This window comes from Agilicoccus flavus, from assembly GCF_014857905.1.
Lineage (GTDB): Bacteria > Actinomycetota > Actinomycetes > Actinomycetales > Dermatophilaceae > Agilicoccus > Agilicoccus flavus.
Genome location: NZ_JACYXE010000001.1, coordinates 1 through 57,202, shown reverse-complemented (window position 1 = coordinate 57,202; position 57,202 = coordinate 1). Strand labels below are relative to the sequence as shown.

Below are 57,202 nucleotides of genomic sequence, written 5' to 3'. Positions count from 1 at the left end.
GTGTACACGAGGGTCTGCTTGATGTACTGCTGCGTGATCGTCGACGCGCCCTGGGTGTCGCCCTGGGCCGTCGACAGCAGCGCCCGGACGATGCCGCGGGTGTCGAGGCCGCCGTGCTCGTAGTAGCGCGCGTCCTCGATGGCCACCTGGGCCTGGCGCATGTAGGGGGAGATCGACCTGATCGGGACGACCGTGCGGTTCTCCTCGTACAGGGTGGCGATGACCTTGCCGTCGGCCGCCAGGATCTGCGACTGCTGGGCCATCGGCGACGCCGTGAACTCCGCCGGGAGGGCGTCGAAGGTGCCGACCGCCGTCTTGGCGCCGAGCCCCGCGACGCCCACCACCGGCATGACCAGCCCGGCGGCGAGCAGCCCCAGCACGAGCGACGCGGCGACGAAGGCCCCGAGCAGGCTGAAGGCGTGCGCGAGACCCGGCGACTGTCGACTCATGTCACCCAGGGTACGGGCAGGATCCGACAGAACCCCCGACGCGCGGCGGGGAGGCGCAGGGCGGAGCCCGGTCGGTTGCCGAAAGGTCACGAAGTGGACCCGACGGGTTGAAATTCAACGTGGGCGGTCGATTGACACCGTCAGAGGTAGGCAACTAGGAATAAACCTACGTTGTCGCGACGAGGCGGCAATGTGCGGGATCAGCACACGTTCCGCGGCGCAGTTTGCCCAGGAACGGCCCACCATCCACGGGCACGAGCGCGAGGAACACACATCATGACGATCTCATCGACGTTGCCGAGTCGTTCATCCTGGGTCGAGGACTGGGCCCCCCGCGCCGCGTGCGGGAACACCGACCCGGACGCGCTCTTCGTCCAGGGCGCCGCCCAGCAGCAGGCCAAGCAGATCTGCGCCAAGTGCCCCGTCGTGGCCGAGTGCCTCGCGGACGCGCTCGACAACCGCACCGAGTTCGGGGTCTGGGGCGGCATGACCGAGCGGGAGCGCCGCGCGATGCTCCGCCGCCACCCCGGCATCGCCTCCTGGCGCGAGCTGTTCCGCGGCGCCGACCACCGCCGCTCCGCCTGACGATTCCGCCGGCCAGACGAGCTCGACGGCTCGCCGTTCGCACCTCTCGCCGTTCGCACCTCGCTCTCTCGCGGTGCTGCGTCGCGTGGACGCCTCAGCCCGTCGCTCTCCGACCGCCTGGGGCCGTTCCCGCCGCGGCCAGGTCCGCGCCGATCCCGCGGAGCCCCTCGAGATCGTGCACGTCGCGGGCGGTGAGCCCCACCGACGCCACCGGAACCTGCGGATGCCGGTCCGCGAACCGCTCGGTGATCTGCGCGTGCCGATCCGCCGTCGCCACCGTGCGCGCCTGGAGTCGCAGCAGACCGGCGACGACGGCGTCCGTGTGTGGATCCTCGTCCGCGTCCTCGAGGTGGCCGACCGCCGCGGCCGCCGTCGGCGCCTCCACCTCGGGTGCCAGTGAACGGACGACGCGGTTGACCACGACCCCGGCGAGGGGCATGTCGTCGGCGCGGAGCCGGTCGACGAAGTAGCCCGCCTCGCGCAGCGGGTCCCGCTCGGGCGCCGCGACGACGAGGAACGCGGTGCCGCCCCGCTGGAGCAGCGCGTACGTCCGATCCGCCCGTTCCCGGAACCCCCCGAACGTCGTGTCGAGGGCGGCGACGAGGGTCTGGACGTCCGTGAGCAGCGCCGTGCCGAGGACCTTCGTGAGCATCGACGACGCGAGGCCGATGCCGCCCGAGACGACCTTGAGGTAGGCCCGGCCGCCGACCTTCGCCGGGGCGGTGAGCAGGCGCACGAAGCGTCCGTCGAGGAACGAGCCGAGCCGGGCGGGCGCGTCGAGGAAGTCGAGCGCCGAGCGGGAGGGGGGCGTGTCGACGACGACGAGGTCCCACCGCGGGGCACCCGAGGCGTCGGTCAGCTCGTGGAGCTGGCCGAGCTTCTCCATCGCCATGTACTCCTGCGTGCCGGCGAAGGAGCTCGACAACGCCTGGTAGAAGGGGTTGGCGAGGATCTGCTCCGCCTTGGCGGGGGTGGCGTGGGCCTGCACGATCTCGTCGAACGTGCGCTTCATGTCGAGCATCATCGCGTCGAGCCGACCACCGGCCGAGGTGTCGACGCCGGCGACGGTACGGGGGGTGTTGTCGAGCTCGGCCAGGCCGAGGGCCTGCGCGAGCCGACGGGCGGGGTCGATCGTCAGGACGGCCACCGACCGCCCGCGCTCGGCGGCGCGGAGCGCCAGAGCCGCCGCTGTCGTCGTCTTGCCCACGCCGCCGCTGCCGCAGCACACGACGACGCGGGTCGCCGGGTCGTCGAGCAGGGCGTCCACGTCGAGGTGGGTGCTCGGGTGCGGCGTGCGCGGGTGGCGGGCGGTGCGGGCCGGTCGCAGGGACCGGCCCGGCGTGTGAGCGGTGGTCGGTCCGGTCATCGGTCGGGGAACCTCGCCTGGTCGGCGAGCTCCTGGGCGAGCTCGCGGATGCTGCCCGAGCCGGACGGATCGAGCAGGTGGGGGAGGACGACGACGGGGGCGCCGATCGTCTCCAGCGCGGCGAGCTGACCGTCCTCCAGGTCGAGGCGGTCGACGTGGTCCCGGCCCTGGCGCAGCAGCCCGGCGACCGTGCCGGGGTCGGCCGGCAACCCGAGCCGCCCGAGCGTGGCCGCGACCTCGGCGGGGCCGACGCCGCCGTCGACGAGCGCGGCCGCGGCGGGCTCGTCGAACATCGGCTCGCGCGCCTGGTTGACGACGACGAGCCCGATCGACGTCGTCCGGCCCTCCGGTCCGACGCTCAGTTCCGCGGCCGCCTCGACGGTCTCCTGCACCGGCATCTCCTCGAGCAGCGTGACGAGGTGGATGACGGTGGCGGGGGAGCGCAGCAGCGCCGTGATGGAGTCGGCCTGGTGCCGGATCGGGCCCACCTTGGCGAGATCGGCGACCTCCCGATTGACGTCGAGGAACCGCCCGACCCGGCCGGTCGGCGGGGCGTCGAGCACGACGTCGTCGTAGACGTACCGTTCGCCCGACGTCCGGCCCACCGCCTCGTAGACCTTGCCGATGAGCAGGACGTCGCGGACGCCGGGGGCGATGGTCGTGGCGAAGTCGATGGCGCCCAGCCGCTCGAGGACGCCACCGGCGGCGCCGAGCCGGTAGAACAGGCGCAGGTACTCGATGAGCGCCGCCTTGGCGTCGACCGACAGGCCCCACACCTCGCCGCCGCCCGAGACGCGCAGCACGAGCTCCTCCGCCTCGCCCAGCGGCGAGACGTCGAACGCGGTGGCGATGTCACCCCGCCCCTCGACCTCCACGAGCAGCACCTTCCGACCCCGGCTCGCCAGCGCCAGGGCGAGGGCGGCCGCGACGGTCGTCTTGCCGGTGCCGCCCTTGCCGGTCACGACGTGGAGGCGGACGCCGGGATCGAGACCGGTCGCGGGCGTGCTCATGAGCGCCGAGTCTAGGAGGGGGCGGGTGGGCGCCGCCGCGTCGGGCGCGTCGATAGAGTGCCGACATGGCTGCGAAATGGGAGTACGCGACGGTGCCCGTCCTCGTCCACGCGACGCAACAGATCCTCAACAACTGGGGCCAGGACGGCTGGGAGCTCGTCAACACGATCGTCATGCCCGACGGCAACCTCGTCGCCTACTTCAAGCGCCCCCTGGCGTCGTGATGGGTGCCGTCGAGGGCCGCCTCGCCGCGGCCGGCCATCGGGTCCCGCCCGTCGTCGCGCCCGTGGCCGCGTACACGCCCGCGAAGGCCGACGGGCGTCGGATCTACACCTCCGGGCAGCTGCCGATGGTCGACGGGTCGCTCGTCGCCTCCGGCAAGGTGGGCGAGGGCGACGGGCTCGTACCGCCGGATCAGGCCAAGGACCTCGCGGCCAGGTGCGCGCTCAACGCGATCGCGGCCGTGAAGTCGGTCGTCGGCGACCTCGACCGGGTGGCCTCGGTCGTCAAGGTCGTCGGATTCGTCGCGAGCGACCCGTCGTTCACGGGCCAGCCCGGCGTCGTCAACGGCGCCTCGGAGCTGCTCGGCCTCGCGTTCGGCGACGCGGGCGTCCACGCCCGCAGCGCCGTCGGCGTCGCCGTGCTGCCGCTCGACGCGCCCGTCGAGGTCGAGATCGTCGTCGCGCTCGCGGACGACTGAGTCGGATCCGATGACGCCGGCGGACGCCGCGGGCGCCGGGGACCTCGCGTCCGCGGTGACCCTGACGACCCGGCACTTCCCCCTGCCCGACCTCCCCGGCCTCCGGGCGGCCCCGGGGGTGCCCTCGGAGCCGGCAACCGACCGACCGTCGCCGCCCCCTGTTCTCCCGCCGCCCGTGACGCCCCGTCCCGCGGCGACCGTCATGCTCGTCCGGCCGCGCCCCACCCCCGGGGCCGGCGTCGAGGTGTTCATGCTGCGTCGGGCGCGCACGATGGCCTTCGCGCCCGACGTGCTCGTCTTCCCCGGCGGGGGTGTCGACGCCCGGGACGCCGGCGTCGACGTGCCCTGGGCCGGGCCCGACCCCGACACCTGGGCCGCCTGGTTGGACTGCGACGTCGCCGCGGCCCGCGGGCTCGTCGTCGCGGCCGCCCGCGAGGTGTTCGAGGAGTGCGGGGTGCTGCTGGCCGGCACCGGCCCGCGCGACGTGATCACCGACCTCACGGATCCCGTCTGGGCGCGCGCCCGGGCCGCCGTGGAGGCCCGGGAGAGCTCGTTCGCCGAGTTCCTCGCCGCGCACGACCTCGTGCTCCGGACCGACCTCCTGCGACCCCACGCCCGGTGGATCACGCCCGAGCCCGAACCGCGCCGCTACGACACGGCCTTCTTCGCCGCCCTGCTGCCCACCGGTCAGCAGCCCGACGGCCACACGAGCGAGGCCGTCCACGCCGAGTGGGTCGTGCCCGGCGAGGTGCTCGAGGCCGCCCGCTCCGGCTCGGCGACGCTCCTGCCGCCGACGATCGTCGCGCTCGAGCGTCTCGACGCCGCCACCGACCCCGCGGCCTTCGTCGCCGCCCGGCCCGCCTACGTGGCCGTCACCCCCGAGGTCGAGGTCGACCCGCAGGGGCGGCGCCACCTGACCGCGAGGATCCCCACATGAGCGCCCCCGAGTTCGGCGTGCCCGAGCACGTCACCGCCCATGCGACCCGCGTGCTCGCGCCCAACCCGTCGCCGATGACCCTCGACGGGACGAACACGTGGATCATCGGCCCGCCGGCCGAGGCGTCCCCCGCCTCCGCCGTGTCCGCGTCTGCATCCTGCGAGGACGCCGGGCCCCTGCGAGACGCCGCCGTCGTCGACCCCGGCCCCCTGCACGAGGGCCACCTGCAGGCCGTCGCGCGGGCCGCACGGGATCGCGGCCTGCGGGTCGCCGTCGTCCTCATCACGCACCGCCACGCCGACCACACCGAGGGCGCCGCGCGGTTCGCGCAGATCGTCGGGGCCCCCATCCGGTCGGTCGACGCCGGGACCCTCGCCGGAGGCGACGTCGTCGACCTCGACGGCCTGTCGGTGCACGTCGTCGCCACGCCGGGGCACACGAGCGACTCGGTCTGTCTGCACGTGCCCGCCGACGCGAGCCTGCTCACCGGCGACACCGTTCTCGGCCGCGGCACGACCGTCGTCGCCTGGCCCGACGGCCGCCTCGGCGACTATCTCGACAGCCTGCAGGCCCTGCGCGCCCTCGTGGGCCGCGGCGGGGTCCACGTCGTCCTGCCGGCCCACGGCGACCCCGTCACCGACCCCGCGCGCGTGCTCGACGAGTACCTCGCCCACCGCCGGTCCCGCCTGCAGCAGGTGCGCGAGACCGTCGCCGACCTGACCGACGACGCCGGTCGGCCGGGCGGCCGGCCCGGCCCCGAGGCGGGCGGCGACGACACGGACGCCCTCGTCGAGGCCGTCGTCGAGCGGGTGTACGCGCAGGTCCCCCGCGAGGTGTGGCCCGCCGCCCGCCTCTCCGTGCGCGCCCAACTCGACCACCTGCGGGAGTCCGGGCAGGTCGACTGACGCTGCCCGAGGGTGGCGGGGCGGGGCCGACGCCGCGGGGCGGCGTGCGACCGGGAGCGTCAGCGGCTGCGGCGGCGCAGCCGGTCGACGTCGAGCAGCACCACGGCCCGGGCCTCGAGCCGGATCCACCCGCGGGCCGCGAAGTCGGCCAGGGCCTTGTTCACCGTCTCGCGGGAGGCCCCCACGAGCTGCGCCAGCTCCTCCTGCGTGAGGTCGTGCGCGACGAGCAGACCGTCGTCACCCGGCTCGCCGAAGCGGGCCGACAGGTCGAGCAGCGCCTTGGAGACCCGGCCCGGGACGTCGGTGAACACGAGGTCCGAGAGGGAGTCGTTGGTCCGGCGCAGCCGACGCGCCAGCGCCCGCAGCAGCGCCTGCGCCACCGCGGGCCGCCCGTCGAGGAAGCCGTACAGCGACTCGTGCCCGAGACCGATGAGCGTCGTCTCGCCGACGGCCGTGGCCGTCGCGCTGCGGGGGCCCGGATCGAACAGGCTCAGCTCCCCGAACATCTCCCCGGGGCCGAGGATCGCGACGAGGTTCTCGCGCCCGTCCGAGCTCGTCCGGCCCAGCTTCACCTTCCCCGACGTGATGACGTACAGCCGGTCCCCCTGCTCGCCCTCCCGGAACACGACGTCGCCGCGGCCCACCCGCGCCGGGGTCATCATCGGGCGCAGCGCGGCGACGTCGTCGTCCGTGAGCGCCGCGAACAGCGCTGCCTTCCTCACCACGTCATCGTCCACAACCGTCAGTGTGCCAGAGGCAGAGGAGCTCTCACCGGCGCCGAGCCCTCCCACCGGACTCTCACAGGGATCCTGGCCTGCCGTCCCGGGCCGACGCCCCGTCGACCCACAGGGGTGTACCAGTTTCGGCGCCTACCGTGACGCGCATGCCAGCCGCCACCTCCGTCGGGCCTCCCGCCACGACCGCGCGCCGATGAACGTCACCGTCTTCGACGCGGGCCTCGTCGTCATCGTCGTGCTCTACGTGCTCCTCGGGGCGCGGCGCGGGGTGCTGCTCACCCTCGCCTCCATCGCCGGCTTCGTCGCCGGGGCCGCCGCCGGGCTGTCGATCCTGCCGCGCGTGCTCGTCCAGATCGTCCCCGACGACAACGCGGCCCTGCGCCCCGTCCTGCTCCTCGTTCTCGTCCTCGTGCTCGGCGCCGTCGGACAGAGCCTGCTCACCCGGCTCGTGGGCCGGGTCCACCGCCACGTGCGTACCACGGGCTGGCGGGTGCCCGACGCCCTCCTCGGTGGGCTGCTCACCGGGGCCCTCGCCCTCACCACCCTCTGGCTCGCGGCGGGCCTGCTGCGCGCCGCCTCGCCGCAGGTCCTCGGCCGGGCCGTGTCCTCCTCGCAGGTCCTCGAGGCCGTCGACGGGGTCATGCCCACCTCCAGCGAGCGCGTCGTGGGGCGGGCCGTCATCGCCCTCGACGGGTACGGGTTCCCCCGCGTCTTCGACGGCATCTCGGCCGAGCCGCTCACCCCCGTGGACCGTCCGGTCGAGCGCGGCACCGTGACGCAGGACGTGCGGGCGGCCTCGAGGTCGGTGCTGCGCATCGACGCGCTGTCCGTCGGCTGCGGCGCCTCCCACGAGGGCACGGGCTGGGTCGTCTCCCGCGGGCTCGTCGTCACCAACGCCCACGTCGTCGCCGGTGCCGAGCGGGTCACCGTCCGCGAGGGCGCCGCCCGCCGCGACGGCACCGTCGTCGCCTTCGACCCCGACCGCGACCTCGCCGTCATCTCCGTCCCCGACCTCACCGCGAGCCCACTGCGTCTCGGTGCCGCCCTCGACACCGGCGACCCCGTCGCGGTCCCCGGCTACCCGCTCGGTGGCCCCCTGACGATCGACTCCGCGCGGGTCCGCGACGAGCTCGACGCCCGGGGCAACGACATCTACGGCTCGGGCACCGTGCGCCGGCAGGTCTACTCGCTGCGGGCGCAGCTGCAGCCGGGCAACTCCGGTGGCCCCGTCCTCACGCCCGACGGCGAGGTCGCCGGGGTCGTCTTCGCCCGCTCCCTCGACCACGACGACACCGGCTACGCCCTCACCCTCGACGAGCTGCGCCCCGTCCTCGACGAGGTCGGCGACTCCCGCATCCCCGTCGGCACCGGTCGCTGCGCCGCCTGAGCGGGGCCCAACACGACGAGGGCCGCCCCACCCGTGCGGGTGGAGCGGCCCTCGTGACGTGCCGGCCGGTCAGGAGCCGATCGGCGCCTTGGCGGCGGCGCCGTGGGCGACCGGGTCGGTGCGGCGGATCGTGCTCGTCGCGTCGCCGGAGGCGCTGCGCTTGACCTCGTCGATCGTCGTCTTCGCGGCGGCGATGGTGCGCTGCGGCTTGCCCTGCACCTTGCTCACCTTGGACTTGCCGATGAGGGCGAGGACGCCCGCCACGACGAACAGGAGGAGCGTAACGATGAGGTAGCTCAACCACGGCGCGAGGCCCAGCGCGATGAGTCCCTGCGCGATCGTGTGCAGCAGGAAGATCAGCCCGAGCACGGCGACGAAGGCCGCGGCCGCGAACATGGCCGCGCCGATGCCGATCTTCTTGACGTCGACGCTGATCTCGGCCTTGGCCAGGGCGATCTCGTTGCGGATGAGCGTCGAGATGTCCTCGAGGGCGTTGTTGACGAGCCGGCCGAGCGTCGGGTCGGACGCGCGCGGCGCCTGCGGTGCCTTCGGCTCCGGGTGGACGGTGGCCATCGTGTACCTCCTGTGCCGGGCCGAAGCCCGCGAAGATGGGTGGGCGGGTCAGATCCGGGCCAACAGACGTGCGCGGCCCGCGCCGGACACGCGTGAGTCGTGGTCGACCTTAGCGACCCCGTGCCCCGTCGGCGAACTCCCCACTCCCGGACGCGCCGACTTTCCGCGGGGCGGGCCGTTCCCGGGTCGTTCCCCGGTCGTCGGTGGGGCGGGAACGTCGCGCGGCACCGATCCGGACGACCCGGCGCCGGACGCGGCGTGAAGGGTTCGTGAACAGCTCGTGGTGAGGGCCGGTGACGGACGGACCCGGCGCCGCGCGACCCCACGATGGAGACATGGGGTACGCCGACTCGCCCGGCCCGATCGCCCTCGCCCACCGCGGCGGCGCAGGCCTGGGCCCGGAGAACACGTTGCTCACCTTCTCCCGCAGCGTCGGTCTGGGGTTCCGCCACCTCGAGACCGACGTCCGCGTCACCGCGGACGGGGACCTCGTCTGCCTCCACGACGCGACGCTCGAGCGCCTCACGGGCACCGGCGGGGCCGGGGGCACCGTGCGTCGGCTCACGTCGGCGCAGCTGCGCCGGGTGCGGGTGGGTGGGGAGCCCGTCCCCGCCCTCGCGGAGGCGCTCGACGCCTTCCCGCACACGAACTTCTCGGTCGACCTCAAGGAGGCCGCCGCGATCGGTCCCCTCGTCGCGCTCCTGCGGCGGCCGGGGGTCGCGCGCCGGGTGTGCGTGGCGGGCGCGTGGGACGGGTGGCTTTCGCAGGTCCGCGCGGAGGTGCCCGAGGTGAGCACCTCCCTCGGGTGGCGCTCGCTCGTGGCGCTCATCGCCTCCTCCCGCACGGGAGCCCGCCGCCCGCCCCGCCGCCTCGCGCGGGCGCCGTTCGCCCACGTGCCGGTGAAGCTCGGGGCGGTGCCGATCTTCGTGGAGCGGGTCGTCGACCTCGCGCACGAGCTCGGCATCCGCGTCGTGACGTGGACGGTCGACGACGCGGCCACGATGCACGCGCTCCTCGACGCGGGGGCCGACGCGGTCATCACCGACCGGCCCGACGTGCTGCGCGAGGTCCTCGTCGCCCGCAACCAGTGGCAGCCGCCCACGCTCGCCCGCGCCCCGGGCATGCGACGGGGGCCCGTCCGCGACCTCGTCGTCGCGGGCGGACCCCCTGCTGCCCCCCGGTCGGCGCCGCATCGGGCGCCCTGGTGAGGCCTGGTGAGGCCCGGTGAGTGGAGTCAGCCCTTCATGTTCTTCTGGATGAAGTCCATGACCGAGCTGTCGGCCAGCGTCGTCACGTCTCCCACCTCGCGGTTCTCGGCCACGTCGCGCAGCAGGCGGCGCATGATCTTGCCCGAGCGCGTCTTCGGCAGTTCGGAGACGACCATGATGGTCTTCGGCTTGGCGATGGGCCCGATCTCCTTGCCGACGTGGGTGCGCAGCTCCTGGACGAACTCGTCGCCGTCACCGTGCTCGACGCCTTCGCGGAGGATGACGAACGCGGCCACGGCCTGACCCGTCATCTCGTCGGTCGCGCCGACCACCGCGGCCTCGGCCACGGACTCGTGGGAGACGAGAGCCGACTCGATCTCCGACGTCGACAGCCGGTGGCCCGACACGTTCATGACGTCGTCGACCCGGCCGAGCACCCAGATGTTGCCGTCGGGGTCGCGCTTGGCGCCGTCGCCGGCGAAGTACATGTCGGGGAAGCGCGACCAGTACGTGTCCTTGTAGCGCTGCGGGTCGCCCCAGATGCCGCGCAGCATCGCGGGCCACGGCTTGGTGAGCACGAGGTAGCCGGCGGCGTCGTCGGCGACCGGCTCACCCATGTCGTCGAGCACCTCGGCGCTGATGCCGGGTACGGGGATCTGCGCCGAGCCCGGCACGAGGTCGGTCACGCCCGGCAGCGGGCTGATCATGATCGCGCCGGTCTCGGTCTGCCACCACGTGTCGACGATCGGGGCCGTGCCGCCGCCGATGTTGTCGCGGTACCACCGCCACGCCTCGGGGTTGATGTTCTCGCCCACCGACCCGAGGATCCGGATCGAGCTCAGGTCGTACTTCGCGGGGATCTGGTCGCCCCACTTCATGCAGGCGCGGATCGCGGTCGGGGCCGTGTAGAGCACCGAGACCTTCTTGTCCTGCACGATCTCCCACCAGCGGCCCTGGTGCGGGCTGTCGGGGGTGCCCTCGTACATGACCGAGGTCACGCCGTTGGCGAGCGGCCCGTAGACGAGGTAGCTGTGCCCGGTGACCCAGCCGATGTCGGCGGTGCACCAGTACACGTCCTGCCCGGGGTGGACGTCGTGGACGATCCGGTTCGTGTACGCCGTCTGCACGAGGTACCCGCCCGAGGTGTGCAGGATGCCCTTCGGCTTCCCCGTCGTGCCCGACGTGTACAGGATGAACAGCGGGTTCTCGGCGTCGTGACCGACGGCCTCGTGGTCGGTGGACTGCACCGCCACGATCTCGTGCCACCACAGGTCGCGGCCCTCGACCATGTCGACGTCGGTGTCGCATCGGTTGACGACGAGCACCTTCTCGATCGTCGTCTCGCCCGAGAGCGCGCCGTCGACGGCCGGCTTGAGCGGCCCCGGCTTGCCCCGCCGGAACCCGGCGTCGGCCGTGACGACGACCTTCGCCTTCGCGTCCGCGATCCGCGAGCGCAGGGCGTCGGAGGAGAACCCACCGAACACCACCGAATGGGGCGCCCCGATGCGGGCGCACGCGAGCATTGCGACGACGGCCTCCGGGATCATCGGCAGGTAGATCGTCACGACGTCTCCGCGGCCCACCCCGAGGGACTCCAGGGCGTTGGCCGCCCGGCAGACCTCGTCCTTGAGCTCGGCGTACGTGATGTCGCGGGTGTCGCCGGGCTCGCCGACGAAGTGCAGCGCCACGCGGTCGCCGTTCCCGGCCTCGACGTGCCGGTCGACGCAGTTCGCCGCCACGTTGAGCTCGCCGCCGACGAACCACTTCGCGAACGGGGTGTCGGAGAAGTCGACGACCTCCTCGAAGTCCTTGGTCCAGGTGACGTACTCGCGTGCCTGGGCCGCCCAGAAGGCGTCGGAGTCGGCCGCCGCCTCGTCGTAGAGCGCGGCCGTGCCGTTCGCGTGCTCGGCCACCTCCGCGCTCGGGGGGTAGGTCGTCCCGCCGGCCTGTTCCTTCTGCTCCGCCACGGCATCCTCCTTGGCTCGCCTGCTACGTCGGTGTGATCAGGACCACCACTCAACCCTGCCCGGCGCCGCAACTCAACCGGGGCGCGCCGCCGGTCGGCGAGCGGGGGCGCCGGCGGGACGAACGGCGCGGGGGCCCGGGCGCGCGACGGGGCCGGAACGGGAGAGATCCCGTTCCGGCCCCGTGACGCACCGTGCGGTGTGTCCTCAGTGCTCCAACGCCTGGTTGTGGGCGCCGGCGCCGGTGAGGGAGCGGACCTCCATCTCGGCGTACTTCGCGGCGTTGTACTCCTTGCTCGTCACCGAGCCGAGCCAGCCGAGGAAGAAGGCGAGCGGGATCGAGACGATGCCGGGGTTGTCGAGCGGGAACCAGTGGAAGTCGATGGCCGGGTTGGTGATCATCGACGTGCTCAGTCCGGTCTTGGGGTCGGCGGGCTTGCCCGACACGACGGGGCTGAACAGGATGAGGATGAGGGTCGAGCCCAGGCCGCCGTAGATGCTCCACAGCGCCCCGCGGGTGTTGAAGCGCTTCCAGAACAGCGAGTAGAGGATCGTCGGCAGGTTCGCGCTCGCCGCGACGGCGAACGCGAGGGCGACGAGGAACGCGATGTTCTGCCCGTAGGCGAGGATGCCGCCGACGATGGCGACGACGCCGCCGACGAGGGCCGCCATGCGCGCCACCCGGACCTCCTCGCCGGGGGTGGCCTCGCCGCGCCGGATGACCTGGTTGTAGATGTCGTGCGCGAACGTCGCGCTCGTCGTGATCGTCAGGCCCGCGACCACGGCGAGGATCGTCGCGAACGCGATCCCCGAGATGATCCCGAGCAGCGGTGACCCGCCGAGCTCGTACGCGAGCAGCGGGGCGGCCGAGTTGGCCGCACCGGGTGCCGCCTTGATCCGCTCCGGGCCGACGAGGGCCGCGGCGCCGTAACCGACGACGAGCGTGAGCAGGTAGAACCCGCCGATGAGCCAGATCGCCCACTCGACGGACTTGCGGGCCTGCTTGCTCGTGGGGACCGTGTAGAAGCGGATGAGCACGTGCGGCAGGCCCGCGGTGCCGAGGACGAGCGCGAGGCCGAGGGAGATGAAGTCGAGCTTCGTCGTGCCGTTCTTGCCGTACCGCAGGCCCGGGTCGAGCATCTTGGACCCCTCGGGCGAGCGGTCGACGGCCGCCTGCAGCAGGGTCGAGAAGTCGAAGCCGAACTTGCCGAGCGTCCACACGGTGATGATGAACGTGGCCGCGATGAGCAGGACCGCCTTGATCATCTGCACCCACGTGGTGCCCTTCATCCCGCCGATCATGACGTAGCCGATCATGACGACGCCGACGACGGCGATGACGATGTACTGCGCCACCCGGCCGTCGAGCCCCAGCAGCAGCGAGACGAGGCCGCCGGCGCCCGCCATCTGCGCGAGCAGGTAGAAGAACGAGACGGCGAGGGCGGACGTGGCGGCCGCGATGCGGACGGGCCGCTGACGCAGGCGGAACGACAGCACGTCGGCCATCGTGAACCGGCCCGTGTTGCGCATGAGCTCGGCGACGAGCAGGAGCGCGACGAGCCAGGCGACGAGGAAGCCGATCGAGTAGAGGAAGCCGTCGTAGCCCTGGAGCGCGATGGCGCCGGCGATCCCGAGGAACGAGGCCGCCGACAGGTAGTCACCGGCGATGGCGATGCCGTTCTGGCGCCCCGAGAACGCGGCGCCGCCGGTGTAGTACTCGGCGGCCGTCTTCTTGCCCGAGGCCACCTTGATGACGATGCCGAGCGTGACCGCGACGAAGAGCGCGAAGATGCCGATGTTCAGCGCCGGGTTGCCGACGCTCTGCGCGGTGTGGACGACGCTGCTCACGGCCGCTCACCTCCCGGTGCGGTGGGGTTGCCCGGGGTGCCGAGCACGCGGTCGCGGATGGCCTCGGCGCGCGGGTCGAACTCCCGGTCGGCCCACCGCACGTAGAGGATCGTGATGCCGAACGTCGTCACGAACTGCAGCAGCCCGAACACGAGACCGACGTTGATGTTGCCGAACAGCTTCGTCGACATGAAGGCGGGGAAGTAGGCGGCGAGGATCACGTAGAGGAAGTACCAGACGAGGAAGAACGCGGTCCACGGGAAGACGAAGCCGCGGAAGCGGCGGCGCAGATCCTGGAACTCGTCGCTGTTCTGCACGGCTTCGTACCCGTGCGAGCCTGCCTCGCCGTACTCCCGGCCGTTCTCCGCCGGAGCGCTGGGCGCCATGGGGACCTCCGGGTGGGGCGACCCGGCCGGCGGCCGCCGGTCGGAGGGCACCACTCTGACCATCGGGGCGGCCGGATTCGCCCCGGACACGCCGTGGCGCGCCCGGTGGGGGCGCTCGACCGGGCGACCGGGAACGGGCCGTCGCCGAACGGGCTGCGGGGCGCGACGAACGGTGGCCGTGGCCGGGCGGTCTCAGGGGCGCAGGCGGGCGAGGTCGACGCGCTCGGGGGTGTGCAGGCGGGCGAGCATCGCGAGCGACCCCCGCGGAACCCGTTCCGGGGTGGCGAGCGACACGAGGATCGCGGTGACGAAGGCGGCGGTGACGGTCCAGGCGGCCGGGGAGGCGACGAACAGCCCGAGGCGGTCCTCGCCCGCCGGCACGGCCTCGGTCAGGCGGAGACCGAGCGCCGTGAGTGACGACACGCCGCCGACGACCATGCCCGCCGCGGCGCCGGGCGCCGTCAGCCCGCGCCACCAGACCCCGAGGACGAGCAGCGGCGAGAACGTCGAGGCGGCGACGGCGAAGACGAGGGTGACGCTCGTGGCGAGGCCGATGTCGTCGACGAGCGGCAGCACGGCGCACGGCACGACCATGGCGACGCCGGCGGCCAGGCGGAAGCTCTGGATGCCCGTCGCGTCGCCGCCGGTCACGGCGAGGAGGGCGGGGCGGACGACGTCCTGGTCGAGCACGCCCGCCACCGCGACGGCCAGGCCCGACGCCGTCGAGAGGAGGGCGGCGAACGCGCCCGCCGCGAGGACGGCCGTCAGCGCAGTCCCGAGCCCGCCCGGGACGACGGCCGAGGGCAGCAGCAGGACGATCGCGTCGGAGCTGACCCCCGGCGGGAGCTGCGGCACGTAGACGCGCGCGAGCAACGCGTACAGGGGTGGGAAGACGTAGAAGAGACCGAGGAGGGCCACGACGCGCACCGTGGTGCGCCGCGCGGCACGACCGTCGGGGTTGGTGTAGAAGCGCACGACGACGTGGGGGAGGCCCATGGTGCCGAGGCAGAGGGCCAGCAGGGTCGACAGGATCGTGTAGGCCCGGTCTCCCACCGCGCCGCCGGCGCCGTCGAGGCCGACGTCGGCGGGCGTCGGCAGGTGCGGCGTCGGCGTCCCGGACGCGAGCCACACGCCGAGCAGGACGAGCGCGGGCACGGCGAGGGCGATGAGCTTGACCCAGTACTGGACCGCCTGGACCAGGGTGACCGAGCGCATCCCGCCCGCCACGACGTTGAGGGTGACGACGACCGCGACGAGGGCGGCCCCCACCCACGACGGCGCCCCCGTGAGGCTGCGCAGTGCGAGCCCCGCTCCGTAGAGCTGGGGCAGCAGGTAGGCCCAGCCGATGACGACGGCGAACACGCTGGCCAGGCGGCGCACGGGCAGGCTGCCCAGGCGTGCCTGCGCGAAGTCGGGCGCGGTGTAGGCGCCGGAGCGGCGCAGCGGGGCGGCCACGAGCGCGAGCAGGACGAGGTACCCGAGCGTGTAGCCGACGGGGAACCACAGCATGTCGACCCCGCCCGCGTAGACGAGCCCGGCGACCCCGAGGAAGGACGCCGCCGACAGGTACTCGCCGCCGATGGCGGAGGCGTTCCACCACGGGGTGACCGTGCGTCCGGCGACGTAGAAGTCGGACGTCGTGCGCGAGAGGCGCAGCCCGTAGGCCCCGCCGAGGAGGGTGAGGACGCACACGAGCCCGACGAGGCCCGCCGCCCACGCGCCGGCCGCGCTCATCGCCGACCCACCGGCAGGGCCAGGGGCCGCGGCGGAACCGCCGGGCACGGTGGGCGTCGCGGGCTCATCGGCGCCGCAGCAGCTCGACGAACTCGTCCTCGACGCGGTCGGCCGCCCGGGCGTAGAGGAACGCGCCGAGCCACATGAGGGGGTAGCCGACGACGCCGACGAGCACCCAGTCCAGGCCCACAGACACGCCCCCGTCGTCCCCGGCCGTCGTCGCGAGGACGAGGGCGAGCGACGCGAGCGTCGCCAGCACCGTGGGCCCGAGCACGAGCAGCGCGAGGCGGCGCTGGCTGCGCAGGAGCGCCGCGAGGTAGACCTCGCCGAGCGCCGTCTCCTCGTCGATCTCGTGCGCCCGCGGCCGCGCCACGGGCCGGTCGGCGGCGCCGTGCCGCGGGGAGGTCACCCGGACGCGCCGGGGCGCCGGGGACCCGCCGACCGCGTCGACGTCGTCGATCTCGTCGACCCTGCCGATGTCGTCGATCTCGTCGACCCCGCGGACGTCGTCGATCCCGGTGACCCCGCCGACCCGGCCCACGTCGCCGTCGGCCCCGGTCCCCGACGCGTCGGGCCCCAGCGGCCCGGGGACGCTCACGCGGCCGGGCCCGCGGCCGGCGCGGCGGGGGTGCCGGGTGTCATCGCGGCCGCCGTCCGGGCAGGCGCAGGAGCCGGTCGCGCAGCTCGCGGGAGTGGCGCCGGCTCACCTGGAGCTCGATGTCGTCGAGGACGACGATGCGCCGCCCCTCCTCGAGGCGGACCTGCGTGATCGCGGCGAGCGCCACGAGCGTGCTGCGGTGGATGCGGACGAAACCGTGCTCGGACCACCGCTCCTCGAGGTGGCTGAGCGAGAGCCGGACGAGGTGGGAGCCGTCGCGGGTGTGCAGTCGCGTGTAGTCGCCGTGGGCCTGCACGTAGCGCACCTGCGAGCGGTGGACGAAGGAGGTGACGCCGCCCAGCTCGACGGGGATCGTCTCGTCCTGGTCGGGGTCGGAGGCCGACTCGGCGGACGGGACGGTCGGGGCGTGCCGCTCGGTGAGCGCGACGACCTTGCGGACGCTCTCGGCGAGCCGGGCCGGGCGGACGGGCTTGACGACGTAGTCGGTGGCCCACACCTCGAAGGCGTCGAGCGCGTGCTCCTCGAAGGCCGTGACGAAGACGATCTGGGGCCGCTCCGCGAAGCGCGAGAGCACCCGCGCGAGATCCATGCCGTCGAGGCCGGGCATCTTGATGTCGCAGAAGACGACGTCGGCCGGGGCGGCGTCGAGCCGGCGCAGCGCCTCGGCGCCGCTGGAGGCCGTGCGGACCTGCGCGATCCGGTCGTCCTGGTCGAGCAGCCAGGCGAGCTCCGACAGCGCCGGTCGCTCGTCGTCGACGACGAGGGCGCGCAGCCCGACCGGCCGCGGGGCGCCGGCGGCGGGAGCTGCGGCCGGCCGCGACGACTGCGGCGCGGAGGAGGCGGACACGTCCATCAGGTTACGGGCAGCCCGTGGGTGCGCACCGAGAACTTGGGGACGCGGAAGCTCACGCGCGTGCCGGCCCCCGGGGCGGTCTCGACGACGAGGCCGTACGCGTCCCCGTACGTCTGCCGGAGGCGGACGTCGACGTTGGCCAGCCCCACGTGGTCGCGGGAGCCCGTGCCGGCGAGCACGTGGCGCACCGCCTGCGGGTCGGCGCCGACCCCGTCGTCCTCGATGGCGATCTCGACCTCGGTGCCCCGGTCGATCGCGGTGATGGTGATGGTGCCCGGGTCCACCTTGGCCTCGATGCCGTGCTGGACGGCGTTCTCGACGAGGGGCTGGACGGCGAGGGTGGGCAGCGAGACCGTCAACGCCTCGGGGGCGACGAGCAGCACGACCTCGAGCCGGTCGCCGAACCGCGCCTGCTCGAGGGTCAGGTAGCGCTCGATGTTGACGAGCTCGTCCGCGAGGGTGGCGAACTGCTCGGAGCCGCGCAGGGAGTAGCGGGTGAAGTCGGCGAACTCGAGCAGCAGCTCCCGGGCCCGTTCCGGGTCGGTGCGCACGTACGAGGCGATGGCGGCGAGTGAGTTGTACACGAAGTGCGGGCTGATCTGGGCGCGCAGGGCCCGCAGCTCCGCCTCGACGGCGCGGCTGCGTTCGCGGCCCAGCTCGGCGAGCTCGACCTGCGTCGACACCCACCCGGCCACCGCCTCGGTGGCGAGGACGAGGTCCGCCGAGACGTGGCGGGAGTACGAGCCCAGGGCGGCGACGACGCGGTCGTCGCAGACGATCGGGGCGAGGATCGCGTCGTCGATCGGGCAGTCGGGGTCGGCGCAGGCGAGGGCGCGGTGGTCGAGGCGCACCGTGCGACCGGTGGCGAGCACCTCCTCCGAGTGGCGCGCGAGCTGCTCACCGTGGTGATCGCCCTCGCCCTCCCACGCGAGCGGGCCGCCCGAGTCGACGAACGCCACCGCCTCCACGCCGAGCAGGGGGCGCAGGTCCCGCGCGGCCCGCGCCGCCGCGGGGGCGGTGAGGCCGTCGCGCAGGTGCCGCGCGGCGTGGGAGGTCGTCGAGAGCGCCTGGTACGTCACGCTCGTGGCGACCGAGGTCATAGGGGCGCGCCGGCGGTGCAGGCCCCGCACGAGCAGCCACGACAGCACCGCGATGGTCACGAGAACACCCCCGAGGACCCCGACGGGCACGTCGAGCGGCAGGGTGAGCATGGCTCGAATGTAGGCTGCGGGCGTGTCGCAGCGCGGGTCCGAGTTCGTCGCGGCCGCGCGCGTCGTCGCAGGGTGGCCGGAGGTCGCCGCGGCGGCCGACGCGGCCCGCGAGGCCGCGACCTCCCTGCGGTGGCACGAGGGGCTGCGCCGCCGGACCCCGGAGGCGGCCGCGGAATCGCGTGTGCGGGGGGCCCACGCGAGCGCGGAGCTCGACGGCGCCCGCAGCGACGTGGCGATCGTCCGCGATCTCGTCATCGGTGCGGCCGCCTGGCCAGACCCGCTCACCGGAGTGCTGCCGACACTGCGCGGGGCCGTCCGGGCCACGCTCGAGGCGGACCGGCTGACCTCCGACGTCTCGCGGGCCCCCCTGCGGGCGCTCGCCCGGCTGCACCTGGCCGCGGGCGCCGACCTCGCCGCGCCGGACTCCCTGGGCCGCCCGCGCGGGCCGGGGCAGGGGTGCGCGGAGTTCGTCGACCTCGGGCCGGCCCCCGACGGCGGCCCGGCGCTGAGCGCGCGGCTCGACGGCGTGCTCGCCCTGCTGCGCGCGGACGACGTGCCCGCCCTCGTCGCCGCGGCCCTCGTGCACGCCGAGCTCGCCCACGCCCGGCCGTTCACCGCCGGCAACGGACTCGTGGCCCGCGCGGTCGAGCGTGCGGTCCTCGTCGGGCGCGGACTCGACGTCACGGCCGTCGCCGTGCCCGAGGCCGGGCACCGACGCGCGGGCGCGACCGCCTACCTCGGCGCCCTGTCGGCCTACGGCTCCGGCGGGCGGCCCGGGGTCGCCCTGTGGGTGCGTCACGTCGGCCAGGCCGTCGTCGACGGCTGCGACGAGGGCACCCGTGTCGCCGACGCCGTCCGCGCCGGCCGACTGGGCTGACCGGCCCCGCCTCACCGGGTGACCGGCACGGCGGGCGTGGTCCGCGGGCCGCGACGGGAGGCAGGGGCGCCGTGGCGCAGCGGTGCGCTCGGGTGGGGGGGTACGCGCCGACCGTTTGGCACCGTCCTCGTCGGGACATCCCTGTCACGCGACGGCGACCCGGCCCATGTCCTGTCGAGACGGCGTGTCGCGTGAGGGGCCCCGACGGCGCGTCGTTTTGCGCAAACTTTTCGGGCGGACGGAGTCTTCGAGCGCGGATCCGCGTGGGCAACGCCGCCTCGGTCTCGTCATCATCGCTGCTCACAGGCCTGTGCTGCACCCATGGGCAAGGAAGGTGTCCTTGTCGACCCGGACGCTCGTCCGACGACACGGCCCGTGGGCCGGTGGGGGCGTTTGCGTATCGGGCGACCGACCTACATGATTGGTCTCAGCGCTCCCTACGGGTCGAGCGCGGCGCACCAGCTCCTCCCCCCCGGGGCTTGGCGCGTTTGGTGGCCCCCGCTGTCCCCCCAGCGGGGGCCACCCTCATTCTCCCGCCGTTCACCTCCCGCGTGGAGGGCGCTCGGCCCCCTCCACAGCCCGTCGCCGTGCGCGTCCACCCGGCGGGTGTCCACCGCCCGCGATCGCCGTCGCCGCCCGGCGCGGGACGGGCCGGGGACGGTGGGCGGCATGGCTCTCGCTCGCACACTCGGGGTCGTCGGCGCGTCCGGCGGCGTCGGGACCTCCACCCTCGCCGCCTGCCTCGCGACCCGTTTCACCGATTGGGGCGCCGCCGCGTGCGTCGATGCCGATCCCCTCGGGGGCGGTGTCGACGTCGTCTTCGGACTCGATCACGCCGCCGGGCTCGGCTGGCGTGACCTCGTCACCTGCGGCGAGCAGCGTCCCGGCCTGGCGGGCGCCGCCCTGGTCGACCGCCTGCCCCGGGTGGGCGACGTCGCGGTGCTCTCGTTCCCACGCGCCGCCGTCGCCACCCCCTCGGGCGAGGCGTGGGACCTCGTGTTCGAGTCCCTGCGGCCCCGGGTCGACCTCGTCGTCGTCGACCTGCCGCCGCCGGGCGATCCCGAGCTGCCGGCGCTGTTGCCGCGCCTCGACGACGTCGTCCTCCTCGTGGGCGACACCCCGACCGCGCTGGCCGCCGCGAGCACCGTCCACGCCGCCCTCGACGATCACGTCGACCGCTGGTGGCTGGCCCAGGCCGTGCCGCGCGGCGGCGACGACCTCGCCGAGGCGGTGGCCTCTGCCCTCGACATGCCGCTGCTGCTCGCGTGGCCGCACGACCCTCGCGTGGCGACGGACCTGGCCCACGGGTCCCCGCCGGGGCGCCGGGGCCGGGCCGCGGCCGCGGCCGGGCAGGGGATCGACCGCCTGTACGGGCGACCCCGGGGCCGCCGGACCCGCGGCAGGCCTCGCGAGCTCGTCGGCCGTGCACCGGCCCCGGCCGCGGTGCGTCGCGGGAGGTCGGCGTGAGCTCCGCCGTGTGGGAACACATCCGGGCCGGTCGCCCGCCCACGCCGCGGCGCGTCGACGCCCTCGCAGCCGCCGGCCCGGCCGACGCGGACGGTTACCGCCTCGCCCGCGCCGACCTGCACGCCCAGGTCCTCGGGGCCGGTCCGCTCGACCCGCTGCTCGCCGACCGTCGGGTCACCGACGTCCTCGTCAACGGCGCCGGCGGCGTCTGGGTCGACCGCGGGGCCGGGCTCGAGCCGGCCCACGTCGCGCCACTCGACGATGCGCAGGCGCGCCGGCTCGCGGTCCGCCTCGCCGGGCTCGCCGAGCGGCGACTCGACGACGCGTGCCCCTACGTCGACGGCCTCCTGCCCGGCGGGATCCGCCTGCACGCGCTCCTCCCACCGTTGGTCGAGGGTGGGGCCCACGTGAGCCTGCGCATCCCGCGGCACGGCGCGGCCGACCTCGACCGGCTCGGCGCCCTCGGCCTGGCGCCGCCGGCCTGGCTGGCCGTCCTGCGGGCCCTCGTCGCCGCCAAGGTGTCCTACGTCGTCAGCGGCGGCACCGGGGCGGGCAAGTCGACCCTGCTGGCGGCCCTGCTGGGGCTCGTCCCCGCCCACGAGCGGATCGTCCTCGTCGAGGACGTCCGCGAGCTGGCCGTCGACCACCCGCACGTCGTCCACCTGCAGGGGCGTCCCGCCAACGTCGAGGGGCGCGGTGGGGTCGACCTCGTCGTCCTCGTCCGCCAGTGCCTGCGGATGCGGCCCGACCGGCTGGCCCTCGGGGAGGTGCGCGGGCCGGAGGTCCGCGACATGCTCACCGCCCTCAACACGGGGCACGAGGGCGGGTGCGGCACGATCCACGCCAACACCGGCGGGGACGTCGTCGCCCGGTTCGAGGCCCTCGGCGCGCTCGCCGGGATGAGTCCGACCGCCACGCGGGCGCAGCTGCGCACGGCCCTGAGCGTGGTCGTCCACGTCCGACGCGTCGGGGCGCAGCGCGTCGTCGACGGGGTCTGGGTCCTCGACGCCGACCGGGGCGATCTCGCGGCCCGCCCGGCCCTGCTCCGGCCCCGCGAGGGGTGGGCGGCCCTGGACCCCGGCGGCGGCGGGGGCGGCGGGGCGGACGGACCCCTGGGCGCCCGCCCGGACGGCGCGCCGCCGGGCGCGGTGGAGCCGGGCTGGGGGATGCTCGCGGCGCTGCTGGGGCTCGACGCCGGCCCGCGCCGTCTCGGCCCGTGAGCGCCGCCTGGGTCGTCGCGCTCCTCGCCGCGGCCGCCGTGCTGCTCGTGCCCTCCAGATCTGCGGGCGGGCTCGTCCGCGCCGTGCTGCCGGGCGCCGCCCGTCGAGGCGGGGGCGGCGGGCGACGTCGGCCCGGCCGGCGGCTGCGTCCGGATCGACGCGCCGCAGAGCGCGAGGTCGAGGCGCTCATCGAGGTGGTGGAGTCGCTCGACGCGGCCCTCGGGGCCGGGGCGAGTCCCCTCGACGCGCTGGCGTCCGTCGCCGCCGTGCGCACGGCCGTCCGGGCCGAATCGGCCGGTGGCCCCGCGGCGGGAGGCGCCGGTGCCCGGTGGCGCGCAGCGGGGGCGCCGAGTCCGTGGCGGCGGTCGTCCCCGGCCCGGACCGAACGCGTCGACGACGCCCTGCCGCTCCTGCTCGCGCGGGCCCGGGCCGGCGACGGCCTCGCCGCCGGCTGGGCCGACGTCGCCCGGCGGACCGGTTCGCCGGAGGTCGAGCTGCTCGCCCGGGCCTGGTCGCTCAGCGAGAGCTCGGGCGCGTCACTGTCCGCCGCCGCCCGCACCGCGGTCCACCTGCTCCGGCAGGGCCGCGACGAGCGGCGCAGGACGCAGGTCGCGGTCGCCGGGGCGCGGGCGACGATGTCGGTGCTCACCGCCCTGCCGCTCGGCGGGCCCGCGCTCGCGCTGCTGCTCGGGCTGGACCTCGGGTCGGTCTACCTGTCGTCGCCGGCGGCCGCCGCGATGCTCGGCGGCGGGGTGCTCCTCGTGCTGCTGGGGCGGTGGTGGGTGGCCGGGATGGTCGCGGCCACCCTGCGGGGGCCCGCCCTGTCGCGGGGAGGCCGCTGGTGAGCCCGCGGCTCGTCGTGGCGCTCCTGCTCGCCGCGGCGGTCCTCGCATGGCCGTCGTCGCGGGTCGGCGCGATCGCCGAACGACTGCTCCCGCGGCGTCGCCGCGCCGGGCGGGTCCCGGCCGTGCGGGTCGCCGACGCGATGGACCTGCTCGCGCTCGTCCTGCGCTCGGGGTGCGGCGTCGTCGAGGCGCTCGAGGCGGTCGGGCGGGCGACCCCCGACGAGTGCGGCGCCCACCTGCTCAGCGTGGCCGCGGCCCGGCGCTGGGGGCTCGACGAGGCCCAGGCGTGGCAGGCGGTGCCCGCCGCCTGGGCCCCGGCGGCCCAGGCGCTGGCGTTGGCCGCCCGCGTGGGAGCGGCCCCCGCCGAGTTGCTCGAACGCGCCGCCGACGACGTCCGTCGGCGGGAGGCGTCGCGCCTCGAGCTCGCGACCGCGGCCCTCGGCGTCCGGGTCGTCCTCCCGCTCGGACTGACGTTCCTGCCGGCCTTCCTGCTGACGACCGTGGCCCCGATCGTCGTCGCGCTGACCGGCGACCTGCTCGGTTCGTGAGCCCGGGCGCGGCGGCGGGGCGCCGTCCCACAGGACGTCGGCGGCCGCCGCTCGACCGGGGGAGTCCACAGCGCCGGCACCGGCGCCCGCCGCGCAGGTTCGGCCCGGTCGACGGTGGAGTGGTTCGCCTCGAACTCACCACCGCATCGAAAGGACATCTCATGTCATCCCTTCACTCCATCACCGCCGTCGGGCGCACCACGCCGGACCGCACTCCCGCCGTCACGACGCTCGGCCACCCCTGCTCCGACCCGGACTCGCCGACCGGCGCGGGTGCGACGCCCGGCGTCGAGGACGGCATGACGACCGCCGAGTACGCCGTCGGCACCCTCGCCGCGTGCGCCTTCGCGGCGCTGCTGTTCGTCGTCGTCCAGGACTCGGGCGTCCGCCAGGGCATCGTCGAGGCCTTCACCTCCGCGCTGGCCACCCGGGCCTGACGATGACCGACGTGGTCCGCACGCCCCGCCGCGAGCGCGGTGCCGGCCGTGTCCGGCGCCCGCGTCGCCCCCGGTGCGGCGGGCGTGGGCGCCACGACGAGGCCGGGATGGTCACGGCCGAGTTCGCCGTGCTCATGCCGGTGATCGTCGTCGTGCTGGCCGCCGTGCTCGCCGCGATCACGTGCGTCGTGGACCACGTCCGCTGCGTCGACGCGGCCCGGGCGGGCGCCCGGGCCGCGTCGCGCGGCGACGACCCCGCGGTCGTCCGGGCGATCGGCGCCGGCCTGGCGCCGGCGGGCGCCCGGATCGAGGTCGCCTCGGCCGGCGACGGCGCCGTCGTCGTCCGCGTGAGCGCCCCCGACCGGCCCGTCCTCGGCGTGCTCACCGACGCGCTGCGGCCGCGCGCCGAGGCGACCATGCCGCTCGAGCCCGCCTCGGCGGTGACGGGCGGATGAGCGCGACCCGGGTGAGGCCCGCCGCGGACGACGCCGAATCCGAGCGGGGCAGCGCCACGGTGGTCGTCGTGGGGTTGCTCGCGTGCGCGCTCACCCTCGGCATCGCCGGACTCACCCTGGCGGGCGTCGTCCTCGCGACCCACCGGGCCCGCTCGGCGGCGGATCTCGCCGCGCTCGCCGGCGCCGCCCGCCTGGTCGGGGCGTCCACCCGGACCACGTCGTCCACCCCGGCCGCGCCGGCCACCTCGACCTCATCCGCCGCACCGGTCACGCGGTCGGGGGCGGGTCTCGCGTGCGCTGCCGCGTCCGCGGTGGCCCGGGCCAACCGGGCCACGCCTCTCACCTGCGCCGTCGAGGGGGCCGAGGTGGTCGTCTCGGTCCAGGTGCCGACCCCGGGGCTCGCGGGCCGCCTCGGACCGGCCGTGGCCCAGGCACGCGCGGGCCCACCACGAGAATCCGCCCGGGCCCCCTGACCGGCCCGCCGACGACCGGCCCGCCCACGACGGGTCCGCCCACGACCGGCCCGCCACGACGGGTCCGCACACGACCGGCCCGCCCACGACGGGTCCGCACACGACCGGCCCGCCCACGACGGGTCCGCCCACGACCGGGTCCGCACGACCGACCGGGCCGCGGTCACGGCGTGCGGACGGGCGGGGGGTCCGGGGCGTGCGCGAGCACGAGGTCGAGCAGGGCCACCGCACCGCGCTTGTCGAGCGGGGAGTTGCCGTTGCCGCACTTGGGCGACTGCACGCAGGACGGGCAGCCGTCGCGGCACCGGCACGCGGCGACCGCGTCACGGGTCGCCTCCATCCACGCCCGCCACAGTGCGTGGCCGCGCTCGGCGAAACCCGCGCCGCCGGGGTGGCCGTCGTAGACGAGGATCGTCGGGAGGCCCGTGTCGGGGTGCAGGGCGGTCGACACCCCGCCGATGTCCCACCGGTCGACCGCGGCGAGCAACGGCAGCATCCCGATCGCCGCGTGCTCGGCGGCGTGCGCGGCCCCCGGCACGGCGTCCGGGCCGATGCCGACCCCCGCCAACGACTCCGGCGTCGCGGTCCACCACACGCCCTTCGTGTGGAACACCCGCTCGGGCAGGTCGAGGGGGTGCTCGCCGAGGACCGTCCCGTTCGGCGTCCGCCGCACGAACGACGTCACCTGCGAACGCACCGTCACCGACCCGAAGGACAGCGTGACCGGCCCGCACTCCGCCCGGTGCTGCTCGCGCAGGAGGTCGAAGGCGCTGACCGACCGGGCCTGGGTGCTCCACCCCGGGTCGCCGGCGACGACGTGGGCGGCCCCCTGCGACAGGTCGAGGTCGGTGACGACGTAGGGCCGTTGCTGGTGCAGGTGGACGGCGCCCGTGTGGACGGCCGCGTCGGCGCGCGGCGCGTCGACCGTCCCGACCACGCGGCCCGTGCCGCGCTCGACGATGCGCACGGTCTCGCCGGTGCCCCGCAGCGGCACCTCGTCCGTGGGACGACCCCGGCCCGTCCAGAACCACCCGGTCGGGTCGGCGTCGGGCGAGCTCTCGACCCGCCGTGGGCGCGAGCCCGGATGCGGTCGCCGGCGTAGTCGGCCGCGGGAGGCGAGGTCGTCGAGGAGCGGCACCGTGGAGGGCCCGAACCACGCGGCGTCCTCCGCCGTCAGCGGCGCCTCGGCCGCCGCCGCCAGCAGGTGCCCGCCGAGCACGTAGGGGTTGGCCGGGTCGAGGACGCACGCCTCCACGTCGGCGTCGAGGACCGCTTCCGGGTGGGCGACGAGGTAGGCGTCGAGGGGGTCCTCTCCCGCGACGAGGACGACGAGACACGACCGCCCCCGGCGTCCGGCCCGGCCGGCGCGCTGCCGGAACGCCGTCCGCGTGCCCGGCCACCCGGACAGGACGACGGCGTCCAGACCGCTGACGTCGATGCCGAGCTCGAGCGCGCTCGTCGTGGCGAGTCCGAGCAGGCGGCCGGTGCGCAGGGCCTCCTCGAGCGCGCGGCGATCCTCGGGGAGGTAGCCGCCCCGGTAGGCGGCCACGCGGGCCGCCACGTCGGGGACGTCGGCCAGCTCCCGCTGCGCGGTCGCGGCGAGCACCTCGGCCCCCGCGCGGGACCGGGCGAACGCCGCCGTGCGGACCCCCGCCCGCGCGAGGTCGGCGAGCAGCCGAGCCGCCTGCGTCGACGTGCCCGGACGCGGCCCGCGAGCCTGTCCGGGTGCGGCCTCCGGGCCGACGTCGGCGGTCGGCTCGTCCGGCTCCCCCAGAACGGCCGGCCCGCCCGGCCCACCCTGGCCGGTCGGCTCACCCGGGCCGGTCGGCCGCCCGCGCCGGTCCCCGGCGTCGCTCCCGGGGGGCCCGGGCGGGTCGACCCCGTCCCCGTGGGGATCGAGCAGGACGTACGTCGTGGCCCCGCGCGGAGAGGCGTCGTCGTCGACGACCTCCACCTGCGCGCTCACGAGCGCCCGCGCGAGGCCCCCGGGGTCCGCGACCGTCGCCGAGGCGAGGGCGAAGGTCGGGTCCGCGCCGTACAGGGCGCACACCCGCCGCAACCGGCGGACGAGCGCCGCGGCGTGCGCGCCGAACACCCCGCGGTAGACGTGGCACTCGTCGAGCACGACGTAGGCCAGCGACCGCAGGAACGGCGCCCAGTGCGGGTGCCCGGGCAGGATGCCGTGGTGCAGCATGTCGGGGTTGGTCAGCACGTACGTGCCGTGCCGTCGGATCCACCGCCGCTCGTCGGCCGGGGTGTCGCCGTCGTACGTGGCGGCGCGGACGCCCGGGACACCGAGGGCGTGGACGCGCTCGCGCTGGTCCGCGCCCAGCGCCTTCGTCGGGCTGACGTACAACGCCGTGGCCCCGCGCCCGGGCACCCGGTCGGCGCCCTCGGCGAGCGCGGTGAGGATTGGGAGCAGGTATCCGAGGCTCTTGCCCGACGCCGTGCCCGTCGACACGATCGTGTGCCGGCCGTCTCGCAACGCCTGCGCGCACGCGTTCTGGTGGGCCCAGACCTCGCCGACCCCCTCGTCGGCGAGCGCGGCCCGCAACCGCGGGTGGACCCACTCCGGCCGGGCGACGCTCCGTCCGCTCCGGGGCTCGACCCGTCGCACGTGCGTGACCCGTCCGCGGCCGGGCTCGAGCGCGACCGCCGCCGCGCGGGCCGCGTCGGCGTCGGCGGAGGTCGTGGGGGAGCCGGGCATGGGCGACACGGTAGGCGCCGGCACCGACAGGCCCGCCACGGGGCGGGGCGTGGGAGTACGACGCGGGGCGGCCCATGCGCCGACGTGCGCAAGGACCGCCCGGCGGCTGGACGACCGACCCGATGTCGATACAGTGAGATGAGGCCATGAAGGAGATGTCGCGCACAGTGGATCCGGAGCAGTCCCGCCCCGAGCCGGGCGCCCCCGTCGTCATCACGGTGACCGGCGATCTCGACGTCACCTCGGTGTCGCAGTTGCGCGACGCCGTCCACGATCGGTTCCGGGCCGGGACCTTCCGCATCGTCCTCGACCTCGGGCCGATGACGTTCGTCGACTCGCCCGGTCTCGGCATGATGGTCGGACTGCTGCGCGCCGCCCGGGCCAACGGCGGCGACGTCCGGCTGGCGAACGTCCCGACGCGGATCGCCCGGCTGCTCACCATCACCGGCCTCGACGACGTCTTCGCCCTCGACGAGGACCTCGAAGCGGCCGCGCGGTCCCTGGGCGACCTGCCCGCACCCACCCCGCCCGCCTGAGGCCCGCACCCCGGCCGGCGACGGGACGCCGCCGGATCGGACCGGACTCCGCCGTCGGGCCGGACCCCGGCAGGACCGGATGCGCCGTTGTGCCCTCGCGGGCGTCGACCCCCTTCTGGTCTCGACGTGCCTCCGGACCGTCCCGGGACGGGGGGAACGATCCGTGCGCCGGCTCCGTTCTCCTCCGGGGCGGTCCCTCGCCGTACCCGAAACGACCGCTCCGTAGCCCTGCCACCTGCGCGTGAACGCCGGACGAACATCCCTCCTCGTCCCGTCCGAACCGTGGGCGGTCGCTTGCGTTATACCGTGTTTCCTGGATACTTTTTCAGCGTGGTTCAGCCCTGCGAGCCACTGTGTCTGACGCGTGTCAGGAGCCCGTCGTGCCGGGAACCCTTTTCTCCGCCGCCGCCCATCTGCCGACATGGCTGGACGGTCGCAAGGTCGGTGATCTCGATCCGACGGAGCGCGAGGCCCGGACCGACGAACTGCTCGCCGAGGCCCTGAACCTCACCGGCAACGCCCGGCAGGGGCTCCTGGATCAGGTCGTCCTCATCAACGGGCCGGTCGCCGAGTCCATCGCCTCCCGGTACCGCTCGCGCGGCATCGACTCCGACGACCTCACGCAGGTCGCCTACCTGGGCCTGGTCAAGGCCGCCCAGGGATACCGCCCCGGCGAGGGGCCCGGCTTCCTCGCGTACGCCGTCCCCACCATCTCGGGCGAGGTCAAGCGTCACTTCCGCGACTTCGGCTGGATGATCCGGCCCCCGCGACGCCTGCAGGAGCTGCGCAGCGCGGCCCTGTCCGCGGCCGGCGACCTGCTGCAGTCGAAGGGCCGCCCCGCCACGAGCGAGGAGATCGCCGAGGTGCTCGGCGTCAGCGTCGCCGAGCTCGCGGAGGCCGAGATCGCCGACCGCGGGTACAGCGCCCTGTCGATCGACGCGCCCGGGCCCGGCGAGGACGGACCCGTCCTCGCCGACCTGCTCGTCGACGACGCCGACAGCTACCGCCAGGTCGAGAACCTCGAGACGCTCCGCCCGGTGCTCGACGCGCTCGACGAGCGCGACCGGCGCATCCTCCTCCTGCGTTTCGTCCGCGGCATGACCCAGGAACAGATCGGGACCGAGATCGGCGTCTCGCAGATGCAGGTGTCGCGGCTGCTGACCCGCATCCTCACGTCGCTGCGGCGCGGCCTGACCGATGAGGACGGCGTCCCGGCCCACGTCTGACCTCGGGCTCGGAGCACCACTCGCGTCGCTTAGAATTCGACAATGCCTGACATGTCCGAAATTCCCGTGCGGCGGGACGTGTTCGATGCCGTTGCGGTACCCCCTCGCCTCCTCCGCCGGTGGGCCGCGTGAGCGGGCGCACCATGGACTTCGGCCACCTCCTGCGTGAACTGCACGGCCAGGACGGCGTCGAGGCCACCGTCGAGATGATCGCCGAGCTCGCCCGTCGCGAGCTCGAGGCCGACTACGCGGGCGTGATGCTCCTGCACCGAGGCGGGACCGTCGAGACGGCGGCCGCCACCGATCCCGTCGTCGAGCGGGCGGACACCGAGCAGATCGCCGTGGGGGAGGGCCCCTGCCTCGAGGCCATCGCGAAGGAGGCCGTCTTCGTCATCGGCGACACGGTCACCGAGCCCCGCTGGTCGCCGTGGTGCGAGCGCGTCGCCGCCCTCGGCATCCGCAGCGTGCTGTCCGTCCGCCTGTTCACGGCGCGGGGCCCCCTCGGCTGCCTCAACCTGTACTCCGGCCGTCCGCACCGGTTCTCCCACGACGGTGACGCGGCGTACGGCACCCTGTTCGCCGGTCACGCCTCCGTCGCCCTCGCCACCGAGAAGACGAAGTCGGAGCTCCGGGACGCGATGGACGGCCGCCACGTCATCGGCATCGCCCAGGGCATCCTCATGGAGCGCTTCACCATCGACAAGGACCAGGCCTTCTCGGTCCTGCGGAGGTACTCCCAGGACCACAACATGAAGCTGCGGGCCGTCGCCACCACGGTCGCGACGACCGGGCAGCTCCCGGACTGACCCGGTCCTGCTCGACCCGCCCGCCCGACCACCCGGGTCGGGCTGGGGCGGACGGGGCGGGGCGTGGTGGACTGGCGCGCATGACCCGACCCACCCCGCGCGTCGAGACGACGCTGCTGCCGCGCCTGCGCGCCGACCTCACGGCCGTCGGGTTCACCGTCGACGGGCTCGAGGCCTACCTCGGCCCGACGGCGACGGCCGCCCTCCGCCGCGAACAGCCGTTCCCCGCGGAGCGGCTCACCCGGGCGCACCCGACGCCGCTCGGGGCGCTCGTGCGGCTGTTCACCCTCGGGCTGGAGGTCGACTTCGACGAGGTCGACGCGGCCCTGCCCACCCTGCGCGGCGACGGGCTCGTCGCCCTCGACCTCGCCGAGCGCACCGGCGCCGGCCTGCGGGCGTGCTGCGACCTGCAACCCCACGCCGACGAGACGCACGCGTGGTGGGTGGCCTCCGACCTCACGCACGCGGCCATGGGGGCGGCGCTGGAACCCGACCACGTGCTCGGCGTCGGCAGCGCCTCCCTGACGGTCGCCTCGTGGACGCCGCGCACCCCGGTCCGCGCGGCCCTCGACCTGGGCACCGGGTCGGGCATCCAGGCCCTGCACCTCGACGCGCACGCCGACCGCGTGGTCGTCACCGACACGTCGGACCGTGCCCTGAGGTTCGCCCGGTTCAACGCCGCCCTCGCCGGGTCGGACTGGGACGTGCGAGCGGGCGACATGCTCGCGCCGGTCGCGGGGGAGCGGTTCGACCTCGTCGTGAGCAACCCTCCGTTCGTCATCACCCCGCGTGGCACCCGGGTGCCCGACTTCGAGTACCGCGACGCCGGCGCGCACGGCGACGACATCGTCGCCGGGCTCGTGCGGGGCGTCGGCGACGTCCTCGCCCCGGGCGGGGTGGCCCTCTTCATCGGCAACTGGGAGATCGCCGCCGACGCCGACTGGCGCGACCGTTGGCGGGAGTGGCTCGAGCCCACGGGGCTCGACGCCTGGGTCGTCCAGCGCGACGAGCAGGACCCGGCGCAGTACGCGGAGATGTGGGCCCGCGACGGCGGACACCAGCCGGGCTCGTGGATCCACGACGAGCTGTACGCGGCGTGGCTCGACGACTTCGACGCCCGCGGCGTCGCGCGGATCGGGTTCGGGGTCGCCGCGCTCCACCGACCGCTCGCGCCGCGCGAGCCCTTCGTCGACCTCCAGGAGGTGAGCGGCCCGGTCACGCGCCCGATGGGGCCGACGATCGCTGCCGGGCTCGCCGCGCGCGACCGCCTCGCCGGTCTCGACGACGACGCGGTCCTCGACGTCGCCTGGCACGTGGCGCCGGACGTGATCGAACAACGGCACGCCCGGCCCGGCGCCACCGACCCGGAGGTCATCCTCCTCGGGCAGGGGGGCGGGCTGCGCCTCACCCACCGCGTCGACACCGCCACCGCCGCGCTCGTCGGGGTCTGCGACGGCGAGTTGACCGCCCGGGCCGCGCTCGTCGCCATCGCGGCGCTGCTCGACGTCGACGCCGCCGACCTCCTGACCCGGACGACACCCACCCTGCGGCGGCTCGTCGCCGACGGCTTCCTCACGCCGGAGCCGGCGCCCGCACGGGGCTGATGCGCTCGGTGGGCTCACGGCGGTTCTCCCACGTACCGGCGGAGGCGTTACCGTCATAGGCCAGATGCCGTGGTCCCGGACCCGGCGCACGGAAGGGAAGGCGCGAGTGAGCAACACCCAGCTGCGGCGGCTCGTCATCGTGGAGTCGCCCACGAAGGTCAAGTCGATCGCCGGTTACCTCGGTGAGGGGTACGACGTCGAGGCCTCGGTCGGCCACATCCGCGACCTGCCCACCCCCAGCGAGCTCCCGGCCGACATGAAGAAGGGCCCATACGGGCGCTTCGCGGTGGACGTGGACCACGGGTTCGACCCCTACTACGTCGTCGACGCCGACAAGAAGAAGAAGGTGGCCGAGCTCAAGCGGTTGCTCAAGAGCGCCGACGAACTCCTGCTCGCCACCGACGAGGACCGCGAGGGCGAGGCGATCGCCTGGCACCTCAAGGAGGTGCTCAAGCCCACGGTCCCCGTGCGCCGGATGGTCTTCAACGAGATCACCAAGGACGCGATCCTCCGGGCGGCCGAGAACACGCGCGATCTCGACACCCGGCTCGTCGACGCGCAGGAGACCCGCCGCATCCTCGACCGCCTCTACGGCTACGAGGTCTCGCCCGTGCTCTGGCGCAAGGTCCGCCAGGGTCTGTCGGCGGGCCGCGTGCAGTCGGTCGCCACCCGCATCGTCGTCGAGCGGGAGCGCGAGCGGATGGCGTTCCGCGTCGCCTCCTACTGGGACGTGCAGGCGCGGTTCGTGCCGCAGGCCCACGCCGAGGGCGACGCGGCCGAGTTCACCGCCCGGCTCTCGTCGCTCGACGGCGCCCGCGTGGCCACCGGCCGCGACTTCGCCGACGACGGCACCCTGCGCACGGCCGGCGCGCTGCACCTCGACGAGGCGGGGGCCTCCGCGGTCGCCACGGCGGTCGCGGCCGGATCCGGCACGGTCACCGAGGTGAGCGAGAAGCCGTACACCCGCCGCCCCTCGGCGCCCTTCACGACGTCGACCCTCCAGCAGGAGGCGAGCCGCAAGCTGCGCCTGAGCAGCCGCAACGCGATGCGCGTGGCCCAGCGGCTGTACGAGAACGGCTACATCACCTATATGCGGACCGACTCGACGACGCTGAGCCGGTCGGCGCTGGACGCCGCGCGCAACCAGGCGCGGGACATGTACGGCGAGCAGTACGTGCCCGAGTCGCCCCGCCGGTACGAGAAGAAGGTGAAGAACGCCCAGGAGGCCCACGAGGCCATCCGCCCCGCGGGCGATCGCTTCCGCACCCCGGCGCAGGTCGCCGGCGAGCTGCGCGGCGAGGACTTCGCGATGTACGAGCTCATCTGGAAGCGCACGATCGCCTCCCAGATGGCCGACGCCCGCGGGTCGACCGCGTCGGTCCGCATCGCCGTCCCGCTCGGCGGCGTGCCGGCCGGCGGCACGACGGCGCAGACCGCCGAGTTCTCGGCGAGCGGCACGGTCATCACGTTCCGCGGCTTCCTCGCGGCCTACGAGGAGGGCCGCGACGAGGAGGAGACCGCCGCGCGCGGCGCTGCCAACGCCGCGCGCGAGGCCGACCGTCGCCTGCCGAAGCTGTCCGAGCGCGACCCCCTCGGGGTGGCCCAGGCCGAGGCGGACGGGCACGAGACGTCCCCGCCCCCGCGGTACACGGAGGCCACGCTCGTCAAGGCGATGGAGGAGCTGGGCATCGGGCGACCGTCGACGTACGCCGCGACGGTCGCGACGATCCAGGACCGCGGCTACGTGGGCACGCGCGGCAACGCGCTCGTGCCGCGGTGGCTCGCGTTCGCCGTGACCCGCCTGCTCGAGGAGCACTTCCCGCGGCTCGTCGACTACCAGTTCACGGCCCGGATGGAGGAGGACCTCGACGAGATCGCCTCCGGCGACGTCGCCCGCGTCGACTGGCTCCGGCGCTTCTACTTCGGTGACGAGGCCCGCAGCGCGCAGGGCCTGCGCCAGCTCGTCGACGACCTCGGTGAGATCGACGCCCGCGAGATCTCGACGATCCCGCTCGGCGACGGGATGGTCGTGCGGGTCGGGCGTTACGGCCCGTACGTCGAGGAGGTCACCCCCGCGGGGGTCGACCCCGCCACGGGAGAGGTCGCCCCCGACGCGGACCCGCAGACGCCCGCCACGCCGCGGCGGGCCACGATCAACGACGACATCGCGCCCGACGAGATGACGGCCGCCAAGGCGCGGGAGCTGCTCGAGGTGGCCTCCGACGACGGCCGGGTCCTCGGCCAGGAGCCCTCGACGGGCCGCGACATCGTCGCCAAGGCCGGCCGCTACGGCCCGTACGTCACCGAGCTCCTGCCCGAGGAGCCCGCGCCGGAGGGGGCCGCCGCGCCGAAGCGCGGCGCGAAGAAGGCCGCCAAGGCCAAGCCGCGCACCGCCAGCCTGTTCACCGGCATGGACCTCGCGACGATCGACCTCGACACGGCGCTGCGGCTGCTGTCCCTGCCGCGCGTCGTCGGCACCGACGCCGAGGGCGTCGAGATCACCGCGCAGAACGGCCGCTACGGGCCGTACCTGAAGAAGGGCACCGACTCCCGGTCGCTGTCGAGCGAGCAGCAGCTCTTCGACATCACCCTCGATGAGGCCCTCGCGATCTACGCGCAGCCCAAGCAGCGCGGCCGGGCCGCGGCCAAGCCGCCGCTCGCCGAGCTCGGCACCGACCCCGTCTCGGAGCGGCCCGTCGTCGTCAAGGACGGCCGCTTCGGGCCGTACGTCACCGACGGCGAGACGAACGCGACCCTGCGCCGCGACGACGACCCGAGCACGATCACCGCCGAGCGGGGCTACGAGCTGCTCGCCGAGAAGCGGGCCAAGGGCCCGACGACCCGCAAGCGCGCCGCGGGCACGAAGACGGCCGCGAAGAAGACGACGACGAAGAAGGCCGCCACCAAGAAGACGACCTCCAAGAAGGCCGCCGCCTCGGGCGCGACGAAGACCGCCGCCCGCAAGACCTCGAAGAGCTCGACGACCGCCACGACCGCCACGACCTCCTCCGGCACGTGACCGACCCCGAGGACGGGCGGCTGCGACTCCTGCTCGACGCGACCGGCGTCCTCGAGGGCCGGCCGCCGGGCCCGGGCGACGGCCTCGTGGACGACGCGACGCTCGCGCGCCTGTACGCCTACCCGCCGGGCGCGGGGTCGGTGGTGCGCAGCAACCTCGTGAGCAGCCTCGACGGGGCCGCGGCGGGCCCCGACGGGTTGACGGGCTCGATCAACACGGCCGCCGACCGGCGCGTGTTCGCGCTGCTGCGCGCCCTCGCCGACGTGATCGTCGTCGGGGCGGGCACCGTGCGGGCGGAGGGGTACGGGCCGGTCGCCCCCGACCCGACGTGGGCGGCGCTGCGCGACGGCCGTCCGGCGGCGGCCGCGCTCGCGGTCGTCACGGCCTCGGGACGTGTGCCGGAGCGGCTGCTGCAGGCCGGGGAGGCGAGCCGGCGCGACCGACCGGACCGTGGCGGCGGAGGCGACGTCCTCGTCGCGACGACGAGCGACGCGCCGGACCTGCCGGCCCTGCGGGAGCGGCTCGGGCAGGACGCGGTGCTCGTCGCGGGGCGGGGCCGGGTCGACCCGTCGACGCTCGTCGACGCGCTCGCCGAGCGAGGGCTGCGCCGGGTGCTCTGCGAGGGCGGCCCGACGCTGGCCGGCGCGTTCGTGGCCGCCGACCGCCTCGACGAGTGGTGCGCCACCCTCGTGCCCCGGCTCGTGGGCGCGGAACCGCGCCTGCTCGTCGGTCCGCCGACCGATCTCGATCTGGACCTCGCCACCCTGCTCCTCGGCGACGGCTGCCTCGTCGGCCGGTGGCACCGACGGCGAGGTCGGAATCCGGGTACGGCCTGAGCGGTCGGGGGCGGATCGGGGCCGCGTCGGACCCGGACGGGGGCGGACCGTCGCGTCGAGGTGCTCAGATCGAGGGGCCGGTGGCCGATTTCTCCAGGCGAACGGGCGCAAGGAGTGTCGCCCGCCATGACGAGGGGTAACTGTGATCCGTCAACGCAAGAAGGTGCTCGAGCCGACCTCCAGCGCCGCCCATGACGAGGAGCTGACGGGCTACGTCGAGGCCCTCAGCACCGTGGCCGAGCGCATGACCTCGGCCGGCAACTCGACCGACGTCATCCAGTCGGCGCTCGACGTCATCCGGGACGCGTTCCAGGTCACCTACGCCTCGTGCTGGTGGATCGACCCGAAGGACGGCGTCCTCAAGTTCCGCCAGGAGTCGGGCACCGTCAGCCCCGAGTTCCGCAACGTCACCCTGAGCGCGACCTTCGCCCGCGGCGTCGGTCTCGCCGGCCGGGTGTGGCAGCAGCGCCAGCTCGTGTTCGCGCCCGACCTGTCCGAGGTCCGCGACTGCGTCCGCGCCCCCGTCGCGAGCCGCAGCGGGATCCTGTCCGCGGTCGCCTTCCCCCTCATCCGTGAGGGCGAGGTCGTCGGCACGATGGACTTCATGGCGGACCCGAACCACACGCCCGGACCCGTCCGCCAGTCGGTCCTCGGCTGCGCCGGCAAGCTCGTGTCGCAGGCGCTCGAGCGGGTGCTCGAGGGTGAGCGTCGCTCCGAGATGGAGCACGACATGGCCGCCATCAACGCCGTCGTCCGCGAGATCGCCGAGTCCTCCACCGAGGAGCAGGCCATCAAGTCGGCGCTCGACACGACGCGCAAGGAGTTCGGCTGGGAGTACGGCTCGTTCTGGGCCCTCGACCTCAACGAGCGCGTCCTGCGCAACAGCCTCGAGTCCGGCAGCGCCGGCGAGGAGTTCCGCCGCGTCACCCGCGAGGCGACGTTCGCCGAGGGTGTCGGCGTGGCCGGGCGCGCCTGGCGCTCCCGCGACATGGTCTTCGAGCCCGACCTCGGCGTCGTCAGCGACTGCGTCCGCGCACCCGCCGCGCAGCGCGCCGGCGTGAAGTCGGGGGTCTGCCTGCCGATCATCGTCCACAACGACGTCGTCGGCACGATGGACTTCTTCACGACGAAGGACATCGTCCTCACCCAGGACCGCGAGCGGGCGCTGCGCAACACGGCGTTCCTCGTGTCCAACGCGATCGAGCGCCACCGCGCCCAGAGCCGCACCGAGACCGCGGGCCAGGAGCTGCTCAGCTCGATCACCGAGGTGGAGCGCAACGTGCTCGAGGCGAGCAACGTCGCCGCGGACGCGCAGCGGCTCACCGAGGAGGCCAGCAAGATCGTCAACAGCCTCAACACGAGCTCGGTCGAGATCGGCAACGTCGTGAAGGTCATCACGAGCATCGCCGAGCAGACCAACCTCCTCGCGCTCAACGCGACGATCGAGGCGGCCCGGGCGGGCGACGCGGGCAAGGGCTTCGCCGTCGTCGCGAACGAGGTCAAGGACCTCGCCCGCGAGACCGCCAAGGCGACCGAGGAGGTCGACTCCAAGGTGTCGGCGATCCAGAGCGACGCCGGGTCCGTCGTGCACGCCCTCCAGGGCGTCGCGCAGACCGTCGAGCGCATCAACGAGGCGCAGAACATCATCTCGGGGGTGCTCACCGAGCAGTCCGCGGTGACGCGCAGCGTGCTCGGCGCCTGACCCGAGCCGGCCCACGCCGAAGGCCGCCCCCGACGACGTCGGGGGCGGCCTTCGCGTGTCCCGGGGCGACCCCAGCGGACCGCGTGACGCGGCCGGAGCGGGGCGCGGCAGGGCGCGGGTCGGTAGCTCGCGCAACGGTGTCCGGGCGCTCGTCCGGGAGCCCTCAGATGCCGCTGACCTGGGCCGATGGGACGCGCGCAAGGGGCATGAGGCCCACCCCGAAACAGCACTCGAGGAGCAGACATGGATGTCGCCGCACTGGCGCAGACGATCCTTTCGAGCCGCACCGCGGCCGCCGCGCAGGACGCGCAGGTGTCCGTGCTGAAGAAGGTCATGGACAGCCAGACCGACGCCGCCGCCCGCCTCATCGACGCGATGTCGCTGCCGCTGGCCACCGACGGCCCGCTCGGCACGAACGTCAACACCTACGCCTGACCACGCCCCCGCCCGACCCGCCCCCGCCCGACACGCCCGCCCGACACGCCCCGGCGCGTCGGACGTCGGCGCGGGCCTCGCCCGTCGCCGGACGGTCGGGGACGGTGTCGGTGCCCTCCCCTAGGCTGCCGCCGTGAGCACCTTCCCCGTTCCGTCCACCGCCTCGGCGCCGAGGTCGGCCGCGAGCCACGCAGACGGGGTGTTCGTCGTCCTCGAGGGCGGCGACGGGGCCGGCAAGACCACCCAGATCGAGCGTCTGGCCGCCTGGCTGGCGGAGGCGGGCCGGCCGCCGGTCCTGACGCGGGAGCCGGGCGGCACGCCGCTGGGCGTGGAGGTCCGCCGGCTCCTCCTGCACGGCGACGCCGTCGGCCCGCGCGCCGAGGCCCTCCTCTTCGCGGCCGACCGGGCCCACCACGTCGACACCGTCGTGCGTCCCGCCCTCGCGGCGGGCCGGGTGGTCGTCTCCGACCGCTACCTCGACTCCTCGGTCGCCTACCAGGGCGCGGGGCGCGACCTGCCGGCCGAGCACGTCCGCGACCTCTCCCTGTGGGCGACCGGCGGGCTGCTGCCCGACCTCACGGTGCTGCTCGACATCGACCCCGGGCAGGGGCGCGCCCGGCGAGGTGAGGTCCACGACCGGCTCGAGTCCGAGCCCGACGACTTCCACGCCCGCGTCCGGGCCCACTTCCTGGCCCTCGCCGCCGCCGAGCCGGGGCGGTACCTCGTCCTCGACGCGGCCCGCCCCGCCGACGACCTCGCGGGCGAGGTGCGGCATCGACTCGCGCCCCTGCTCGGCCTCGCGGCCCCCGGGGAGGTGTCGTGAGCGTCTGGGCCGACCTCGTCGGGCAGAGCAGGACGGTCGACACGCTGACGCGGGCCGTCGCCGACCCCGGCTCGATGACCCACGCGTGGCTGTTCACCGGGCCGCCGGGGTCGGGCCGGTCCAACGCGGCGCGCGCCTTCGCCGCCGCCCTGCTGTGCGAGCGGGGCGGCTGCGGGCAGTGCCACGAGTGCCGGACCGCGCTCGACGGGACGCACGCCGACGTCGACGTCGTGGCCACCCAGGGGCTGTCCATCCAGGTGGCCCGGGCCCGCGAGCTCGCCGACGCCGCCGCCCACCGGCCGTCGGTCGGGGCGTGGCGCGTCATCATCGTCGAGGACGCCGACCGCCTCACCGAACGCGCGGCCGACGCCCTGCTCAAGGCCATCGAGGAGCCCGTCGCCCGCACCGTCTGGGTCCTGTGCGCCCCCGCCCTCGAGGACGTCATCATCACCCTGCGCAGCCGCAGCCGGCACGTGCGCCTGCGCACCCCGCCGGTCCGCGACGTGGCCGACCTCCTCGTGCGGCGCGACGGCGTCGACCCCTCGATGGCCATGTACGCGGCGCGGGCCGCCCAGAGCCACATCGGGCTCGCCCGGCGACTCGCGCGGGACGAGGGCGCCCGCATCCGCCGCCGCGACGTCGTGCGCATGAGCACCCGCATCCGCACGACGGTCGACGCGCTCGCCGCCGCGGCCGACCTCGCCTCGATCGCGGGGGAGGAGACGACCGCGTCCTCCACCGAGCGCGACGCCGCCGAGCGCACCAAGCTCCTCGAGACCCTCGGGGCCGATCCGGCGGCCCGGACCCAGCCGCCCGCGGTGCGGGCCAGGCTGGCCGCGCTCGAGAAGGAGCAGAAGACGCGCGCCACCCGCTTCGCGCGCGACGTCGTCGACCGCTCCCTCGTCGACCTCATGTCGGCCTACCGCGACGCGCTGCTGCTCCATCTGGGTTCGCCCGTCGACCTCGTCAACGAGGACCTGCGCCCCGACGTCGAGAAGGTCGCTCATGCGATGGACCCGACGCAGCTGCTCGCCGCCATGGACGCGATCACGACCGCCCGCGAGCGCATCGAGGCGAACGTGCCACCGCTGCTCGCCCTCGAGGCGATGGCGGTGTCGCTGCGGCTCCCGCGCCGCTGAACGGTCGGCGGGCCGCCCGCGGGGCCGTCGGTGCGCAACCGCGCGCCGGAGGTCGTGAGGTGGGGTGAGCGCCCGGTAGCGTGGAGCGACGCCCGGTTCCCCCGGTCGGCGCGCCGCCGCCGTCGACTCCAGGCCCCGGTACGACACGTGAGAGGACAGTCGTGGCCCGACGTACTTCCCGCAGGTGGTGGGCGATGGCCGCCGCCGTGACGATGGCGGCGTCGGGCTGCTCGACCGGCCCCGGGGCCGCGACGCCCGACCCCACGAGCCAGGCCGCGGCGACCCGGCCGCCGCAGGGGCAGGAGGCGCTCGCCTCCTTCTACGAGCAGAAGCTGTCCTGGTCGGACTGCGCCACGCCCAACGCCCCCGACGCGCAGTGCGCCGACGTCTCCGTCCCGCTCGACTACGCGAAACCGACCGGCGGGTCCACGAAGCTGCGGATGCTCAAGGTGCCCGCCTCCTCCGGCAAGGCGACGAACGGCGCGATGCTCGTCAACCCCGGCGGGCCGGGCGGATCCGCGGTCGACTACGCGGCCGCGGCGGACCTCATCGTCACCTCCGACGTGCGGCGCACCTTCGACCTCGTCGGTGTCGACCCCCGCGGGGTCGGTCACTCCACCCCCATCACGTGCATCGACGCCGCCGAGATGGACGACATGATCGGGCTCGACCCCACCCCCGACGACCAGGCCGAGGACGACGCCCTGCGCGACCAGGCGCGGGCGTTCGGCAAGGCCTGCCTGACGAAGTACCCGCAGCTCCTGCCGCACGTGTCGACGCTCGACGCCGCGAAGGACATGGACATCGCCCGCGCCACCCTCGCGAGCCCGAAGCTCAACTACCTCGGCAAGTCGTACGGGACGTTCCTCGGCGCGACGTACGCGGGCCTGTTCCCCGCCAACGTGGGCCGGTTCGTCCTCGACGGCGCCATCGCGCCCGACCTGACCAACGACGAGGTCAACCTCGGCCAGGCCGAGGGGTTCGAGCGGGCGACGCGCGCCTACGTCAAGCACTGCATCGCCGAGGGCGACTGCCCGCTCGGCGCCGACGAGGAGCGCGCCATGTCGCGGCTGCGGGAGTTCCTGCGCGACGTCGACGCCCGGCCGCTGCCGGTCAGCGACGGTGCCGGCGTCTCGAAGCTCACCGAGGGCTGGGCCTCCACCGGGCTCGCGCAGGCCATGTACAGCCAGGAGCTGTGGGACGGTCTCACCGACGCGCTGCGCAACGGCCTCAAGGGCGACGGCACGACGCTGTTCAACCTCGCCGAGCAGTACGCGGGCCGCGAGGACGGCAGGTACACGAGCAATATCATGCAGGTCATCTCGGCCGTCAACTGCCTGGACCGGGGCTCCAAGCCCGCCGACCTCGCGACGATGGAGGCCAAGGAGAAGCAGTTCGCCGCCAAGGCGCCCACGTGGGGCCCGTTCATGGCGTGGGGCTCCTCGACGTGCGAGACGTGGCCCGTGCCCCCGGTCGACCGACCCGAGAAGATCACCGCCGCCGGCAGCGGACCGATCGTCGTCGTCGGCACCACGCGCGACCCCGCCACCCCCTACGAGTGGGCGCAGCGTCTCGCCTCCGAGCTCGAGAACGGCCACCTCGTCACGCGCGACGGCGACGGCCACACCGGTTACGTCATGGGCAACACGTGCGTCGACCGCGCCGTCGACGCCTACCTGCTGCAGGGGAAGACACCGGCCGCGAACACGTCCTGCTGATCCTGCTCGCCCGACCCGTGCGGCCCGGTCACCGCTGGATGCTCTCGGTCGCGCTCCCTCCGACTCGCAGGCTCGTCTGATTTGGGAGTCCACGGGAGCGATCGGTATAGTCGTGAGTCGCACCGGCCACTCGGTGCAGCGCCGCTTTAGCTCAGTCGGCCAGAGCGATTCACTCGTAATGAATAGGTCGTCGGTTCGATTCCGACAAGCGGCTCGGAAAAGGCCCCCCACCGTGCGGTGGGGGGCCTTTCCGATGCCCGGACGGCCCTCACGCCTCGCCCGTGTCCTCCGTCGCGGCCGGGTCGGTGATCTGGGCGTCGTACGCGCGCAGCGCCCCCGTCACGGCGCGCAGGACGCGGGTCGCGGCCTCGAGGTCGGCGTCGGGGAGGCCGACCAGCGCGCGGTGCTGATGGGCGCCGAGGGGGCCGAAGAAGTCGGTGGCGACCTCGCGGCCGTGGTCGGCGTAGCGCAGGATCACGCGGCGCCCGTCGGAGGGGTCGCGGTCGCGGATGACGTGACCGGCGCGGCCGAGCCGGTCCAGCAGATACGTCACGGCGCCGCTGCTCAGCCCGAGGTGGGCGCCCAGGACGCCCGGGGTCACCGGGTCGCCGCGCAGCTCGCTGACGTGGATGAGGCTGAGGGCGCGGAAGTCGGTGTCGTGCAGGTCGTGGCCCGCGGCGAAGGTCCGCCCGAGGTGCTGGGCCGCGTCCGAGAGGGAGGCGACCTGCTCCGCGACCGATCGTTCCAGGACGGCCCGTTCCGGTGCGGCCCGTTCCGGTGCGGCGCGATCGAGCGCGGCGCGGTCGTCGGTCGGGTCGGGCACCCGGCGATCCTAACCCGCCCGGCTTGGCATTTCTCTCAGTCGCTGAGATAGTTGCGGCATGCCATCTTCGACCCGGCCGCCGGCCGACCCCACCGCCGTCCGCCCCGTCGACGCGCAGACGGGTAAGCGGCGCGACGAGCGCGGCCCCTGGTGGGGGCTGGGCGGCCTCGTCTCCTCGCGGGCGGGGGCGTGGGTCGTGCTCCTCCTCGGCGTCCTGCTCTCCGGGGCCGTGTTCGCGGCGGGGTCGTCGTCGAGCTCCACCGCCCCGGACTCCCGCCCCGCCGACGCCGAGTCGTCGCGGGTCGAGGCCCTGCTCGCGACCTTCCCCGACGGCGACGTCGCGCCGGCCATCGCCGTGTACTCCCGGGCCGACGGGGGCGAACTGACGGGGGCCGACCTCGCGGCGGCGGCCCAGTCCCGCTCGCGGATGTACACCGTCGACCGGGGCGTGGCCGGGGCCGCCGACGAGGGCGCGCAGGCGGCCCCCGTCGTCCCCTCCCCGGATCGGAAGGCCACGCTCGCGATCGTGCCGGTGAGCACCGACCGCACCGGCGGGGACCTCGCCGACGTCGTCGCGGACCTGCGCACGCAGGCCGCGACAGGCCTCCCGGCCGGGCTGGTCGTGCAGGTCACCGGCGGCCCGGCGTTCGGCGCCGACACCGCCGGCGCCTTCGCCGGGGCCGACCTGCGGCTGCTCCTCGTCACGGCGGCCGTCGTGGCGGTGCTCCTGCTGCTCACCTACCGCTCCCCGGTCCTCTGGCTCGTCCCCCTGCTCGTCGTCGGCCTCGCCGACCGGGTCGCCCAGATCCTCGCGGGGCACGTCGGCGACGGCCTCGGGCTCTCCCTCGACGGGTCGACGACGGGCATCACGAGCGTCCTCGTCTTCGGCGCCGGCACGAACTACGCCCTCCTGCTCGTCTCCCGCTACCGGGAGGAGCTGCGCCGCGAGACCGACCACCGCCGCGCGCTGCGCCGAGCGCTCCGCCACACGGGGCCTGCGGTGCTCGCCTCCAACGTCACCGTCGTCCTCGCCCTGGCGACGCTGCTCGTCGCGGCCATCCCCAGCACCCGCATCCTCGGCGTGGCGGCGGCGACGGGCCTGCTCGTGGCGCTCGCGTACGCGGTGCTCCTGCTGCCCGCCGCGCTCGCCGTCTGCGGGCGGGGGCTGTTCTGGCCGTTCGTCCCGCGCGCCGGCGACCCCGACCCGGCCGCCGGCGGCGGCTGGTACCGACTGGCCTCGGGTGTCGCCCGCCGGCCGGTGCTCGTCCTCGGCATCACGGTCCCGCTCCTGTTCGTCTGCGCCCTCGGCCTGTCGGGGGTCCGCATCGGCCTCGAACAGACCCAGCAGTTCCGGGTGGCCGCGCAGTCGGTCGACGGGTTCGAGACGCTGCGCGCGCACTACCCGGCGGGTCAGGTGAATCCCACGACCGTCCTCGCACGGACGGACTCCTCGGCGGCGGTGCGCTCGACGATCACCGAGACGCCCGGGGTGGTGGGGGTGCGCCCGACGGGCTCGACCGCCGACGGCCTGACCCGCTGGCAGGTCGTGCTCGGCGCCGACCCGGCCTCGCCGGGGGCCTTCGACGCCGTGCAGGCCCTCCGCGACCGGCTCGGCGCGATCCCCGGCGCGCAGGCGCTCGTCGGTGGCTCCGACGCGGCCCAGCTCGACAGCCGCGACGCGGCCCGGGGCGACCTGCTGCGCATCGTGCCCCTCATCCTCGGGGTCGTCCTGCTCGTCCTGTTCGCCCTGCTGCGGGCCGTGGTCGGACCCCTGCTGCTCATCGCGGCGACGACCCTCAGCGCGGTGGCGGCGATCGGGGCGGGGGCGTGGCTGAGCACCCGCGTGTTCGGTTTCCCCGGCCTCGAGACCTCGGTGCTGCTGTTCTCGTTCCTCTTCCTCGTCGCCCTCGGCGTCGACTACACGATCTTCCTCGTCACGCGCGCGAGCGAGGAGGCGGCCGAGCACGGCACGCGCACCGGCATCGTGCGAGCGGTGGCCCTCACCGGCGGCGTCATCACGAGCGCCGGCGTCGTGCTCGCGGCCGTGTTCGTCGTGCTGGGGGTGCTGCCGCTCATCACGCTCACGCAGATCGGCATCACGGTCGGCATCGGCATCCTGCTCGACACCTTCGTCGTGCGGACCGTCGTCATCCCCGCGCTGTTCACGCTCGTCGGCCCGCGGGTGTGGTGGCCGTCGACGCCCGCCGCTGACCGCTGAGGTCGGCGGCGGGCGGGACCCTCACCAGCCCGGCAGGACCACGGCGGCCCAGACGAGCAGGGGGCCGACGAGGGTGACGATGGCGGCGTAGCCGAGGACCTGCTTGTAGAACCGTTCCTCGGTGATGGTGTCGGGCCGGTTGGCCACCATGAGGGCGCCGTTCGTCGAGTACGGGCTGACGTCGACGATCGTCGAGGCGACCGACAGCGCCGCGGCGATCGCGACGGGGCTCACGTCCCCGCTGCGGATGAGCGGGATGGCGATGGGGATGATGATCGGCAGCAGCGCGGTCGAGGAGGCGAAGGCCGAGACGATGCCGCCGACATAGCAGAGCACGAGCGCCCCGAGGACCGCCGTCGAGAAGCCCGCGGCCCACGTGCCGACGTACTCGGGGGCCCCGGCCTCCTCGAGGACGGCGGCGAAGGTGCTGACGCCGGCGACGAGGAGCACGGTGGCCCAGGCGATCTGGGAGACGGCGCCCTTCTGCTCCCGGGGGAACATGGCCGTGAGCAGGACGGCGCCCGTGATCGAGGTGAAGCCGATGTTCTTGTCGAAGACGAGCGAGAGCCCCGCGACGGCGATGAACATGAACAGCGTGATGAGCTGAGCGGTGGTCGCCTTCCCGTGGCCCGCGCCCGCGCCGGTCTCGGCGGAGACCGCGGTGGCGCCGCCGGGGCTCGGCAGCGAGGCGTGCGCGGCATCGGTGTCGACGGCGGCGTCGACGCGGCCCCCGCGGGCCAGGTTCCGCCCGAGCACGGCGTAGAGCAGGGCCGCGATGAGCAGGTTGACGACGAAGCTCACGGCGAAGACGGCGATCTCGTTGGTCGGCAAGCCGTTCTCGGCCATGACCGAGTTGGTGATCGTCCCGTAGATGCTGATGGGGGAGAAGCCGCCCGCCTGGGCGCCGTGGACGACGAACATGCCCATGAGCAGCGGGTTGATGCCGAACGCGCCCGCGAAGCCGAGGGCGACGGGTCCGACGATGGCGCACGCAGCGGGGCTCGCGGCCCCGATCGCGGTGAGCAGGGCCGTGACCCCGAACATCACCCACGGGATGAGAGCCACCCGACCGCCGACCAGCTTCACGGCCGACCGGACGATGAGATCGACCGTCCCGTTGTTCTTCGCGATGGCGAACAGATACGTGACGCCGACGAGCGTGAGGACGAGGTCGCCGCTCATCCCGCCGATGATGTCCTTCTCCTTCATGTCGAGGGAGAACATGCCCACGAGCCACGCCGCGACGAACGCGAGGGCCCCCATGTTGATGGGCAACACCGTGCCGACGACGAAGAGCAGCACGAGGGCGATGATCGATACCCATTCGGGGGTCATGCAGGGCTCCGGTTCTGCCGCGCGACGGGCTCGGACACCCGGTGCGCAGGGGGTTCAGGGGGGAGGGGACGGGACAGCCAACTCGGTGGAGCGATCCCTTGTCAACGCGGCCGCCAGGGGTCGGGACGGGGAAGGGTCAAGGGATCCCCTCGATTTCGTTCGGATGTGGTCGATGTCGTCCATGAGAGGCGTGTGTCGCGCGGCGATCCGGCCGCGCCCGCGCACACTGAACGGGCGGGTGCCACCCGGGGGCGGGGAACGTGGCGCCGCGTCCTCGGCGACACCAGGGTGGAAGGTTCTTCATGCTCGATCGACGATCGCGCGCGCGTGCCGCGGCGACCATCAGTCTCATCGCGTTGGCCACGGCGGGCGCGGTGGGTCCGCATTCCGCCGCCCACGCCGAACCGACCCCGCCACCGGCGCCCACCCAGGGGCAGGTCGACGCGGCGAAGGCCGCCGCGGCCCGGGCCGCCGCCCGCGCGGTCGCGCTCCAGCGGGAACTCGACGCCGCCGAGACCCGTCTCGACGCGGTGAGCGACCGCGCAGCAGCCGCCGCCGAGGCCTACAACGGCGCCCGCGTGCTCCTCGCGACCCGGACCGCGGAGGCGGACGCCGCCGTCCGCGCGGCCTCGGCGACCGCCCGGTCCGCGCTCGCGGCCAAGGACGACGTCGACGACCTCGCCGCCCACACGTACATGGCCGGTGGCAGCCTCGGCGCGTTCGGCACGATCCTCGGCCTCGTCGAGGGCACCGGGGACGTCGCGCGCAACGCCGCCGACCTCGACGCCGTCACCGGCTTCCGCGACGCCACCCTCGTGTCCGCGCAGACCTCGGCGGCCCGGGCGGCCGCCGCCCAGCGGGCCGCCGCGGCCGCGCACCTGCGCCAGAAGGCGGCCGCCACGGCCGCGCAGGACGCGTTCGCCGCCGCGCAGACGGAGCAGGAGGCGGCGGCCGCCGAGCAGACCGCGCTGGAGACCCGGCGCACGGCCCTCGTCGCCGAGCTCGCCCGCCTCAACCGCACGTCGGCCGCCCTCGAACAGCAGCGTCAGGACGCGCTCGCCGCCGCCCGCGCCAAGGCCGAGGCGCGAGCGCGAGCCCGGGCCGCCGCCGCGGCCGCCGCCGCACGAGCCACCGCGGCGAGCGCCGCCCCGGGCGCCCGGTCGGCGTCGGTGTCGGCCCCGCAGGACCTGCCGGAGCCCGACTCGGACTCCGCCCGCACCGCCATCGAGTTCGCGAAGGCCCAGCTCGGCGAGATGTACCTGTGGGCCGCGGCCGGTCCCGACCGCTGGGACTGCTCCGGTCTCACCCAGGGGGCGTGGAAGGCCGCCGGACACGGCCTCACGCACTGGTCGGTCGCGCAGTACCGCGAGACCGCGCGCGTGCCCGTCTCGGACCTGGCCCCCGGCGACCTCGTCTTCTTCGGCGGGAGCCCGTCGACGATCCACCACGTCGGCCTCTACGTCGGCGACGGGATGATGATCGAGGCCCCGCGCAGCGGGAAGCCGGTGCGCTATTCCTCGATCTACCGCTCCTCCCTGCTGCCTCACGGCGGACGGGTCGGCTGAGTCAGCTCCGGAAGCGGTCGCGGAACCGGCGCTCGGCGTCGGCCCACGCGTCGGCGGCCTCGGGGTCGGGCTCGTACCGGCGGGTCTTCGTCGACGCGTCGACGATCCGGCGCAGGGCGTTCCGATCCCCGGTGATGGCCCCGGTCGCCCGGGCCTGGACGAGCACGTTGCCCATCGCGGTGCCCTCCTCCGGGCCGGCGACGACCGGGAGGCCGGTGGCGTCGGCGGTGAGCCGGCACAGGAGCTCGTTGCGGACCCCGCCGCCGACCATGTGGACGACGTCGACCTCGCGCCCCGCGAGGGAGCACGCCTGGGCGATCGCGAGCCGGTAGGCGAGGGCGAGCGAGTCGAGGATGGTGCGGGTCACCTGCGCGGGGGTCGTCGGGACGGGCTGGCCGCTCGCTCGGGCGGCCTCGGCGATCCGGTCCGGCATGTCGCCGGGGGCGAGGAACTGCTCGCCGTCGAGGTCGACGAGCGTGCGGCGCGGCGCCTCCTGCGCCGCCTGCCCGAGGAGGCCCGGCAGGTCCAACCCGAGGCGCTGCTCCTCCCAGGTGCGCAGGGACTCGTTGAGGACCCACAGGCCCATGACGTTGCGCAGGTAGCGGACGGTCCCGTCGACGCCGAGCTCGTTGGAGAAGTTGCCCTCGTAGGAGGCCCGCGTGAGCACCGGCTCGTCGAGCTCGAGGCCGACGAGCGACCACGTGCCGCACGAGACGTACGCGAACCGGTCGTGTCGCGCCGGGACCGCGAGGACCGCCGAGGCGGTGTCGTGGGACGCGACCGCGACGAGCGGGGTCGGCTCCCCGCCGGGGGTCTGCAGGCCGCCGACCTGCCCGCGCACCGGCCCGAGGACGGTGCCGGGCTCGACGAGCTCGGGCAGCAGCCGCGCGGCCGGCACCCCGAACTCCCGCTCGAGGGCTTCGCAGAGCCGTGGGCTCCAGCGCCGGCTGCGGGCGTCGAGGAGCCCCGTCGTCGACGCGTTCGTCACCTCGGCCACCCGGCGACCCGACAACCAGTGGCCCAGCAGGTCGGGCATGAGCAGGGCCGACTCGGCCCCGGCCAGGGTGCGGGGGTCGTCGGCGACGAGCTGGAACATCGTGTTGAACGCGTGGTACTGGACCCCGCTCGTCGCGTACGTCTCGACGGGGTCGAGGACCGCGAGGACGCGCTCGCGGACCCCGTCGAGGCGCCCGCAGCGGTAGCTCGCCGGGTTCGCCGACAGCGCCCCCCGGGCGTCGAGGAGCCCGTAGTCGACCCCCCACGTGTCGATGCCGACGCCGTCGAGCGGGCCGACGTCGTGCGCGGCCGCCCGCAGGCCGCGCACGATCTCGCGCCACAGGCCGAGCACGTCCCAGTGGAGGCGGGGCCCGACCCCGGTGGGCACCTCGACCGGCCCGTTGTCGAAGCGGGCGGTCTCGACGAGGTCGATCCGGTCCCCGTCGAGGACGCCCGCGATGACCCGTCCGCTCGAGGCGCCCAGGTCGACGGCGGCGTAGACACGCTCCATCGGCTCAGGCGCCCCAGCCGGCCTGAGCGCCACCGACCCGCTCGTCGGCGATGCGGGCGAGATAGCCGGACTCGAGGAACGCGCGCATCGGGTCGGGCGCCAGGCCCTTCTCCTCGCGCAGCTGGGCGAGGAGGGGGCGGACGTCGGTGTTGTACGCGTCCATGAGGACGGCGTTGGCGGCGAGGACGTCGCCCGCGGTCTGCGCGGCGCGCAGCGCGTCGGCGTCGACGAGCAGCGCCTTGGCGGTCGCCTCCTGGACGTTCATCACCGAGCGGATCTGGCCGGGGATCTTGTCCTCGATGTTGTGGCACTGGTCGAGCATGAAGTTGACGCCGGAGTCGGCCGCGAGCGCACCGGCTCGGACGATCTCGTGCATGATCCGGAAGAGCTGGAAGGGGTCGGCGGCGCCGACCATGAGGTCGTCGTCGGCGTAGAAGCGGCTGTTGAAGTCGAACGCGCCGAGCCGCCCGATGCGCAGCAGCTGCGCGACGATGAACTCGATGTTCGTGCCCGGCGCGTGGTGGCCGGTGTCGAGCACGACCATCGCCTGGTCCCCGAGGGCCATGCAGTGCAGCAGCGAGGTGCCCCAGTCGGGGATGTCGGTGGAGTAGAACGCGGGCTCGAAGAACTTGTACTCGAGGATGATCCGCATCTCGGGGTCGAGGGCGGCGTAGATCTGCGCCAGCCCCTCGGCGAGCCGCTCCTGGCGGGCGCGCAGGTCGTCCTGCCCGGGGTAGTTGAGGCCGTCGGCGAGCCAGATCTTCAGGTCGGTGCTGCCGGTCTCGCGCATGACGTCGAGGCAGGCGATGTGGTGCGCGACCGCCTTGGCCCGGACCGACGGGTCGGGGTTGCACAGGGAGCCGAGCTTGTAGTCGTCGTCCTGGAAGACGTTGGAGTTGATCGCCCCGATCGCGACGTCGAGCTCCTTGGCGTGCCGCGTCAGCTCCGACATGTCGTCCACGCGGTCCCACGGGATGTGCAGCGAGACGCGCGGCGCGGCCCCGGTGAAGGCGTTGACCTGCGCGGCGTCCGCGATCTTCTCGAACGGATCGCGCGGCGTGCCGGGCGACCCGAAGACCTTGAAGCGGGTGCCGGAGTTGCCGAACGCCCAGCTCGGCAGCTCGATGGTCTGCTCGGTCAGGAGCGTGCGGGCCCGGTCGTCGAGCTGGCTCAGGTCGGTCATCGTCGATGCCTTTCGCGGTGGGGTGGGGGCGGCTGGGGGGCGGTGCCGCTCAGGTCGGGTGGCGGTGCTCAGGGCAGGTAGAAGTACTGCGACAGCAGCCGGGGCGTGCCGCCGTCGGAGGTGAAGTAGTCGGCCATGCCCGCCTGCCAGCGTGCGTCGACCTCCTGACCGGACATCGCCTCCATGGCCTGCGCGGTCGTCGTGCCGGGCCGGGTCTCGAAGTAGCCGACGACGAGCCCGTCCTGCGGGTCGACGAAGAGGGAGTAGTGCTGCCAGCCGCAGTCGGTGAGCGCCTGGCGCATGTCGCTCCACACGTGCTCGTGCGCCTCGAGGTACGGCTCGAGCCGCTCGGGGCGCACCCTCAGCAGGAAGCAGGCGCGCTGCGGCGAGCTCATCGCGCTCGCGGCGAGCCGGCGTGTCACTCCGGTGTCGACCACGGTGCCTCCTTCGTCGGGGACGTCGTCCCAGCAACCTAGCATTGATACGTTTCAAGCGGAAGACGTGAGGAATGCGGTCGAGCGAACCCGGGCTCAGGGAGGGGCGGTCAGTCGGCCACGCCGTACCGCCGTCCCGCGAAGCCGTTGAGCAGGGCCGCGGCGACGAGGACGACGCCGAGGGCGAGGAGTTGGTACTGCGAGCCCTCGTTGCCGACGAAGGCGAGCAGGATGCCGGCGTTGAGCCACACGATGAGCAGCGTCGCCAGGACGACGCCGGCGACCCGGCCGATGCCGCCGGTGATGGCGACCCCGCCGAGCACGGCGATGGTGATGGCCGGCAGCGCCATGCCGTTGCCCGAGACGCCGGCGTCGGGCCGGGCCGAGGCGAACTGGGCGACGGTGACGACCGCGACGAGCCCGGAGATGAGCCCGGCCAGGGCGTAGGCGCCGAAGCGCGTCGCGCGCACCGGCTGGCCCGCCCACAGCGAGGCGACGTCGTTCGTGCCCACGGCGTAGAGGCGCCGGCCGTACGTCGTCCGCGCGAGCAGCAGCCACACGATGAGGACCGTCGGGAGCAGGAAGGTGAAGATCCCCAGCGGCACGTCCGGGATCTGCCCGCCGATGACGGGGATCTCGACCGAGCGCGTCAGCGAGTACAGCTCCTGGATCGGCGGGGTCGAGATCGGGGACTGCTGGTTGACGACGATCGCGAGGGACTTGAAGGCGTAGAACGTCGCCAGCGTCGCGATGAGCGCGGGGAAACCGATGTAGGCGACGAGGAACCCGTTGAGGGCCCCGCACAGCGCGCCGAAGCCGGCCGTCGCGACGACGGCGAGCCACAACGGCCAGCCCCACTGGCCGTACATGAACCCGAACACCATCCCCGACAGCGCGACGATCGCGCCGACCGACAGGTCGATGCCGCCGCGGCCCGAGAGGATGACGAGCAGCTCGGCCAGGGCGAGCATCGCCAGGGGCACGGCGTTGATGAGCGAGGCGCTCAGGTAGTCGGGGTCGTAGGGCGCGGTGAGGTAGCCGCCCGCGTCGAGGGCGACGTAGGAGAGGACGACGACGACGATGAGAACGGCGAGAAGGGTGATCCGCTGGGTGAGGACCGCCCGCAGCGCTCGGGCACCGATCGAGTCGCCACGCTCGGCCGCCGCCGGCCGGGGCGCCGGGTCGGGGCCGGCCGGGGTCGGCGCCTGCGTCGAGGTGCTCATGCCGCGGCTCCCTTCGCGCGCAGGCGTCGTCGTCGGGCGCGCTCGCGCAGCAGGTCGGCGCCGACGGCGACGATGATGAAGATGCCGACGAAGAGGTCGGACAGCTGCGAGGGCCAGCCGAGCTGCGTGACGCCCGAGGTGACGGTCTGGACGAGCAGGGCGCCGAGGACGGTCCCGAGCACCGACCCGCGCCCGCCCATGATCGACGTGCCGCCGATGACGACGGCCGCGATGACGGCGAGCTCCTTGCCGTTGCCGACGGACTGGTCGAGCGAGGAGGTGCCCTGGGCGATGAGGAAGCACGAGGCCAGCCCGACGAGCAGGCCCGTGACGACGTACGCGGCGAGGATGCGCCCCCGCACGTCGATGCCCGCGAGCCGGGCCGCCTGCGCGTCGCCGCCGATGGCGTAGAAATGCCGCCCTCCGGCGGTGTGGCGCAGGTACCACCACGCGATGGCCGCGATGAGCAGCGTGAGGACGAAGGCGTGCGGGACGCCGAGGGTGCGCCCGGCGACGCCGCGGCCGAAGAACTGCAGCGTCGAGGGGATGCCGTTGACCGTGCGCGAGGCGAAGATCTGGAGGCCGACGAAGAGGAAGACGTTCATCGTGCCGAACGTGATGATGATCGCGTGGACGCGGCCGTAGGCGATGAGCAGGCCGTTCACGAGGCCGAGCAGCCCCCCGACGGCGACGGAGAGCCCGAGGGCGAGGGGCAGCGCGAGCTCGAAGGCGACGAGCGCCTTCGCGGTCACCACAGCGCAGACCATCATCATCCCGCCGACCGAGACGTCGATGCCGCCGGTGATGATGACGATCGTCATGCCGATCCCGGCCAGGGCGATGGGCGCGGTGGCGACGAGCAGGGGCTGGATCGATCCGGCGCTGGCGAACGCCGGGGTCGTCAGCGCGAGGACGACCCACATGAGCGCGATGACGGCGACGAGCACGAGCTCCTGCCCCGCGATCGGGGGCGGCAGGACGCGCGCGCGTCGCGTCGGCCGGGGCGAGGTCGGGGGGGCCGTCGTCGTCATGAGTCCTGCTCGGGATCGGAGGCGTCGGAGGGATCGTCGTGGCCGGCGGCCGCGGCGAGGACGTCGACCTGCGTCGCGTCGGGCCCGAACTCCACCGTTGTCGTGCCGCCGCGCACGACGACGAGTCGGTCGGCGACGCGCAGGGCCTCGGGCAGGTCGGAGGTGACGACGAGCACGGCGGTCCCCTCGGCGGCGAGCTCGGCGATGATCTTGTGGATCTCCTCCTTCGCGCCGATGTCGACGCCCTGGGTCGGTTCGGCGAGCACGAGCACCTCGGGTCGGCTGACGAGCTGGCGGGCGAGCACGACCTTCTGGGCGTTGCCGCCCGACATCGCGCCGATCGCCTGCTTCTCGCTCGGCGTCTTCACGGCCAGGCGCTTGATGAGGTCGCGGGCGACGGTCCGCTCGGCGGCGCGATCGACCCAGAAGCCGGCCTTGGAGAGCCGGTCGAGGTGCCCGGCGGAGATGTTGAAGGCGATCGACTGGAAGGAGAACATGCCCTCCTGCTTGCGGTTCGCCGGGAGGAGCGCGATGCCGAGGCGCTTGGCGTGGCCGGGGTTCTTCGGCCGCACCTGCCGGCCGGCGAGCGTGATCGTCCCCGACGTCGCCCGGTCGATCCCGTAGACGCACGCCGCGATCTCCGAGACGCCCGAGCCGACGAGACCGTAGAGGCCGACGACCTCGCCGGGCCGCACCGCCACGTCGACGTCGTGGAAGGCGCCGACCCGGCCCAGCCCGGACAGCTCCAGCGCCGGCGTGTCCTGCGTCGGGGCCCGGACCGCCTTCTCCTGCGTGAGGATGCCGCCGACCATGAGCTCGGCGACGCGGCGCACGGTGAGGTCCCCGATGGGATAGGTGCCGATCGTCGCGCCGTCGCGCATCACGGTGACCTCGTCGGCGATCCGGAAGAGCTCGTCGAGCCGGTGGCTGATGTAGATGACGCTCACCCCGGAGGCGACGAGCCGCCGCACGACGGTGAAGAGGACGTCGATCTCGGCGTCGGTGAGGATCGCCGACGGCTCGTCGAGGATGAGGATCCGCGCGTTGCCGACGAGTGCCTTGGCGATGGAGACCTGCTGCTGGGTCGCGATCGGCAGGTCCGCGACGGTGGCGGTCGCCACGCGCGGCGGGAGGCCGAGCAGGTCGAGCACGTCGACGACCTGCGCGTGCTGGGCGGCCCAGTCGACGCGGGCGCCCCGCCGCACCTCCCGCCCGATGAAGATGTTCTCCGAGACGGTGAGTTCGCCGAAGAGCTGCGGCTCCTGGTAGACGGTGGCGATCCCGAGCGCGAGGGCGTCGCTCGTCCCGCGGATCGAGGCGGGGGAGCCGTCGACCTCGATGTCGCCGGTGTCGGGCGTCTCGACGCCGGCGAGGATCTTGATCATCGTCGACTTGCCGGCGCCGTTCTCGCCCACGAGGGCGTGGACCGTCCCGGGACGGACGACGAGATCGGCCTGCCGGATGGCCCGCACCGCGCCGAATCGCTTGGAGATCCCCGTCATCGCGAGCCGGGCGGGGGCGTCGGGCCCCGCCCCCGGCCGCGACGACGTCACGGTCGACGTCATCGGTCAGTAGTTGAACTGGTCGACGTTGTCCTTCGTGATCTCCAGGGCCGGGCCGAGGAGCAGCATCTTCGTCGCCGAGTCGAACGCCACGTCGGGCAGCTTGTCGTTGACCTTGTTCTTCGCGGCGAGGGTCTTGCCCTCGGCGAGCTGCGCGCCGGTCCACGCCGTGAGATACCCGAGGTTCTCGACGTCCCAGAGGATCGAGGCGCTCGAGGAGCCGTCGGTGAGGTACGGCTTCATCGACTGCGGGGTGCCGAGGCCGACGGTGAAGACCTTGCCGATCTTGCCCGCGTCCTTCACGGCCTGGGCGACGCCGGGGGCCGAGCTCGTGCACTCGCCGACGAGGCCGGTGAGGTCGGGGTGGGCGTTCATGAGGTCGGTCGCCATCTGCGTCGCCTTGGCCTGGTCCTCGCCGGCGTAGACGACGTCGACGATCTTGGCCTGGGGGTACTTCTTGGCCGTGTAGTCGCGCTGCACCTTGATCCACGCGTTGAGGTTCTCGGCCGTCTGGCCGCACGAGACGATCGCGTAGGTGCCCTTGTCGCCCATCGCCTCGAGGAGGGAGTCGGTGAGCCCCTCGCCGATGCCCTGGGCCGTCGCCTGGTTGACGAAGACCTCGCGCACCGAGTTCGGCGCGTCGGTGTCGGAGGTCGCCACGGAGATGCCGGCGTCCTTGGCCTGCTTGAGCAGCGGGGCCATCGAGTCGGGGTCGTTGGGGGCGACGATGATGGCGTCGACCTTCTGCTGGATGAACGACCGGACGATGTCGGCCTGCGCGGCCGCGTCCGCCTGCGTCGGGCCCTGGTAGAGCCACTCGATCGTGCCCATCTCCTCGGCGGCCTTCTTGCCGCCGGCGTTCATCGCCTCGAAGTAGGGGATGCCCTGCAGCTTGGGCACGAAGGCGACCTTGGCCTTCGCGCCGCCACCCGCGCTCGCGCTCGTCGCCGCGCCCGTGGCGGGCGCGCCGCCGTAGGACGAAGAATCGTTCTTCTTCGTGCAGGCCGCCGCGGGGAGGATCCCCAGAGCGACGACGGCGAGCATGGCGCTGGTCCGGCGGATCGGAGTCATCGTTGTCTCCCTGGTACGGCGGCGCGGGGCCGCGGTGGTGACGTGCGCGAACCGCGACGTCGCGAGGTCGACCCTGGAGCGAGCTGACCACCTAGGCGGTATTGAAACGTCTCACACCGCGCCTGACAAGGCCCTGATGGAAACGTGACGCGATCGTGTCCCCTCAGGCGCCGGTGAAGGTGTGGGCACCGGAGGTCACGGCGTGGGTGCTGCCGTCCGGGAGCTCGACCGTGGCCTCGACGCCGTCCGGCACGACGACCTCGACGGCGTAGCCGTCGCCCTCCCGGCGCCAGCCGCACTCGATCCGGCCGTGCGGGGAGTCGAGAGTGGCCTTGGCCCAGTCGAGGCCGGGCCCGGGGGTGGGCTTGAACAGGACTCCCGCGTAGCCGGGCGCGGCGGGGCGGAGGCCGGCGACGACCTGGTAGAGCCAGTCGGCGACGGTGCCGAGGGCGTAGTGGTTGAAGCTCGTCATCTCGCCGGGATTGATGGTGCCGTCGGGGAGCATCGAGTCCCAGCGCTCCCAGATCGTGGTGGCGCCCATCGTCACGGGGTAGAGCCAGCTCGGGCACGCCTTCTCGAGCAGGAGCCGGTAGGCGGCGTCGACGTGCCCGGTCTCCGAGAGGGCCCACGTGACGTAGGGCGTGCCGGCGAATCCGGTGGTCACCGTGTAGTCGCGCTCGGCGACGACCTGCGCGAGCCGTTCCCCGGCCGCCGCCTGCCGGGGTTCGTCGAGCAGCCCGAAGCAGATGGCCAGGGCGTAGACGGTGGCGCAGTCCGAGGTGATCCGCCCGTCGTGCGTCACGTAGTGCGCGACGAACGCCGCGCGGGTCCGCTCGGCCAGCGCCTCCCAGCGCGCCGCGTCCTCGACCTTGCCCAGTTCGCACGCGCTGAAGGCCGCGAACCGGGCGGAGCGGTAGAGGCAGGCCGTCGCGACGACGCCCTTGTCCGCCTTGGCGGCGGCGGGGTCGTGCGGGGAGGCGTCGGGGTCGAGCCAGTCCCCGAACTGGAAGCCGGTGTCCCACAGCCCGTTCGGCGAGAGCGCCTTCTCGACCGAGTCCAGGTGCAGGACCATGCCCGGGTAGTGGGCGGCCAGCCGGTCGCGGTCGCCGTAGGCGTGCCACAGGGCCTGTGGCACCCAGACCGCCGCGTCGCCCCACACTGCCGTGGGCCCCTGCCACGAGCTGCCGAACTCCACGTCGGAGGACGCGAAGTCGGCGTACTTCAGAGGATCCGGCACGACGTAGGGCACATGGCCGGCCGGGTGGTGGGCCGTCTCGACCTCGAGGTCGACGAGCCACTTGTGCAGGAAGTCGGCCGTGTCGAACTGGTAGCTCGCGGTCGCGGCGTAGGCGGCGATGTCGCCGGTCCACCCGAGTCGCTCGTCGCGCTGGGGGCAGTCGGTCGGCACGTCGAGGAAGTTGCCCTTCTGGCCCCAGACCGAGTTGCTCACCAGCTGGTTCACGAGCGGGTCGGAGCACTCGAACCACCCGGTGCGCCGCATGTCCGAGTGGACCACGACGGCCTCGAGCGCGTCCGGGGTGAGCTGCCCGGGAAAGCCCGTGACCTCCGCGTACCGGAACCCGTGGAACGTCAGCGTCGGCTCGAAGACGTCCTCGCCGCCGGAGAGCACGAACGTGTCGGTGGCCTTGGCGCCCCGCAGCGGACGGGTGCCGAGCTCCTCGTGCTCGAGCACCTCCGCGTGCCGGACGACGACCTCGGTCCCGGCGTCCGCCCCGGCCGGGACGCGCATCCGGATCCAGCCGACGAGGTTCTGACCGAAGTCGACGAGCGTCGCCCCCGACGGCGACTCCCAGATGCGCACCGGCGCGATCGTCTCCTGCCGGGTGATGAGCGGGCCCACCTGCGGCACGAGGGTCCCCCGGTCGAGGTCGGTCTCGCGCACGG

The 57,202-nt window shown here is 74.4% G+C and carries 51 protein-coding genes and 1 tRNA gene (1 of these 52 cut by a window edge); 29 read left to right on the top strand and 23 right to left on the bottom strand.

The window, feature by feature from the left end; translation table 11 throughout:
* On the bottom strand, window positions 1–449 hold the beginning of the coding sequence (locus tag ICW24_RS00260; RefSeq protein ID WP_226343716.1) for a penicillin-binding protein. 1,966 nt of this gene lie to the left of the window's left edge; only the first 449 of its 2,415 coding nucleotides appear in the window; its start codon is at window positions 447–449; its stop codon lies beyond the left edge, outside the window.
* Window positions 450–725: 276 nt separating this feature from the next.
* On the opposite strand from ICW24_RS00260, the gene ICW24_RS00255 reads away from it, so the two are divergent.
* Window positions 726–1,034 carry a WhiB family transcriptional regulator gene (locus ICW24_RS00255; protein ID WP_226343715.1) on the top strand — a complete coding sequence of 103 codons (309 nt, stop codon included), beginning with the start codon at window positions 726–728 and terminating at the stop codon, window positions 1,032–1,034.
* Window positions 1,035–1,128: 94 nt separating this feature from the next.
* Here the strand turns inward: ICW24_RS00255 and bagB are convergent, their stop codons facing one another.
* Both bagB and bagA read right to left on the bottom strand, forming a co-directional pair.
* Complete coding sequence (gene bagB / locus ICW24_RS00250) at window positions 1,129–2,400, bottom strand: ArsA family ATPase (protein ID WP_226343714.1); 1,272 nt, start codon at window positions 2,398–2,400, stop codon at window positions 1,129–1,131.
* The gene (gene bagA / locus ICW24_RS00245; RefSeq protein WP_226343713.1) at window positions 2,397–3,410 is read right to left on the bottom strand and encodes an ATPase BagA; all 1,014 of its coding nucleotides are present in this window, start codon (window positions 3,408–3,410) and stop codon (window positions 2,397–2,399) included. Before bagA ends, bagB begins: the two co-directional genes overlap by 4 nt.
* A gap of 65 nt (window positions 3,411–3,475) precedes the next feature.
* On the opposite strand from bagA, the gene sp36 reads away from it, so the two are divergent.
* The 4 genes from sp36 (at window position 3,476) to ICW24_RS00225 (ending at window position 5,952) form a co-directional block, all read left to right on the top strand.
* Window positions 3,476–3,634, top strand: a complete 159-nt coding sequence (sp36, locus tag ICW24_RS00240; RefSeq protein WP_226343712.1) for a Sp36 family protein — start codon at window positions 3,476–3,478, stop codon at window positions 3,632–3,634.
* The gene (locus tag ICW24_RS00235) at window positions 3,634–4,110 is read left to right on the top strand and encodes a RidA family protein (protein WP_226344316.1); all 477 of its coding nucleotides are present in this window, start codon (window positions 3,634–3,636) and stop codon (window positions 4,108–4,110) included. Before sp36 ends, ICW24_RS00235 begins: the two co-directional genes overlap by 1 nt.
* 175 nt (window positions 4,111–4,285) lie before the next feature.
* Window positions 4,286–5,047, top strand: a complete 762-nt coding sequence (locus tag ICW24_RS00230; RefSeq protein ID WP_226343711.1) for an NUDIX hydrolase — start codon at window positions 4,286–4,288, stop codon at window positions 5,045–5,047.
* A complete protein-coding gene (locus ICW24_RS00225; protein WP_226343710.1) occupies window positions 5,044–5,952 on the top strand; it encodes an MBL fold metallo-hydrolase in 909 nt (302 codons plus the stop codon). Before ICW24_RS00230 ends, ICW24_RS00225 begins: the two co-directional genes overlap by 4 nt.
* Before the next feature lie 59 nt (window positions 5,953–6,011).
* Here the strand turns inward: ICW24_RS00225 and ICW24_RS00220 are convergent, their stop codons facing one another.
* Window positions 6,012–6,689 (bottom strand): Crp/Fnr family transcriptional regulator, encoded by a 678-nt coding sequence (locus ICW24_RS00220; RefSeq protein ID WP_307781264.1) that lies wholly within the window; start codon window positions 6,687–6,689, stop codon window positions 6,012–6,014.
* A 193-nt stretch (window positions 6,690–6,882) separates the two neighbouring features.
* Here ICW24_RS00220 and ICW24_RS00215 point away from each other — a divergent pair, with 193 nt between their 5' ends.
* Window positions 6,883–8,076, top strand: a complete 1,194-nt coding sequence (locus tag ICW24_RS00215) for a MarP family serine protease (protein ID WP_226343709.1) — start codon at window positions 6,883–6,885, stop codon at window positions 8,074–8,076.
* Window positions 8,077–8,145: 69 nt separating this feature from the next.
* Here ICW24_RS00215 and ICW24_RS00210 read toward each other — a convergent pair whose 3' ends face one another.
* On the bottom strand, window positions 8,146–8,649 hold the full coding sequence (locus tag ICW24_RS00210; RefSeq protein WP_226343708.1) for a phage holin family protein: 504 nt from the start codon (window positions 8,647–8,649) through the stop codon (window positions 8,146–8,148).
* Window positions 8,650–8,984: 335 nt separating this feature from the next.
* Here ICW24_RS00210 and ICW24_RS00205 point away from each other — a divergent pair, with 335 nt between their 5' ends.
* A complete protein-coding gene (locus ICW24_RS00205) occupies window positions 8,985–9,857 on the top strand; it encodes a glycerophosphodiester phosphodiesterase family protein (RefSeq protein WP_226343707.1) in 873 nt (290 codons plus the stop codon).
* Between the two features lie 26 nt (window positions 9,858–9,883).
* On the opposite strand, the gene acs is transcribed toward ICW24_RS00205, so the two are convergent.
* From acs to ICW24_RS00170, 7 genes are all read right to left on the bottom strand, one after another.
* Window positions 9,884–11,824 (bottom strand): acetate--CoA ligase, encoded by a 1,941-nt coding sequence (acs, locus tag ICW24_RS00200; protein WP_226343706.1) that lies wholly within the window; start codon window positions 11,822–11,824, stop codon window positions 9,884–9,886.
* 204 nt (window positions 11,825–12,028) lie between these two features.
* The gene (locus ICW24_RS00195; protein WP_226343705.1) at window positions 12,029–13,669 is read right to left on the bottom strand and encodes a monocarboxylic acid transporter; all 1,641 of its coding nucleotides are present in this window, start codon (window positions 13,667–13,669) and stop codon (window positions 12,029–12,031) included.
* Entirely contained in the window at window positions 13,666–14,055 is a 390-nt protein-coding gene (locus tag ICW24_RS00190) for a DUF485 domain-containing protein (RefSeq protein WP_226343704.1), read from the bottom strand. Before ICW24_RS00190 ends, ICW24_RS00195 begins: the two co-directional genes overlap by 4 nt.
* 192 nt (window positions 14,056–14,247) lie before the next feature.
* Complete coding sequence (locus ICW24_RS00185; RefSeq protein ID WP_226343703.1) at window positions 14,248–15,789, bottom strand: sodium/solute symporter; 1,542 nt, start codon at window positions 15,787–15,789, stop codon at window positions 14,248–14,250.
* A 64-nt stretch (window positions 15,790–15,853) separates the two neighbouring features.
* Entirely contained in the window at window positions 15,854–16,387 is a 534-nt protein-coding gene (locus ICW24_RS00180) for a hypothetical protein (protein ID WP_226344351.1), read from the bottom strand.
* Between the two features lie 40 nt (window positions 16,388–16,427).
* Window positions 16,428–17,255, bottom strand: a complete 828-nt coding sequence (locus tag ICW24_RS00175; protein ID WP_372360440.1) for a LytR/AlgR family response regulator transcription factor — start codon at window positions 17,253–17,255, stop codon at window positions 16,428–16,430.
* A 5-nt stretch (window positions 17,256–17,260) separates the two neighbouring features.
* Window positions 17,261–18,472: a sensor histidine kinase gene (locus tag ICW24_RS00170; protein WP_226343702.1), complete on the bottom strand. Its 1,212-nt coding sequence runs from the start codon at window positions 18,470–18,472 to the stop codon at window positions 17,261–17,263.
* 22 nt (window positions 18,473–18,494) lie between these two features.
* Between ICW24_RS00170 and ICW24_RS19480 the strand changes: the two genes are divergently transcribed.
* The 8 genes from ICW24_RS19480 (at window position 18,495) to ICW24_RS00130 (ending at window position 24,794) form a co-directional block, all read left to right on the top strand.
* The gene (locus ICW24_RS19480; protein WP_226343701.1) at window positions 18,495–19,349 is read left to right on the top strand and encodes a Fic family protein; all 855 of its coding nucleotides are present in this window, start codon (window positions 18,495–18,497) and stop codon (window positions 19,347–19,349) included.
* 669 nt (window positions 19,350–20,018) lie between these two features.
* On the top strand, window positions 20,019–20,816 hold the full coding sequence (locus tag ICW24_RS00160) for a CpaE-like family protein (RefSeq protein ID WP_226343700.1): 798 nt from the start codon (window positions 20,019–20,021) through the stop codon (window positions 20,814–20,816).
* On the top strand, window positions 20,813–22,036 hold the full coding sequence (locus tag ICW24_RS00155) for a TadA family conjugal transfer-associated ATPase (protein ID WP_226343699.1): 1,224 nt from the start codon (window positions 20,813–20,815) through the stop codon (window positions 22,034–22,036). The genes ICW24_RS00160 and ICW24_RS00155 overlap by 4 nt, the downstream gene beginning before the upstream one ends.
* Window positions 22,033–22,881 (top strand): hypothetical protein, encoded by an 849-nt coding sequence (locus ICW24_RS00150; RefSeq protein WP_226343698.1) that lies wholly within the window; start codon window positions 22,033–22,035, stop codon window positions 22,879–22,881. Before ICW24_RS00155 ends, ICW24_RS00150 begins: the two co-directional genes overlap by 4 nt.
* Window positions 22,878–23,429, top strand: coding sequence for a type II secretion system F family protein (locus ICW24_RS00145; RefSeq protein WP_226343697.1), 552 nt, complete (start codon window positions 22,878–22,880; stop codon window positions 23,427–23,429). The genes ICW24_RS00150 and ICW24_RS00145 overlap by 4 nt, the downstream gene beginning before the upstream one ends.
* Before the next feature lie 161 nt (window positions 23,430–23,590).
* Entirely contained in the window at window positions 23,591–23,866 is a 276-nt protein-coding gene (locus ICW24_RS00140) for a DUF4244 domain-containing protein (protein WP_226343696.1), read from the top strand.
* A gap of 107 nt (window positions 23,867–23,973) precedes the next feature.
* On the top strand, window positions 23,974–24,321 hold the full coding sequence (locus tag ICW24_RS00135; protein WP_226343695.1) for a TadE family type IV pilus minor pilin: 348 nt from the start codon (window positions 23,974–23,976) through the stop codon (window positions 24,319–24,321).
* Window positions 24,318–24,794 (top strand): pilus assembly protein TadG-related protein, encoded by a 477-nt coding sequence (locus ICW24_RS00130; protein WP_226343694.1) that lies wholly within the window; start codon window positions 24,318–24,320, stop codon window positions 24,792–24,794. The genes ICW24_RS00135 and ICW24_RS00130 overlap by 4 nt, the downstream gene beginning before the upstream one ends.
* Window positions 24,795–24,957: 163 nt before the next feature.
* Here ICW24_RS00130 and sftH read toward each other — a convergent pair whose 3' ends face one another.
* Window positions 24,958–27,501, bottom strand: a complete 2,544-nt coding sequence (sftH, locus tag ICW24_RS00125) for a DEAD/DEAH box helicase (protein WP_226343693.1) — start codon at window positions 27,499–27,501, stop codon at window positions 24,958–24,960.
* Between the two features lie 146 nt (window positions 27,502–27,647).
* Here sftH and ICW24_RS00120 point away from each other — a divergent pair, with 146 nt between their 5' ends.
* From ICW24_RS00120 to ICW24_RS00065, 12 genes are all read left to right on the top strand, one after another.
* On the top strand, window positions 27,648–28,037 hold the full coding sequence (locus ICW24_RS00120) for an STAS domain-containing protein (RefSeq protein WP_226343692.1): 390 nt from the start codon (window positions 27,648–27,650) through the stop codon (window positions 28,035–28,037).
* A 380-nt stretch (window positions 28,038–28,417) separates the two neighbouring features.
* The gene (locus ICW24_RS00115; protein WP_226343691.1) at window positions 28,418–29,263 is read left to right on the top strand and encodes a sigma-70 family RNA polymerase sigma factor; all 846 of its coding nucleotides are present in this window, start codon (window positions 28,418–28,420) and stop codon (window positions 29,261–29,263) included.
* A 128-nt stretch (window positions 29,264–29,391) separates the two neighbouring features.
* A complete protein-coding gene (locus tag ICW24_RS00110; protein WP_226343690.1) occupies window positions 29,392–30,069 on the top strand; it encodes a GAF and ANTAR domain-containing protein in 678 nt (225 codons plus the stop codon).
* 80 nt (window positions 30,070–30,149) lie between these two features.
* Window positions 30,150–31,673, top strand: a complete 1,524-nt coding sequence (locus tag ICW24_RS00105) for a DUF7059 domain-containing protein (protein ID WP_226343689.1) — start codon at window positions 30,150–30,152, stop codon at window positions 31,671–31,673.
* Window positions 31,674–31,779: 106 nt separating this feature from the next.
* Window positions 31,780–34,692 (top strand): type I DNA topoisomerase, encoded by a 2,913-nt coding sequence (gene topA, locus ICW24_RS00100; RefSeq protein WP_226343688.1) that lies wholly within the window; start codon window positions 31,780–31,782, stop codon window positions 34,690–34,692.
* Window positions 34,689–35,528 (top strand): dihydrofolate reductase family protein, encoded by an 840-nt coding sequence (locus ICW24_RS00095; RefSeq protein WP_226343687.1) that lies wholly within the window; start codon window positions 34,689–34,691, stop codon window positions 35,526–35,528. The genes topA and ICW24_RS00095 overlap by 4 nt, the downstream gene beginning before the upstream one ends.
* A gap of 142 nt (window positions 35,529–35,670) precedes the next feature.
* A complete protein-coding gene (locus ICW24_RS19475) occupies window positions 35,671–37,230 on the top strand; it encodes a methyl-accepting chemotaxis protein (protein ID WP_226343686.1) in 1,560 nt (519 codons plus the stop codon).
* 243 nt (window positions 37,231–37,473) lie between these two features.
* Window positions 37,474–37,665: a YjfB family protein gene (locus ICW24_RS00085; RefSeq protein WP_226343685.1), complete on the top strand. Its 192-nt coding sequence runs from the start codon at window positions 37,474–37,476 to the stop codon at window positions 37,663–37,665.
* 133 nt (window positions 37,666–37,798) lie between these two features.
* Window positions 37,799–38,488 (top strand): dTMP kinase, encoded by a 690-nt coding sequence (tmk, locus tag ICW24_RS00080; protein WP_226343684.1) that lies wholly within the window; start codon window positions 37,799–37,801, stop codon window positions 38,486–38,488.
* Complete coding sequence (locus ICW24_RS00075) at window positions 38,485–39,627, top strand: DNA polymerase III subunit delta' (RefSeq protein WP_226343683.1); 1,143 nt, start codon at window positions 38,485–38,487, stop codon at window positions 39,625–39,627. The genes tmk and ICW24_RS00075 overlap by 4 nt, the downstream gene beginning before the upstream one ends.
* A 194-nt stretch (window positions 39,628–39,821) precedes the next feature.
* Complete coding sequence (locus ICW24_RS00070; protein WP_226343682.1) at window positions 39,822–41,345, top strand: alpha/beta hydrolase; 1,524 nt, start codon at window positions 39,822–39,824, stop codon at window positions 41,343–41,345.
* A 140-nt stretch (window positions 41,346–41,485) separates the two neighbouring features.
* Window positions 41,486–41,559: transfer RNA gene (locus ICW24_RS00065), tRNA-Thr, on the top strand.
* A gap of 54 nt (window positions 41,560–41,613) precedes the next feature.
* Here the strand turns inward: ICW24_RS00065 and ICW24_RS00060 are convergent.
* Window positions 41,614–42,168, bottom strand: a complete 555-nt coding sequence (locus tag ICW24_RS00060) for a MarR family winged helix-turn-helix transcriptional regulator (protein WP_226343681.1) — start codon at window positions 42,166–42,168, stop codon at window positions 41,614–41,616.
* Between the two features lie 58 nt (window positions 42,169–42,226).
* Between ICW24_RS00060 and ICW24_RS00055 the strand changes: the two genes are divergently transcribed.
* Complete coding sequence (locus ICW24_RS00055; RefSeq protein WP_226343680.1) at window positions 42,227–44,386, top strand: MMPL family transporter; 2,160 nt, start codon at window positions 42,227–42,229, stop codon at window positions 44,384–44,386.
* A 21-nt stretch (window positions 44,387–44,407) separates the two neighbouring features.
* Here ICW24_RS00055 and ICW24_RS00050 read toward each other — a convergent pair whose 3' ends face one another.
* Entirely contained in the window at window positions 44,408–45,721 is a 1,314-nt protein-coding gene (locus ICW24_RS00050; RefSeq protein WP_226343679.1) for an SLC13 family permease, read from the bottom strand.
* Window positions 45,722–46,023: 302 nt separating this feature from the next.
* On the opposite strand from ICW24_RS00050, the gene ICW24_RS00045 reads away from it, so the two are divergent.
* Window positions 46,024–47,286 (top strand): C40 family peptidase, encoded by a 1,263-nt coding sequence (locus tag ICW24_RS00045; protein ID WP_226343678.1) that lies wholly within the window; start codon window positions 46,024–46,026, stop codon window positions 47,284–47,286.
* A gap of 1 nt (window position 47,287) precedes the next feature.
* Here ICW24_RS00045 and ICW24_RS00040 read toward each other — a convergent pair whose 3' ends face one another.
* The 8 genes from ICW24_RS00040 to ICW24_RS00005 form a co-directional block, all read right to left on the bottom strand.
* Window positions 47,288–48,793, bottom strand: coding sequence for a rhamnulokinase (locus tag ICW24_RS00040; protein ID WP_226343677.1), 1,506 nt, complete (start codon window positions 48,791–48,793; stop codon window positions 47,288–47,290).
* A gap of 4 nt (window positions 48,794–48,797) precedes the next feature.
* Complete coding sequence (rhaI, locus tag ICW24_RS00035; RefSeq protein WP_226343676.1) at window positions 48,798–49,976, bottom strand: L-rhamnose isomerase; 1,179 nt, start codon at window positions 49,974–49,976, stop codon at window positions 48,798–48,800.
* A gap of 68 nt (window positions 49,977–50,044) precedes the next feature.
* Window positions 50,045–50,413 carry an L-rhamnose mutarotase gene (locus ICW24_RS00030; protein WP_226343675.1) on the bottom strand — a complete coding sequence of 123 codons (369 nt, stop codon included), beginning with the start codon at window positions 50,411–50,413 and terminating at the stop codon, window positions 50,045–50,047.
* Between the two features lie 107 nt (window positions 50,414–50,520).
* Window positions 50,521–51,633, bottom strand: a complete 1,113-nt coding sequence (locus tag ICW24_RS00025; protein ID WP_226343674.1) for an ABC transporter permease — start codon at window positions 51,631–51,633, stop codon at window positions 50,521–50,523.
* Complete coding sequence (locus tag ICW24_RS00020) at window positions 51,630–52,664, bottom strand: ABC transporter permease (protein ID WP_226343673.1); 1,035 nt, start codon at window positions 52,662–52,664, stop codon at window positions 51,630–51,632. Before ICW24_RS00020 ends, ICW24_RS00025 begins: the two co-directional genes overlap by 4 nt.
* Window positions 52,661–54,229 carry a sugar ABC transporter ATP-binding protein gene (locus tag ICW24_RS00015; protein WP_226343672.1) on the bottom strand — a complete coding sequence of 523 codons (1,569 nt, stop codon included), beginning with the start codon at window positions 54,227–54,229 and terminating at the stop codon, window positions 52,661–52,663. Before ICW24_RS00015 ends, ICW24_RS00020 begins: the two co-directional genes overlap by 4 nt.
* A 3-nt stretch (window positions 54,230–54,232) precedes the next feature.
* On the bottom strand, window positions 54,233–55,297 hold the full coding sequence (locus ICW24_RS00010; RefSeq protein WP_226343671.1) for an autoinducer 2 ABC transporter substrate-binding protein: 1,065 nt from the start codon (window positions 55,295–55,297) through the stop codon (window positions 54,233–54,235).
* Window positions 55,298–55,460: 163 nt separating this feature from the next.
* Window positions 55,461–57,202: family 78 glycoside hydrolase catalytic domain (locus tag ICW24_RS00005; protein ID WP_226343670.1), on the bottom strand; the 1,742-nt coding region annotated here is incomplete at its 5' end.

What these genes read in the sequence shown, in the direction of transcription:
- ICW24_RS00170 (WP_226343702.1), bottom strand. Translation starts at nt 18,472, where the DNA reads ATGCTCACCCTGCCGCTCGACGTGCCCGTCGGGGTCCTCGGGGGTGTT.
- ICW24_RS00130 (WP_226343694.1), top strand. Translation starts at nt 24,318, where the DNA reads ATGAGCGCGACCCGGGTGAGGCCCGCCGCGGACGACGCCGAATCCGAG.
- rhaI (WP_226343676.1), bottom strand. Translation starts at nt 49,976, where the DNA reads ATGACCGACCTGAGCCAGCTCGACGACCGGGCCCGCACGCTCCTGACC.
- ICW24_RS00205 (WP_226343707.1), top strand. Translation starts at nt 8,985, where the DNA reads ATGGGGTACGCCGACTCGCCCGGCCCGATCGCCCTCGCCCACCGCGGC.
- ICW24_RS00160 (WP_226343700.1), top strand. Translation starts at nt 20,019, where the DNA reads ATGGCTCTCGCTCGCACACTCGGGGTCGTCGGCGCGTCCGGCGGCGTC.
- ICW24_RS00025 (WP_226343674.1), bottom strand. Translation starts at nt 51,633, where the DNA reads ATGAGCACCTCGACGCAGGCGCCGACCCCGGCCGGCCCCGACCCGGCG.
- ICW24_RS00215 (WP_226343709.1), top strand. Translation starts at nt 6,883, where the DNA reads ATGAACGTCACCGTCTTCGACGCGGGCCTCGTCGTCATCGTCGTGCTC.
- ICW24_RS00210 (WP_226343708.1), bottom strand. Translation starts at nt 8,649, where the DNA reads ATGGCCACCGTCCACCCGGAGCCGAAGGCACCGCAGGCGCCGCGCGCG.
- ICW24_RS00070 (WP_226343682.1), top strand. Translation starts at nt 39,822, where the DNA reads ATGGCCGCCGCCGTGACGATGGCGGCGTCGGGCTGCTCGACCGGCCCC.
- ICW24_RS00185 (WP_226343703.1), bottom strand. Translation starts at nt 15,789, where the DNA reads ATGAGCGCGGCCGGCGCGTGGGCGGCGGGCCTCGTCGGGCTCGTGTGC.
- ICW24_RS00055 (WP_226343680.1), top strand. Translation starts at nt 42,227, where the DNA reads ATGCCATCTTCGACCCGGCCGCCGGCCGACCCCACCGCCGTCCGCCCC.
- ICW24_RS00010 (WP_226343671.1), bottom strand. Translation starts at nt 55,297, where the DNA reads ATGACTCCGATCCGCCGGACCAGCGCCATGCTCGCCGTCGTCGCTCTG.
- ICW24_RS00120 (WP_226343692.1), top strand. Translation starts at nt 27,648, where the DNA reads ATGAAGGAGATGTCGCGCACAGTGGATCCGGAGCAGTCCCGCCCCGAG.
- ICW24_RS00040 (WP_226343677.1), bottom strand. Translation starts at nt 48,793, where the DNA reads ATGGAGCGTGTCTACGCCGCCGTCGACCTGGGCGCCTCGAGCGGACGG.
- ICW24_RS00015 (WP_226343672.1), bottom strand. Translation starts at nt 54,229, where the DNA reads ATGACGTCGACCGTGACGTCGTCGCGGCCGGGGGCGGGGCCCGACGCC.
- ICW24_RS00255 (WP_226343715.1), top strand. Translation starts at nt 726, where the DNA reads ATGACGATCTCATCGACGTTGCCGAGTCGTTCATCCTGGGTCGAGGAC.
- ICW24_RS00190 (WP_226343704.1), bottom strand. Translation starts at nt 14,055, where the DNA reads ATGGCGCCCAGCGCTCCGGCGGAGAACGGCCGGGAGTACGGCGAGGCA.
- ICW24_RS00140 (WP_226343696.1), top strand. Translation starts at nt 23,591, where the DNA reads ATGTCATCCCTTCACTCCATCACCGCCGTCGGGCGCACCACGCCGGAC.
- ICW24_RS00045 (WP_226343678.1), top strand. Translation starts at nt 46,024, where the DNA reads ATGCTCGATCGACGATCGCGCGCGCGTGCCGCGGCGACCATCAGTCTC.
- ICW24_RS00105 (WP_226343689.1), top strand. Translation starts at nt 30,150, where the DNA reads ATGACCCGACCCACCCCGCGCGTCGAGACGACGCTGCTGCCGCGCCTG.
- ICW24_RS00225 (WP_226343710.1), top strand. Translation starts at nt 5,044, where the DNA reads ATGAGCGCCCCCGAGTTCGGCGTGCCCGAGCACGTCACCGCCCATGCG.
- ICW24_RS00050 (WP_226343679.1), bottom strand. Translation starts at nt 45,721, where the DNA reads ATGACCCCCGAATGGGTATCGATCATCGCCCTCGTGCTGCTCTTCGTC.
- ICW24_RS00135 (WP_226343695.1), top strand. Translation starts at nt 23,974, where the DNA reads ATGGTCACGGCCGAGTTCGCCGTGCTCATGCCGGTGATCGTCGTCGTG.
- bagB (WP_226343714.1), bottom strand. Translation starts at nt 2,400, where the DNA reads ATGACCGGACCGACCACCGCTCACACGCCGGGCCGGTCCCTGCGACCG.
- bagA (WP_226343713.1), bottom strand. Translation starts at nt 3,410, where the DNA reads ATGAGCACGCCCGCGACCGGTCTCGATCCCGGCGTCCGCCTCCACGTC.
- ICW24_RS00020 (WP_226343673.1), bottom strand. Translation starts at nt 52,664, where the DNA reads ATGACGACGACGGCCCCCCCGACCTCGCCCCGGCCGACGCGACGCGCG.
- sp36 (WP_226343712.1), top strand. Translation starts at nt 3,476, where the DNA reads ATGGCTGCGAAATGGGAGTACGCGACGGTGCCCGTCCTCGTCCACGCG.
- sftH (WP_226343693.1), bottom strand. Translation starts at nt 27,501, where the DNA reads ATGCCCGGCTCCCCCACGACCTCCGCCGACGCCGACGCGGCCCGCGCG.
- ICW24_RS00085 (WP_226343685.1), top strand. Translation starts at nt 37,474, where the DNA reads ATGGATGTCGCCGCACTGGCGCAGACGATCCTTTCGAGCCGCACCGCG.
- ICW24_RS00235 (WP_226344316.1), top strand. Translation starts at nt 3,634, where the DNA reads ATGGGTGCCGTCGAGGGCCGCCTCGCCGCGGCCGGCCATCGGGTCCCG.